Annotated in this window: 47 protein-coding genes and 1 other annotated feature (2 of these 48 cut by a window edge); of the genes, 44 read left to right on the top strand and 3 right to left on the bottom strand. The window is 51.9% G+C overall.

The window, feature by feature from the left end; all coding sequences use genetic code 11:
* From M2277_RS17780 to leuS, 15 genes are all read left to right on the top strand, one after another.
* A protein-coding gene (locus M2277_RS17780) for a DUF4129 domain-containing transglutaminase family protein (RefSeq protein WP_231888034.1) crosses the window boundary here: on the top strand, positions 1-2,082 show its 3' portion. Its footprint begins 156 nt before the window's first position; only the last 2,082 of its 2,238 coding nucleotides appear in the window; the start codon falls outside the window, past its left edge; the stop codon is at positions 2,080-2,082.
* 239 nt (positions 2,083-2,321) lie between these two features.
* Positions 2,322-2,852, top strand: a complete 531-nt coding sequence (locus tag M2277_RS17775; protein WP_006208975.1) for a YqeG family HAD IIIA-type phosphatase — start codon at positions 2,322-2,324, stop codon at positions 2,850-2,852.
* Complete coding sequence (yqeH, locus tag M2277_RS17770) at positions 2,849-3,973, top strand: ribosome biogenesis GTPase YqeH (protein WP_036644517.1); 1,125 nt, start codon at positions 2,849-2,851, stop codon at positions 3,971-3,973. Before M2277_RS17775 ends, yqeH begins: the two co-directional genes overlap by 4 nt.
* Before the next feature lie 53 nt (positions 3,974-4,026).
* The gene (locus tag M2277_RS17765; RefSeq protein WP_280755265.1) at positions 4,027-4,887 is read left to right on the top strand and encodes a shikimate dehydrogenase; all 861 of its coding nucleotides are present in this window, start codon (positions 4,027-4,029) and stop codon (positions 4,885-4,887) included.
* 107 nt (positions 4,888-4,994) lie between these two features.
* Positions 4,995-5,285: a ribosome assembly RNA-binding protein YhbY gene (gene yhbY / locus M2277_RS17760; RefSeq protein WP_006208978.1), complete on the top strand. Its 291-nt coding sequence runs from the start codon at positions 4,995-4,997 to the stop codon at positions 5,283-5,285.
* Between the two features lie 60 nt (positions 5,286-5,345).
* On the top strand, positions 5,346-5,936 hold the full coding sequence (gene nadD, locus M2277_RS17755) for a nicotinate-nucleotide adenylyltransferase (protein WP_148247906.1): 591 nt from the start codon (positions 5,346-5,348) through the stop codon (positions 5,934-5,936).
* A complete protein-coding gene (gene yqeK / locus M2277_RS17750) occupies positions 5,920-6,498 on the top strand; it encodes a bis(5'-nucleosyl)-tetraphosphatase (symmetrical) YqeK (RefSeq protein ID WP_006208980.1) in 579 nt (192 codons plus the stop codon). The genes nadD and yqeK overlap by 17 nt, the downstream gene beginning before the upstream one ends.
* Positions 6,495-6,842, top strand: coding sequence for a ribosome silencing factor (gene rsfS, locus M2277_RS17745; protein ID WP_006208981.1), 348 nt, complete (start codon positions 6,495-6,497; stop codon positions 6,840-6,842). Before yqeK ends, rsfS begins: the two co-directional genes overlap by 4 nt.
* Positions 6,839-7,738: a CvfB family protein gene (locus M2277_RS17740; protein WP_036644512.1), complete on the top strand. Its 900-nt coding sequence runs from the start codon at positions 6,839-6,841 to the stop codon at positions 7,736-7,738. The genes rsfS and M2277_RS17740 overlap by 4 nt, the downstream gene beginning before the upstream one ends.
* A 43-nt stretch (positions 7,739-7,781) precedes the next feature.
* Complete coding sequence (locus tag M2277_RS17735; protein ID WP_280755264.1) at positions 7,782-8,552, top strand: class I SAM-dependent DNA methyltransferase; 771 nt, start codon at positions 7,782-7,784, stop codon at positions 8,550-8,552.
* A 323-nt stretch (positions 8,553-8,875) separates the two neighbouring features.
* Positions 8,876-9,742: a sugar phosphate isomerase/epimerase family protein gene (locus M2277_RS17730; RefSeq protein ID WP_006208984.1), complete on the top strand. Its 867-nt coding sequence runs from the start codon at positions 8,876-8,878 to the stop codon at positions 9,740-9,742.
* A gap of 28 nt (positions 9,743-9,770) precedes the next feature.
* A complete protein-coding gene (locus tag M2277_RS17725; RefSeq protein ID WP_006208985.1) occupies positions 9,771-10,940 on the top strand; it encodes a Gfo/Idh/MocA family protein in 1,170 nt (389 codons plus the stop codon).
* 23 nt (positions 10,941-10,963) lie between these two features.
* Positions 10,964-12,049 (top strand): Gfo/Idh/MocA family protein, encoded by a 1,086-nt coding sequence (locus M2277_RS17720; protein ID WP_063478927.1) that lies wholly within the window; start codon positions 10,964-10,966, stop codon positions 12,047-12,049.
* A 65-nt stretch (positions 12,050-12,114) separates the two neighbouring features.
* Entirely contained in the window at positions 12,115-12,999 is an 885-nt protein-coding gene (locus M2277_RS17715; protein ID WP_006208987.1) for an AraC family transcriptional regulator, read from the top strand.
* A 40-nt stretch (positions 13,000-13,039) separates the two neighbouring features.
* Positions 13,040-13,296, top strand: a binding site (T-box leader).
* Positions 13,297-13,384: 88 nt separating this feature from the next.
* Positions 13,385-15,826 carry a leucine--tRNA ligase gene (gene leuS, locus M2277_RS17710; protein ID WP_063478928.1) on the top strand — a complete coding sequence of 814 codons (2,442 nt, stop codon included), beginning with the start codon at positions 13,385-13,387 and terminating at the stop codon, positions 15,824-15,826.
* Here the strand turns inward: leuS and comER are convergent.
* Positions 15,807-16,649, bottom strand: a complete 843-nt coding sequence (gene comER / locus M2277_RS17705; RefSeq protein WP_036644497.1) for a late competence protein ComER — start codon at positions 16,647-16,649, stop codon at positions 15,807-15,809. The genes leuS and comER overlap by 20 nt on opposite strands.
* A gap of 173 nt (positions 16,650-16,822) precedes the next feature.
* Between comER and M2277_RS17700 the strand changes: the two genes are divergently transcribed.
* The 6 genes from M2277_RS17700 to holA all read left to right on the top strand — a co-directional run bounded on the left by M2277_RS17700 (position 16,823) and on the right by holA (position 24,299).
* Positions 16,823-17,491, top strand: a complete 669-nt coding sequence (locus tag M2277_RS17700) for a ComEA family DNA-binding protein (RefSeq protein WP_280755263.1) — start codon at positions 16,823-16,825, stop codon at positions 17,489-17,491.
* Positions 17,492-17,539: 48 nt separating this feature from the next.
* Positions 17,540-18,058: a deoxycytidylate deaminase gene (locus M2277_RS17695; protein ID WP_006208991.1), complete on the top strand. Its 519-nt coding sequence runs from the start codon at positions 17,540-17,542 to the stop codon at positions 18,056-18,058.
* 196 nt (positions 18,059-18,254) lie between these two features.
* Positions 18,255-20,909, top strand: a complete 2,655-nt coding sequence (locus tag M2277_RS17690) for a ComEC/Rec2 family competence protein (RefSeq protein ID WP_280755262.1) — start codon at positions 18,255-18,257, stop codon at positions 20,907-20,909.
* Between the two features lie 184 nt (positions 20,910-21,093).
* A complete protein-coding gene (locus M2277_RS17685; protein WP_036644490.1) occupies positions 21,094-21,642 on the top strand; it encodes an RNA polymerase sigma factor in 549 nt (182 codons plus the stop codon).
* Positions 21,639-22,886 carry a zf-HC2 domain-containing protein gene (locus M2277_RS17680; RefSeq protein ID WP_063478932.1) on the top strand — a complete coding sequence of 416 codons (1,248 nt, stop codon included), beginning with the start codon at positions 21,639-21,641 and terminating at the stop codon, positions 22,884-22,886. Before M2277_RS17685 ends, M2277_RS17680 begins: the two co-directional genes overlap by 4 nt.
* A 393-nt stretch (positions 22,887-23,279) precedes the next feature.
* Positions 23,280-24,299 (top strand): DNA polymerase III subunit delta, encoded by a 1,020-nt coding sequence (gene holA / locus M2277_RS17675; protein ID WP_063478933.1) that lies wholly within the window; start codon positions 23,280-23,282, stop codon positions 24,297-24,299.
* 146 nt (positions 24,300-24,445) lie between these two features.
* Here the strand turns inward: holA and rpsT are convergent, their stop codons facing one another.
* The gene (gene rpsT / locus M2277_RS17670; RefSeq protein WP_006208995.1) at positions 24,446-24,718 is read right to left on the bottom strand and encodes a 30S ribosomal protein S20; all 273 of its coding nucleotides are present in this window, start codon (positions 24,716-24,718) and stop codon (positions 24,446-24,448) included.
* A 162-nt stretch (positions 24,719-24,880) separates the two neighbouring features.
* On the opposite strand from rpsT, the gene gpr reads away from it, so the two are divergent.
* From gpr to M2277_RS17580, 18 genes are all read left to right on the top strand, one after another.
* A complete protein-coding gene (gpr, locus tag M2277_RS17665; RefSeq protein WP_036644484.1) occupies positions 24,881-25,882 on the top strand; it encodes a GPR endopeptidase in 1,002 nt (333 codons plus the stop codon).
* 168 nt (positions 25,883-26,050) lie between these two features.
* Positions 26,051-27,421, top strand: coding sequence for a stage II sporulation protein P (locus M2277_RS17660; protein ID WP_063478934.1), 1,371 nt, complete (start codon positions 26,051-26,053; stop codon positions 27,419-27,421).
* Between the two features lie 60 nt (positions 27,422-27,481).
* Positions 27,482-27,892: a hypothetical protein gene (locus tag M2277_RS17655; protein ID WP_063478935.1), complete on the top strand. Its 411-nt coding sequence runs from the start codon at positions 27,482-27,484 to the stop codon at positions 27,890-27,892.
* A gap of 87 nt (positions 27,893-27,979) precedes the next feature.
* Entirely contained in the window at positions 27,980-29,794 is a 1,815-nt protein-coding gene (gene lepA, locus M2277_RS17650; protein WP_006208998.1) for a translation elongation factor 4, read from the top strand.
* Between the two features lie 205 nt (positions 29,795-29,999).
* Complete coding sequence (gene hemW, locus M2277_RS17645) at positions 30,000-31,166, top strand: radical SAM family heme chaperone HemW (RefSeq protein ID WP_006208999.1); 1,167 nt, start codon at positions 30,000-30,002, stop codon at positions 31,164-31,166.
* Positions 31,167-31,241: 75 nt separating this feature from the next.
* Positions 31,242-31,703, top strand: coding sequence for an N-acetyltransferase (locus M2277_RS17640; protein ID WP_036644473.1), 462 nt, complete (start codon positions 31,242-31,244; stop codon positions 31,701-31,703).
* A 108-nt stretch (positions 31,704-31,811) separates the two neighbouring features.
* Positions 31,812-32,846, top strand: coding sequence for a heat-inducible transcriptional repressor HrcA (hrcA, locus tag M2277_RS17635; RefSeq protein WP_006209001.1), 1,035 nt, complete (start codon positions 31,812-31,814; stop codon positions 32,844-32,846).
* Positions 32,847-32,859: 13 nt separating this feature from the next.
* On the top strand, positions 32,860-34,395 hold the full coding sequence (locus M2277_RS17630; protein WP_152827238.1) for a TCP-1/cpn60 chaperonin family protein: 1,536 nt from the start codon (positions 32,860-32,862) through the stop codon (positions 34,393-34,395).
* Between the two features lie 61 nt (positions 34,396-34,456).
* Positions 34,457-35,053 carry a nucleotide exchange factor GrpE gene (gene grpE / locus M2277_RS17625; RefSeq protein ID WP_152827240.1) on the top strand — a complete coding sequence of 199 codons (597 nt, stop codon included), beginning with the start codon at positions 34,457-34,459 and terminating at the stop codon, positions 35,051-35,053.
* Positions 35,054-35,140: 87 nt separating this feature from the next.
* On the top strand, positions 35,141-36,979 hold the full coding sequence (gene dnaK / locus M2277_RS17620) for a molecular chaperone DnaK (protein WP_006209004.1): 1,839 nt from the start codon (positions 35,141-35,143) through the stop codon (positions 36,977-36,979).
* 92 nt (positions 36,980-37,071) lie between these two features.
* Positions 37,072-38,190, top strand: a complete 1,119-nt coding sequence (gene dnaJ / locus M2277_RS17615) for a molecular chaperone DnaJ (protein ID WP_006209005.1) — start codon at positions 37,072-37,074, stop codon at positions 38,188-38,190.
* Positions 38,191-38,369: 179 nt separating this feature from the next.
* Positions 38,370-38,741, top strand: a complete 372-nt coding sequence (locus tag M2277_RS17610; RefSeq protein WP_006209006.1) for a hypothetical protein — start codon at positions 38,370-38,372, stop codon at positions 38,739-38,741.
* A 49-nt stretch (positions 38,742-38,790) separates the two neighbouring features.
* Entirely contained in the window at positions 38,791-38,991 is a 201-nt protein-coding gene (locus M2277_RS17605; protein ID WP_006209007.1) for a YfhD family protein, read from the top strand.
* A 183-nt stretch (positions 38,992-39,174) separates the two neighbouring features.
* Positions 39,175-40,152, top strand: coding sequence for a 50S ribosomal protein L11 methyltransferase (prmA, locus tag M2277_RS17600; protein WP_006209008.1), 978 nt, complete (start codon positions 39,175-39,177; stop codon positions 40,150-40,152).
* Positions 40,153-40,154: 2 nt separating this feature from the next.
* Positions 40,155-40,847 (top strand): site-2 protease family protein, encoded by a 693-nt coding sequence (locus M2277_RS17595; RefSeq protein WP_006209009.1) that lies wholly within the window; start codon positions 40,155-40,157, stop codon positions 40,845-40,847.
* Between the two features lie 74 nt (positions 40,848-40,921).
* Positions 40,922-41,692, top strand: coding sequence for a 16S rRNA (uracil(1498)-N(3))-methyltransferase (locus tag M2277_RS17590; protein WP_006209010.1), 771 nt, complete (start codon positions 40,922-40,924; stop codon positions 41,690-41,692).
* A gap of 2 nt (positions 41,693-41,694) precedes the next feature.
* Positions 41,695-43,038, top strand: a complete 1,344-nt coding sequence (gene mtaB / locus M2277_RS17585) for a tRNA (N(6)-L-threonylcarbamoyladenosine(37)-C(2))-methylthiotransferase MtaB (RefSeq protein ID WP_006209011.1) — start codon at positions 41,695-41,697, stop codon at positions 43,036-43,038.
* An 87-nt stretch (positions 43,039-43,125) separates the two neighbouring features.
* A complete protein-coding gene (locus M2277_RS17580) occupies positions 43,126-43,581 on the top strand; it encodes an NUDIX hydrolase (protein WP_006209012.1) in 456 nt (151 codons plus the stop codon).
* Here M2277_RS17580 and M2277_RS17575 read toward each other — a convergent pair.
* Complete coding sequence (locus M2277_RS17575; protein ID WP_006209013.1) at positions 43,578-44,549, bottom strand: Na/Pi cotransporter family protein; 972 nt, start codon at positions 44,547-44,549, stop codon at positions 43,578-43,580. The genes M2277_RS17580 and M2277_RS17575 overlap by 4 nt on opposite strands.
* Positions 44,550-44,878: 329 nt before the next feature.
* On the opposite strand from M2277_RS17575, the gene M2277_RS17570 reads away from it, so the two are divergent.
* From M2277_RS17570 to M2277_RS17550, 5 genes are all read left to right on the top strand, one after another.
* The gene (locus tag M2277_RS17570) at positions 44,879-46,252 is read left to right on the top strand and encodes a class I SAM-dependent rRNA methyltransferase (protein WP_280755261.1); all 1,374 of its coding nucleotides are present in this window, start codon (positions 44,879-44,881) and stop codon (positions 46,250-46,252) included.
* A 308-nt stretch (positions 46,253-46,560) separates the two neighbouring features.
* Positions 46,561-50,091 carry a helicase-exonuclease AddAB subunit AddB gene (gene addB / locus M2277_RS17565; RefSeq protein WP_280755260.1) on the top strand — a complete coding sequence of 1,177 codons (3,531 nt, stop codon included), beginning with the start codon at positions 46,561-46,563 and terminating at the stop codon, positions 50,089-50,091.
* A gap of 5 nt (positions 50,092-50,096) precedes the next feature.
* A complete protein-coding gene (gene addA, locus M2277_RS17560) occupies positions 50,097-54,209 on the top strand; it encodes a helicase-exonuclease AddAB subunit AddA (RefSeq protein ID WP_280755272.1) in 4,113 nt (1,370 codons plus the stop codon).
* 51 nt (positions 54,210-54,260) lie between these two features.
* Positions 54,261-55,439, top strand: coding sequence for an exonuclease SbcCD subunit D (locus M2277_RS17555; protein ID WP_280755259.1), 1,179 nt, complete (start codon positions 54,261-54,263; stop codon positions 55,437-55,439).
* A protein-coding gene (locus tag M2277_RS17550; RefSeq protein WP_280755258.1) for an AAA family ATPase crosses the window boundary here: on the top strand, positions 55,440-57,671 show its 5' portion. 1,218 nt of this gene lie beyond the right edge of the window; 2,232 of the gene's 3,450 nt are visible here — the first part of the coding sequence; it begins with the start codon at positions 55,440-55,442; its stop codon lies beyond the right edge, outside the window.

Below are 57,671 nucleotides of genomic sequence, written 5' to 3'. Positions count from 1 at the left end.
GTCATTGAAGCCCTGCTTCCCATTAAACAGGGCTACAGGCTGCTGATACAGTTTGTTTTGATTCTCTATTGCGTGTACAGTTTGCTGAAGTCTTACGGCAATCCAGTTCCTGTCATGACAAGTGAAAGTGTTTTGGCTGAAGAAATCATGTATCTCTTTCCCTATTTATGGTTCGCTGTCGCTGCCTGGGCGATTTTCCTGTTCATTGCACACTGGGCCAAAACCAAAGGACGCGTCCTTTTTATTGTCGGGCTGAATGTCATCAGCTTTGCCGTGCTGGATTCCTTTACAAAAATTGTGCTGTGGGATGAGATCGCTTGGGTGGTCGGAGCCGGAATGGGCTGGCTTGTTTCCAGCCATTTCAACCGGTTCCGCAGACGGTTTCCTCAGGGCTGGATCAACTTATCAAAATACCCGTTTAAGATTATTGCTAACATTTTGGTTATATTCTCTTTGATTATTGTGGCTGGCGTGAATATGCCTCATGTCCAGCCGACATTAACAGATCCTTATACGGCATGGAGGGAATGGAGCGGGGTGCCGCTGTCCACGGGCAGTACAACCGGAACCGGAACTCTTATCGAGTCTTCATCAGAGAGCATGTCCGGTTACGGAAGAGAGGACAATGATCTTGGCGGCGGCTTTAACTTCGACTACTCACCGGTGATGTCAATCACCTCGGATGAACGCAGCTACTGGCGCGGAGAGACCAGAGCGGTGTATTCCGGCACAGGTTGGGCAGACGGAGCCAGCAGCCGGCGTTCCGGTACAGGCGTAGAGATCGGCGAGGAACTGCCGGGTGAATCGAACGGATCACTATCCACCAAGAAACTGGAGCAATCAGTGACGATGCTGAGTGATACGGTGTACCCCGTATTGTTCGGTGCATACTCTGTTAAGCAGCTGGAGGGTCTGGATGAAGATATTGATCCGGGGCGGCTCCGCTGGCAGATGGAAGGCGCGGAAATGCATCTGGATGATGTCCGGGATGCAGATTATCCGAAGAGTTATACCTTAACCTCTGAAGTGCCGGTTATTCCTATTGATGAGCTGAGCACAAGAACATACGATCAGTTGTATTCCGGCTCTATGGACGATGCCTATATCCAGAAGCCGAGAAATTTCCCGGAACGCGTCACAACGCTGGCTGAGGAAATTACGGCTGAAGGAGATACTCCGTATGAGAAGGTTATGCTTTTGCAACAATATCTAACAAGCAACTATACCTATACGAACACCCCTGACCTTACCCGCAAGAAGAGCGATGATTTCGTGGATGGTTTTCTGTTTGAGGTCAAGGAAGGATATTGTGATTACTTTTCTACCTCGCTTGTTATGATGACAAGGTCCCTTGATATCCCAGCACGCTGGGTAAAGGGTTATGCTCCCGGCAGCCTGACGGCTTCGGAATACATGCCGATGGATGGTCAAACCCCGATTGAGCCAGGGAACTATACCGTAACGAATGCAGACGCCCATTCTTGGGTGGAGGTATATTTCGGTGAGTACGGATGGGTTCCGATTGAAGCAACGCCGGGATTTAGCATGCCCATCCTGACAGCCGACACAGATGCCGAGCCGGTCATTGAGGAAGACGTTGAAGAAGAAGAGAGTGCAGAGGATGAAACCACTCCTGCTTCCGCCTCTAATGATCAACAATCCGGGTGGGTCAAAATGATTGTAACGGCTGCCGCGGTTGTAATCGTATTGTGGATTCTGTATATTTTGTGGAGAATGCGTATCAGCCTGCGTTTTGCAGGAGCGCGCATTCGTGCAGGCAAGCCGCTGACGGCAGCGGATAAAGTCATTGCCGAAACCGAACGCTGGATTCGTTCCGTGCACCGCAAGGGATTGGTACGCCAGGAACATGAAACGCTTCGTGAGTCGGTGAAGCGCTGGTTGCAAGCACATCCTGCGCTGGAATCCGAAATGAGACCGCTGCTGCAGCAATTCGAGGCTGCACGTTACAGTCCTGCTGAAGTGCAGGAGGAGCAGTGGCGTTCCGTTCAAAATGATGCCGAGAAACTGAAGAAGTCTATAAAAAAGATTCGAATTGTGCATGAAAAACGGCTGTCGCCGTAATTCCAGGAAGACAGACCGCATAGTGGTGGTTGTTCTTGCGATATCAGGATACCTCGATATGGATACGTGCTCTGATATCCAGTAATTTCAAGACCGCCCGGCTCTCTTCCTGAGCTGCCGGGTGGTCTTTTGCTGGTCATGATGATTACGCGGTATGAAGGATGAAAAAGGCTCGTGATTATTTTTACTAAGGAACCGGAATATGGTATAGTTTTTCGTATGAAATTGAGGTGACGAACTTGTTTGAAATGTTAATCCCAAAGCTCCGTGTCAATACGGTTTTTGATATTAACCTAGAAGAATTATATGAGCAGGGGTATCGTGGAATCATTACGGATCTGGATAACACCCTCGTTGGTGCAAAGGCTCCGCTGGCGACACCGGAACTGGTCGTTTGGTTCAAAAGAGTGAAGGAGCTTGGCTTTCAGCTCATCATTGTTTCGAACAACCAGCTCGAACGCGTGTCCAAATTTGCGACGCCGCTGGATATCCAATATGTGCACGAAGCCCGTAAGCCCAGCAATACTCCGTTTCGCAAAGCCATGAAAATGATGGAGCTCACTCCGGATAAAACGGTGGTTGTCGGTGACCAGATGCTGACTGATGTATATGGCGGGAATCGCCTTGGTTTGTATACGGTTCTGGTTATGCCTATCGCAATCAGCGATGAGGGATGGTTTACCCGTCTGGTTAATCGCCGGGTGGAACGCATCGCATTGACCCGTTTACGCAAAAAAGGATTATGGATGGAGGAGGAACCGAAATCATGACGTTGCCTACAGGCGGAGACATCAAGAAGTGCAGCGGCTGCGGCATACCGCTTCAGAGTGCAGCACAGGACAAGCCCGGCTATTTGCCGGAGAAGGCCTGGGACCGTGACCCGGTCATTTGCCAGCGCTGTTTCCGGATCAAGAATTATAATGAAGCATCCTCGGTAACCGTAGATCAGGACGAATTTTTACGGCTGCTCGGACAAATTGGCGGCAAGAATGCGCTTGTTATTCATATTGTGGACCTCTTTGACTTTGAAGGAAGTCTCATTTCAGGACTGCAGCGTTTTGTCGGCAATAACCCTGTCGTTTTGGCTGTTAATAAAACAGACCTTCTGCCGAAAGTTACCAATTGGAACAAGGTTCTGAATTGGGTGCAGAAGCAGTGCAAGGAGCATGGCCTGAGAACGGAAGATATTGTGCTCTGCAGCGCGAAGAAGAATCAAGGCTTCGAGCGGCTGCTGGAGATGGTCGGGCAGCACAGAGGCGACCGTGACGTATATGTAGTTGGAGCCACGAACGTAGGCAAATCCAGCTTGATCAACCGTTTGATCCGCGACTACAGTGATCTGGATCAGGAGTTGACCGTTTCCCGTTATCCGGGAACGACATTGGATATGGTCAATATCCCGCTGGATGATGGCCGGTATATTATTGATACGCCGGGCATCGTATACCCTTGGCGCTATAGCGAGGTAGTCAGCCGTGAGGATTTGGGGACAGTGATGCCGGAGAATCCGTTGAAACCGATGGTATACCAGCTGAACGAGGGTCAGACCCTGTTCTTCGGAGGTTTTGGCCGCTTTGACTTTTTGCAAGGGGAGCATCAATCCTTCACTTGCTTCATCAGCGGCCGATTAGGCATTCATCGGACCAAGCTGGAACGGGCGGATTCGTTGTTTGAGGAGCATGCCGGAGAGCTCCTCTCGCCCCCGACTAAGGAACGGCTTGAGGAATTACCGGAATGGACAAGACATGAAATCCGTATACCGAAGGGAACGCGCCAAGACGTGTTTATATCCGGCCTCGGCTGGATCAAGATCAACGGTGAGCAGGGTGCGCTTGTAGCGGTTCATGCACCGAAAGGAATCAAAGTTCTGTCGCGTCCATCCTTGATATAAGTGACTCATCCATAGGTGCACCATTGGCTTATGGCGGGAGAGGCGGAGGAGAAATGAAAGAGAATTCATGGATCGAGCGTGATTACCTGCTCCTTGGCGTTATGGGGGATCCCATCGGCCACTCGAAATCGCCGGCCATGCATAATGCGGCCATAACCGCACTGGGGTTATCGGGCGCCTATGTGCCGCTTCATGTACGTCCGGAAGGATTAGGGGAAGCGATCCAGGCTGTGAAAGCGTTGGGGTTTCGGGGGGTAAACGTTACGATCCCCCACAAGGTGGAGGTTATGAAGTATCTGGATGTCGTTGATGAAGGGGCGCGGCAGATCGGCGCCGTCAATACCATCGTCAATGACAACGGCACCCTAAAGGGTTACAATACGGATGGCATCGGATATGTTCGTTCATTGAAGGATGAAGCGTGTCCCGACCTCAAAGGGAAGCGCATTGTTGTCCTTGGAGCCGGAGGCGCTGCCCGGGGTATTATTTATGCCCTTATCGGCGAAAAGCCCGAGACGATATCGATCGTGAACCGGACAGCCGCCAAAGCGCTGGCGCTGGCTGAGGAATGGAGCTCGCTTGCCGACTTGAGGGGATACGGTGAAGATTATGCCGAAGAGGCATTGCTTACAGCGGATGTCATTATCAACACAACCTCTGTAGGCATGTTTCCCCGGATTTCGGAGATTCCTATCCCTCAAGGGCACATCCCGGAAGGGATCGTGGTCAGCGATCTGATCTATAACCCGCTGAAGACTGAGCTTCTCCGGCAAGGTGAGTTGCGGCAATGCACTGTGCATGGCGGACTTGGGATGTTTATCAACCAGGGTGCGTATGCACTGGAGTATTGGACGGGATTGACGGCACCTGTGCAGGCCATGAATGAAGCGGTTCTGAGCAGCTTTCAAGCCTGAACCGGTGCATCTTGTTTATTGATTAATGGTGAAGCAAAAGCTACAATATAGCTTTCGACCAATCCGTTGGATTTAATAATTGAATATTTAAGGAGTAATGACCAAGCATGTTAACAGGAAAGCAAAAACGACATTTACGTTCCCTTGCGCACCATCTGGATCCGCTGTTCCAGGTAGGCAAGGGAGGAAGCAACGAGCATCTGATCCGCCATATTTCCGAGGCGATTGAGAAGCGTGAGCTGCTGAAAGTATCCGTATTGAACAACTGCCTTGAAGATCCTCGGGAAATCGCGCAGGAACTTGCCGAGGGAGCCAAAGCGGAATTGGTGCAGGTCATCGGCAAAACGATCGTGCTCTATAAAGAATCCAAAGATTACAAGACCATCGAACTGCCATAAGGGAGCACGTTGCTCCTTGTAAGGCAGTAGAATAACTCTCTATAAGGGGAGGCGATCCGGATGAAGGTAGGGATAATGGGTGGAACCTTTGATCCCATTCATATCGGGCATATGCTGGCAGCCGAAGCTGCACGGGATACTTATGACCTGGATGAGGTATGGTTCATGCCGAGTCATATCCCCCCGCACAAGGAAGATGCCGGCGTAACCGGACTCATGCGGCTGGAAATGACGGCCGAGGCTGTAGCCGACCATCCGTCCTTTCGTACATTGGACTGGGAAGTGCAACGCGGCGGAGTTTCCTACACCGTCGACACCGTCAGAGAGCTGCGGGATACGTATCCCGAGCATGAATTTTCGTTCATTATCGGAGCGGATATGGTGGCATACCTTCCCAAGTGGAACCGCATTGAGGAACTGGCGGAAATGCTCACCTTTATCGGGCTCAACCGCCCCGGGACCAAGCTGTCCGTGGATGAGCTGCCGGAATTTCTGCGTCAGGTGGTGGTCACGGCGGAGATGCCGCTGATCGAAATATCCTCCACCCTGATTCGGGATAGAGCGGCATCGGGCTTGTCCATCCGTTATATGGTACCGGACCGTGTTTATGATTATATTGTTAGGAGCGGTATATATGCTGTACAGCCGTGAGAAACTGATTGACGCTGTATCCTCCCAGATGCCGGCCAAACGCTGGGAGCACACGCAGGGCGTAATGGAAACCGCCGTCATCCTGGCCGGCCGGTTTGGAGCCGACCCGGTTAAGGCAGAGCTGGCAGCCATCCTGCATGATGTTGCAAAATATTGGCCTGTGCAGAGGCTTCACCAGATGATGGTGGATCATAAACTCTCCGAAGAGCTGCTCCATTACGACAAGCAGCTCTGGCACGCTGAGGTCGGTGCTTTTGTAGCGCAGCAGGAGTATGGGGTGACGGATGCCCAGGTGCTTGACGCAATTCGTTACCATACGTCAGGACGCATAGGAATGACGCTGCTGGACAAGGTGGTCTGCCTTGCGGATTACATGGAACCGGGACGGGATTTTCCCGGGGTGAATAATATTCGCGAACTGGCCAACCATAGCCTTGAAGAGGCGCTTGCCGCCGGTTTTGATTCCACGATCGGACACCTGCTATCACGCAGACAAATTATTTATCCGTTGACGGTATTAGCCCGCAACGATCTAATTAAGCAATTGGAGGCGAATTCATGACGTTGAAACCGAATGAGTTGTTAAATGTGGCAGTTGCCGCCGCAGAAGATAAAAAGGCAATGGATCTCGTTGTTCTGGATCTCAGAGGGATTTCGCTAATCGCAGACTACTTTGTCATCTGTCATGGTAACTCGGATACCCAGGTGCAAGCGATAGCAACCGAAATCCGCAAACGGGCCCATGATGAAGGCGTAGCTCTTCGCGGACTGGAAGGAATGGACGCAGCCCGCTGGGTATTGATGGATCTTGGGGATGTTATCGTGCATATTTTCCACCGCGATGAGCGCGAGTATTACAATATCGAGCGTCTGTGGTCGGATGCTAAAGTGGTGGAGAACGTATGAGTTTAATTGCCGGCACATTGACGGAGCTGGTTGTATCCAGAGAAGTTTCTCCTTACGGTTATTTTCTGGATGGCGGCGATCGGGATGTGCTTCTTCACTATTCGGAGCTCACGGGCAAGATTGAACCGGGGGACACGGTAGAGGTATTTATTTTCTTTGATACGGAAGATCGCTTGGCTGCAACGATGAAGAAACCTTATCTGACACTGGGTGAAACCGCGAAGCTGCAGGTGGCGGATGTTCATCCCCGTCTTGGGTGTTTTCTTGAGATGGGGCTTGGCAGACAATTGCTGCTTCCAATCCGGGAGTTGCCTGAGATGCGGGAACTGCATCCGGTCGTGGGAGACTATGTGTTTGTCATTATGGAGCATGACAAGCAAGGGCGTCTTCGGGCGAAGCTTGCCGGCGAGCAGGAGCTGGCTCCGCTTTCGTTCCATGCGCCTGATTCATGGAAGGGCGAATGGTTCACAGCCCTCGTCTATAAACCGCTCCAGATGGGCACATTTGTCATCATTGACGGAGGCGTGGTCGGCTTTGGTGCAATCGGCATGATCCATTCCTCCGAACGGACACGCATGCTGCGCCTTGGCGAAGAGGTCAAAGTCCGGGTGAGCCATATTCGGGAAGATGGAAGGGTCAACCTGTCCATGGTTCCGCAAAAAGAGATCGGCCGGACAGATGATGCCGACCGGCTCCTTGCTTTTCTGAAGGAGCGCCCGGGCCATGCGATGCCGTATTCGGATGATACACCGCCCGATATCATCAAGCAGCGATTTGGCATAAGCAAATCCGCTTTCAAACGTGCGCTTGGCAAACTGATGAAGGACGGGCTCGTTACCCAGAAGGACAGCTGGACGTATATGGTCAATAAAGAAGAGAATACCGATTCTAAGTAACAACCCGGATCATAGGGGAAGCTTCTAGGAAAGTGGTGTCATCATGTTGTCTTACCGCAAGTTTGCTTACGTATATGATCAACTCATGGAAGACATGCCTTATCCGGATTGGATCCGCTTTGCGAGAACAGCCTGGGATAAACACGGAATGCCAAAAAGCGTTGCGGAGCTCGGGTGCGGAACTGGCAGTATCACCATCCCGCTGGTTAACTCCGGATTTGAGGTAACAGGTATTGATCTGTCAGCGGACATGCTGTCCGTTGCCAGACGCAAGCTCGAGGGAACACCGCAGGGGCACCGTTTATTTCGGGAGGGCAGCGTCCGCTGGGTACAGCAGGATATGCGCTCCTGGGAACTGCCAGAGCAGGTGGATTCTGTCATTTCATTTTGTGATTGTGTGAACTACCTGCTGGAGGAGAAGGACATACGCTCCACTTTTGCACGGACTTACAGCGGTCTTAAGGAAGGCGGCACGTTCCTGTTTGATGTGCATCACCCCAATACGCTGATTCGTTATGACGAAGAGCAGCCATTCGTTCTGGATGAACGGGAAGTGTCCTATATCTGGACATGCGACCTGGATGAACGTCGTTGTGAGATTGAACATCATCTTTCCATTTTTGCCAGGGACGATCAGGATCCTTCCGTTTACCGCCGCTTTGAGGAGACTCATGTCCAGCGCGGATACGACCCGGAATGGATGAGAGTTGAACTGGTGAAGGCCGGATTTCGGGATGTGAAATGTTATGCCGATTTTGAGTGGATTGAAGCAGGGCAGGATGCATCCCGGCTGTTCTACGTTGCCGTAAAATAATGAATACTTATGATAAGGAAGGCACTCTTACCGTCTGTTCCAGGACGGCAGGGGTGCTTTTTTGCGTTAAGGACGGTTGATTGTATTCAAAGACACTTCTTTTCCGCTTTGTTTGACTGTGGTTAAGGTTCGGATACAGGGATATGGGTTTGCCTCCTGGACTGTGCTACGATGTTGGAGAGAGAGAAAAGACAGAAATGAGAGCGCTATCTGCAAGGTTGGTTCTATGAATCTATGACGCTCTGAATGATAAGAAATGAGTCCAACGATGATCAAATGTTGCTCATGCAAATTCACAGGTCTGAAGAGAGGATGACGGAATAATGAAACTGTCTGTTTTTACAGTCGCAACACCTGATTTGCAGCCTGAGGCGCTGGCTAAATCAGCGGCTGATGCCGGTATTGAGGGCATTGAATGGCGCTTCAAGGAAGTTCCAGCCGATGCCGCAGAGGAGAAGCCTTCCTTCTGGCGTCATAATCGATGCTCAATAGATCCGGGAGGCACGGAGGAGGATTGGCTTAGATTCCGCCAAGCTGCCGACAAGTTTGGACGGCGCAGTCTTGCGGTGGTCCCCTATCTGACCTGTGGTGATGTGGAAGCAACGGAAAAGGTCATGCAGGCAGCCAAGCTGATCGGAGCTTCATTTATTCGCGTGGGTATTCCGGGATATGACCGAAAGCACAACTACAATGAACTGTACGATCAAGCGGTACGGTATTTACACGAGGTTCAGGACTTGGCAGCGGCTTATCAAGTCAAGGCATTGGTGGAGACACATCATCTGACGATTGCGCCGAGTGCGGGACTAACGCACCGTCTTGTATCCCACTTCAATCCACAGCATATTGGGGTGCTGTATGATCCGGGCAATATGGTCCATGAAGGGTATGAGAATTACCGAATGGGCCTGGAACTGCTGGGTCCCTATCTGGCTCATGTCCATGTTAAGAATGCAGGATACCGCAAGACTCCATCAGAGGATGGAAGCACGGCAGTCTGGTCTGGAGAATGGGTTTCTCTTGCCCAGGGAGCCGTTCCGTGGGTGCAAGTGATACAGGATTTGCATTCGGTGGGCTACGATGGTTATTTCGGGATTGAAGACTTTAGCGGTACGTATGAGTCTACGGAGATGCTGCTCCGTTTTGCCGAGCAGATGAAGGTGTGGGCAGATCATAAACAGCGCGTGTAGACATTCATTCACAAGGGAGGTAAGAAATATGGATCAAGTAAGAGTAGCCGTCATTGGACTCGGCATGGGATTCTCGCATGCCAGAACGCTTGCAGCAGGCCGGATTGCCGGAGGGAAACTCAGCGCTATATGTGACCTCAACCCGGCTAAGCAGGAAGAGGCGAAGGCAACACTGCCCTCGGATGTGAAAATCTGGAATGATGCGGATGCTTTAATAGCTTCGGGAGAGATCGATGCGGTGATCATTGCCACGCCGCATTATGCACATCCACAAGTGGCGATAAAATGCCTCAGTCATGGACTCCACGTCCTGATCGAGAAGCCGGCGGGCGTCTATACCAAGCAGGTTCGGGAAATGAACCTTGCCGCTGCGAGCAGTGGCAAAGTCTTCTCGATTATGTATAACCAGCGCTGTAATCCGCTGTATAAGAAGCTTCGGGAGCTGATTGCAGACGGCGAGCTTGGTGAGATCCGGCGGATGAACTGGATCGTAACCAATTGGTACCGGTCCCAAAGCTATTATGATTCCGGCGGTTGGCGTGCAACCTGGGGCGGTGAAGGTGGAGGCGTGCTGATCAACCAGTCTCCGCATCAGCTGGATTTGTGGCAGTGGACGACCGGAATGATGCCGAAGAGGATTCGTGCCTTTTGTTCGTTTGGCAAATACCGCAATATTGAAGTGGAAGACGATGTGACGGCTTATGCTGAATATGAGAATGGTGCAACGGCAGTTTTTATTACCACAACGGGCGAAGCGCCTGGAACGAACCGGTACGAAGTGACGGGGGACCGTGGAAAAATCGTCATTGAGGACGGAAAGCTTACCTTCTGGCGCCTTCGCGTTCCGGAACCCGAATTCAATCAGCAGTATACCGGAGGTTTTGGAGAACCGGAATGCTGGAAATGCGATGTGCCGATCTCGGGTGATAATCCTCAGCACAGCGGTATTATTCAAAATTTTGTGGATGCCATTCGTCAAGGCACGCCGCTGATTGCGCCGGGCGAAGAGGGGATCCACGGATTGACGCTGTCAAACGCGATGCATCTGTCCACCTGGACCGATCATTGGGTGGATCTGCCCTTGAACGAAGATTTGTATTATGAGCTGCTGCAGGAACGCATTGCCCAATCTTCCAGCCAGAAGACCGTCAGAGAGGTTGGACCGGTTGATATGAGCAAAACGTTCGGAACCTATTAATGAACCGTCAGGAGGCAATCGGTATGGATCGCAGTAATGGAATGCTCTATGCGCCGGTTGGCAAAGCCCAGCCGGTGTGCAAGCCCGGGGATTTTGTCTTTGCCGCCATGTCGCTGGAGCACGGACATATATACGGCATGTGTAACGGATTAATTGAAGCGGGGGCAACTTTAAAATGGGTGTATGATTCAGACCCCGCCAAGGTAGCGGCTTTTCTCGAGACCTATCCTGGCGTAACCGCCGCTTCCTCCGAGGCACAGGTGCTCGAGGATGCGGAAGTTCATCTTGTAGCGGCTGCCGCCATTCCATCGGAGAGATGTGAGCTTGGTTTGAAGGTTATGTCACACGGCAAGGATTATTTTACCGATAAGACGCCGTTCACCACCCTGGAGCAGGTAAGCGCGGCACGTGCAAAGGCGGCAGAGACAGGCAGGAAGTATATGGTTTATTACAGTGAACGGCTGCATGTGGAGAGTGCGGTCCACGCGGGTCGGCTGATACAGGACGGCGTGATCGGCCGCGTGGTGCAGGTGATGGGAACAGGACCGCACCGCTTAAATGCTCCATCCCGTCCGGACTGGTTTTTCCGCCATCAGCAGTATGGCGGCATATTGTGCGATATCGGGTCCCACCAGATTGAGCAGTTTTTGTTTTTTGCAGGCTGCCGCGATGCCAAGGTGCTCAGCAGCAAGGTGGGCAATTATGCGAATCCGGCCTACCCGGAGCTGGAGGATTTCGGAGATGCGACACTTCTCGGAGACAACGGGGCCACGAATTATTTCCGTGTCGATTGGCTGACGCCTGGGGGCCTTGGTACCTGGGGCGACGGAAGAACCGTTATTTTGGGAACGGACGGATATATCGAACTTCGTAAATACATTGATATTGCCAGACATCCACAAGGCGATCATCTGTATTTGGTTAACGGCGAAGGGGAGTTTCATATGGAGCTGCAGGGCAAGGTAGGCTATCCGTTTTTCGGCGAGCTGATCCTGGATTGTCTGGAACGGACCGAGTTTGCCATGTCCCAGGAGCACGCCTTCAAGGCTGGCGAATTATGCGTGATTGCTCAGAATGAGGCCGTGCGCATTCAAGAAAATCATATATAATAGAGAAAAACTCCGCGATGTTCAGGGGTTCTACAACCCCAGGCCGCTAAAGGGGCGATTCTCTTATGTCCTCGTCATCATCCAAAGGGCTGCCAAGCTTCGAGTGGATGCAGCTGAAAGAGCCAATAGATCTGAGCTATTATAATGAACAGCCCCTTATCAGCGGGCAGTTCCATTCCCATGCCTTTTATGAAATCTATTATTTTCACGAGGGATGCTGCACCTATCTAATCGGTGACTCTGTCTTTGCGCTGAAGCCGGGGGATCTGCTGCTGATGAATGGTTTGACGCTTCATTGTCCGAGTGTGGAACCCGATTCCAGATACGTAAGAAGCATTCTGCATTTTGACCCGGCCTGGGTGTGCAAGGGGCTGTCGGAATCGGCCAAGACGATCCTGCTGGACCCCTTCGATACGCTCCGGAATCATCGTATGACCCTAACCGGGACCAATCGGGAAGAGTTCGAGGCCCTGCTGGCCGATATTCATCGCCTGTCAGCGTCCACGACCCACTACCGCCAGGAACGCATGACCTTGCGCATCCAGGAGTTGATGTACGTCATTGCAGGCTGGTGTCAGGCCGCTGTACAGGGTCAGGACTCGATCTCAGAGAAGGAGCGGCATGTCCAGCATGTGGTATCGTTTGTCGAGGAAAATTATATGCACGATCTGACGCTGGAGAGAATCGCCCGCGATATGCATATTACCAAGCATTATCTATCCTCCTTATTCAAGGAGGTGACGGGAACAACGGTGTTTAAATATTTGTATCACCGGCGGATCAACCAGGCTAAAATTTTACTGCGGCTTCACCCTTATCTGAGCATAACGGAGGTCAGCCAGGCATCCGGGTTTAAGCATCTGGCTCATTTCAGCCGGATGTTCAAATCAATGGTCGGAACGACACCGGAGCATTACCGCAGGAGCGGAGATGAACTTTCGTTGACTTGATCGTACATTTTGGGTATAATAGCCACATTAAAATGGTAATATGAAAGCGATGATGAGGATCAGTACTTCCGCATTCGATCATGCAGAGAGCCGGTGTTTGGTGAAAACCGGTTGACGATAGGAATGAACTCGCCTCGGAGCAATGATGTTAACCCGGCCGCTGAATGGCTATTTCAGCAACTGGCCGATGAAGCATTGTCGTCTCATCCGCGATAAGGATGCAAAGGGAGTGAAAGGCAAAGTATGCCTTTGGCTAACTAGGGTGGTACCACGGGAATCAAACCTCTCGTCCCTAGCGATCAACGCTATGGATGATGAGGTTTTTTTGTTTTTGGACAATGGCATCAGGCCTTGTCTCTCGAATGTGAAGGAGGAGCATTGAAGTATGACGGACAATCAGACAACCGGCCACGGCTATATCCCGCAGGCCATCGAACCGAAGTGGCAGCAGTACTGGGACGAGAAAAAAACGTTTAAAACCGAAGAGGCATCATCCAAACCGAAGTTTTACGCACTGGATATGTTCCCATATCCATCCGGCGTAGGCCTGCATGTAGGGCATCCGGAAGGATACACGGCAACAGATATCGTGTCCCGTTACAAACGGATGCGAGGTTACAATGTGCTGCATCCCATGGGATGGGATGCTTTCGGACTCCCTGCAGAACAGTATGCGATGGACACAGGCAAGCATCCCCGCGAGTTCACCGTGCAAAATATCGATACGTTCCGGCGCCAGATCAAATCCCTCGGATTCTCGTATGACTGGGACCGGGAGATCAGCACCACCGATCCGGAATATTTCAAATGGACCCAGTGGATCTTTATCCAGCTCTATAACCGCGGCTTGGCTTATGTGGCTGAAGTGCCGGTTAACTGGTGCGAAGCACTCGGTACCGTGCTGGCGAACGAAGAGGTCATCGATGGCAAGAGTGAGCGCGGAGGACATCCGGTCGTTCGCAAGCCGATGCGTCAATGGATTCTGCGTATTACCGAATATGCAGAGCGCCTGCTTGAGGATCTGGATGAGCTGGACTGGAGCGAAAGCCTGAAGGATATGCAGCGCAATTGGATTGGCAAATCCACGGGTGCCGAGGTTCGTTTTGACATCGAGGGTTACGATGGCCATCTGGAGGTATTTACAACCCGCCCGGATACACTGTTCGGCGCTACCTACTGTGTGCTGGCACCGGAGCATGACCTTGTGGACAAAATTACGTCAGCGGATCAGCGCGAAGCGGTGAAGGCTTATCAAGTTCAGGCTTCCCGCAAAAGTGATCTGGAGCGGACGGATTTGGCAAAAGACAAAACCGGTGTCTTTACCGGAGCATACGCCATTAATCCGGTGAGCGGCGCTAAAGTGCCGATCTGGATTGCGGACTATGTGCTGGCAGGTTACGGAACAGGAGCCATTATGGCGGTTCCGGGTCACGACAGCCGTGACTGGGAATTTGCCAAACAGTTTGGTCTTCCGATTATTGAAGTCGTTCAGGGTGGAAATGTCGAGGAGGAAGCTTACACCGGCAGTGGCGAGCATGTGAATTCCGGTTTCTTGAACGGGCTGGATAATGAAGCGGCTATTCAAGCGATGAATGAATGGCTGGAAAAAGAGGGCAAGGGTCAGAAGAAGGTAACTTACCGTCTGCGTGACTGGCTGTTCAGCCGTCAGCGCTATTGGGGCGAGCCGATTCCGATCCTGCATCTGGAAGACGGAACGATGAAGACCGTGCCGGAGGATCAGCTTCCGCTGCTTCTCCCGGATGTCGATCAGATCAAGCCGTCCGGTACCGGTGAATCACCGCTGGCTAACGTTACGGAGTGGGTGGAAACGGTAGATCCTGAAACCGGCATGAAAGCCCGCCGCGAGACCAATACGATGCCGCAATGGGCAGGCAGCTGCTGGTATTATCTGCGTTACATCGATCCTGACAACCATGATGAATTGTGCTCCAAGGAGAAGCAGAAGGAGTGGCTTCCGGTTGACTTGTACATCGGTGGCGTGGAGCATGCCGTGCTTCACTTGCTGTATGCGCGCTTCTGGCACAAAGTATTGTATGACCTGGGTGTTGTTGATACGAAGGAGCCATTCCAGAAGCTTGTCAATCAGGGCATGATTCTTGGCAACAATAATGAAAAAATGAGTAAATCCCGTGGCAATGTCATCAATCCGGATGACATCGTTAACGAGTATGGAGCCGATACGCTGCGCGTATACGAGATGTTCATGGGGCCGCTGGAAGCGACCAAGCCATGGAACACCAACGGCGTTGAGGGAACGCATCGCTTCCTCTCCCGTGTATGGCGCCTGTTCATCGGTGACGACGGTCAATTGAATCCTAGAATCGTTGAGGGCGAGGGTACGGACGAATTCAAACGTACGCTGCACAAAACGATCAAGAAAGTGACCGATGATTTCGAGCATCTGCGCTTTAACACAGCAATCAGCCAGCTGATGATATTCATCAACGAGGGATACAAGACGGATGAGCTTCCACGGAAGGCCATGAAGAGCTTCGTTCAACTGCTTTCCCCGCTTGCGCCTCACCTGGCTGAAGAGCTGTGGAGCCGTTTAGGCTACAGCGAGAGTGTAACCTATGAGCCATGGCCTGATTTTGACGAGGCTTGGACCGTAGAGGCAGAAGTTGAGATTGTTGTTCAAGTCAACGGCAAAATCGTAGAACGTGCCAAAATCGCGAAAGACATGGATCAAGAAGCCATGCAACAACATAGCCTCTCCCTTCCGAATGTCAAGCAGGCGCTGGAAGGAAAGAGTGTACGCAAAATCATTGCCGTACCGGGTAAACTGGTCAATATCGTGGCCGGTTAATCGTAAAACCGAAGGCAGCATCCAGTTTTGCCAGATCCTCCTCATATTTGTCGTGTGTGGTCTGGATCAATTGGTAGAACAGTCCGTTCAGGTTTGACTCAAGCAGTGTCAAAGCCTGGGCGGTGATGCCTCCGGGAACCGCCACCCGCTCTTGCAGCTGCTCGGGGGAGAAGCCCTCCTCCGTTAGCAGCTTGCCGGTGCCAAGCAGCATTTCACCGGCTAATGCATTGAGGGTCTTACGGTCGATACCGGTCATTTCAACGGCAGCGTCGATCCATTTTTCCATGAATAAACTTAAAAAAGCAGGCCCGCAGCTGGAGAAATCGGAAGTGATTCGCGTGTGCGATTCCAGTATCTCGAGCGGCCTGCTGATATAAGACAGGAGGCTTTCTATAAGCTGCCTGTCTTCTTCTTTTATTCGGGAACCATACATACATAACGATGCTCCGCCTCCGGTAATGTTGGTGATGCTCGGTATGATTTTCGCCACCTTGCATGGCAGCGTTGATTCCAAATGGATCAGTTGCACCGGACTCGTGATGGATATCGCGATTTGCCGGGCTTCCAGCTGATCTTTGATCTCGCTGATGACCGTTTTAAACTCCAGCGGCTTGACACATAAGAAGAACAGGTCGCTCTGTGAAGCTGTCTCTGTGTTAGAGCTGCATACAGTCAAACCGGGATGTCGCTTTGCCAGCTTCTGCGCCTTTTCAGGACTTCGGTTGCTGACTCGAATCTGCTCAGGCAGGAGTGCGCCCGATTGAATGAAGGCTTCGATCAACAGACTTCCCATGCTGCCCGTACCGATAAAACCGACCTTCATGTGTACGTTCCCTCCTTTCGCGCTTTACGGCAGAAATGTACCGTCCTTAAGTTAATGTATGCGGGGAAGATGCCGATGCATGACGGTTTTTCATGTGATTTCGGTGAGAGAATGCAAGTATTCTGTTTTTGAACGCAATGGATATGAATTTTTATGATAAGGAGAGGTCATGAATGAAACGGATATCATTAGGTTGGAGTCTTGCGGCAACCATCGCAGGTTGCGGATTCATTTTGTTTGCAGGCGGCACCGACAAGGGGATCGAGGGCTGGCAGCCGTTAAACGACCAACTGGAGCAAGTGGTGGGGGTTGAAGGAGAAAAGGGAATGAAGACGTCCTCCGCGAACTCCCGGAACGGCGCCGTGGAAGATGCTGCTCCAGCAGAGGCTGGTGACGTTCCTGATGCTGCGAAGAAGGCGGACCCTGATACAGGAAGCGAGCCTGCGGGCAACACGAAGGATCTCTCACTAAGCAGCAGCCAAGGTGCTGCTACCGTAAGCGGTTCCGCAGGCGAAACGTCGCCTCCGGCTTCTGTCCAGCCCGAATCCTCTTCGGGCTCCTCCCAGACCGATGGTGGCGCTCTGCAGACGCAGCAACGAGCTTCTGCTAGTGAGTCTGCCGTGGATTCGCCGTCGTCTTCGGTACAGTCCGGATTGATTAATGTGAACACGGCGGATGCAGCGACTCTGATGGAACTCCCCGGCATCGGGGAAGCCAAGGCCCAGGCCATCATCGATTACCGGAAGCAGTTTGGGCCTTTTCGGAGTATAGCGGATTTAATGAATGTCAAAGGCATTGGACCCAAAATGCTGGAGAAGATGAAGCCTTACTTTGGACTTTAGCTATGTGCTACAATAAAGGAGATATCGATAAGAAACAGGTGACAGATGATGAGTGCAGATCAACGTAAAGATTGGGATACGTATTTCATGGATATTGCCTTTATGGTTTCTACCCGCTCCCAATGCCCGCGGCGTCATGTTGGGGCGGTGCTGGTGCAGGGGAAAAAGCTGCTCGGTACAGCATACAACGGCGCGCCGATGGGGGTTCCTGACTGCTCGGAAGCAGGCTGTATGATAGCGGAGGATTACGAGTTGGTTGTGCAGGATGGCCAGGAGCGCATGGTGAAAAAACAGCGCTGTATCCGCACCATTCATGCCGAACAAAACCTGCTGCTGTTCACAGACCGGATCGACAGGGAAGGCAGCACGGTCTATGTGACCGATGAGCCTTGCTGGACCTGTGCGAATATGCTGGCTAACAGCGGCATTGTCGAAGTGGTATTCCACCGCTCGTATCCGAAGGATTCGGGCAAGGTGTCTCGCATGATGGAACAGAAGGGGATTTTGTTCCGGCAGCTTGAGTCGTACGAGCCCCCACGAGAGACATTAATGACTGTAGCGGAATGATGCGTGAAGGATGTCTACGTAATACTTCTATGAAATAGGATGCGAAATAGGAAGTCACAAAGGAAGAACCTTTGGCTGCGATATGCAGGCACAGGTTCTTTTTTTGTTATGACAACGAAAGGATATACCAATTATGAGGCGAAGGCCGTTACTTGTGTTTACTGTTATATGGGTTATGGGCAGCGGGGCTGCATGTATGTACGATGGATGGAGACTGGCCCTGATTGCTGCCGGGCTGATGCTCCTGCTGCTGGCTGTATGTCATTGGGGACGCACGGGACCTTTGTTTGTGTTCTGCATGCTGTGCTCGTTGTGTTGTTCTACCATCTACTGGGAATGGCACGACGCGTTAAATGTAAGTGATTTGGAATTGCGACTTCCCGCAGCAGAGACAGTGGATACTTATCCTGTGACCGCACAGGGCGTGATTTCTTCGCCTGTGGAGGTGGATGGAGACAGGGCCGATTTCAAAGTTTCGCTGCAGAAGGCTGATCTTGGTTTCAGGCAGTCTACATCAACCCACATGAAAACTCATGCTCACCAGGACAATGACCAGGATCTAAAGACGCATGATGTCGTTATGGTTCAAGTCAGATTATTGGACAAGTCCGAGCTGGATATAGCAGGCCAGTGGCAGCGCGGAGATCATATACAGTTAACCGGAGAACTGCAAAAACCGGGTGAAGCGCGAAATTTTGACGGTTTTGATTATCTTCAATATTTGCGCACCCAGAATATGCATTGGATCATCAAGGTCAAGGGCGCCGACCAAGCGCAGATCACACCACCTGACGGCTGGAGCTTAAGCCATATTCTCAGGTGGAATGATTCTGCCCGAGATACACTCGGCGGCAAGCTGGAGCAATTATACACCGGAGTTCATGCAGGTTATATGAAGGGACTTGTTATTGGCAATCAGGATGATCTGGATCCCGATACATTTATGGAGTTCTCCCGCTTGGGTTTAACACATATTCTTGCGATATCAGGCATGCATGTTGCCGTGGTTGTAGGCTGTCTCTTATTCTTGTGCACGACCCTTCGAATGACGCGAGAGACTTCGCTCACCGTGGTCATGTGGCTGATACCGGTCTATGTTTTGCTTACCGGGGCGAGTCCCTCCATCGTCCGTGCGGGAATCATGGGCATGATCGGCTTGTATGCTGCGAGGCGAAGGCTGTTGAAGGACGGATTGCATATTCTTAGTACTGCGGCACTTGCCATGCTGCTGTGGAACCCGTATTTTCTTGTCAACGTCAGCTTCCAGCTCTCGTTCATCGTGACTGCAGGCTTGATGATTTTCGTGCCGAAGCTGATGCCGCTGCTGAGATTTATGCCCCGCTGGCTTGCGGGCACTGTAGGCATTACGGTGGTGGCTCAGCTTATCTCTTTTCCGCTCACGATTTATTATTTCAATCAGGTATCGCTCCTGTCTGTCATCGCAAATTTGATTCTCGTTCCCGTCATAAGTCTGATCGTTCTCCCGTTAGGGATGGTGTCCCTGCTGCTCAGCTGGGTATGGATGCGGGGAGCAGGCTGGCTGGCGAATATAACCGAATGGCTGAATCAGCTGACATTTCGTATCGTTGAATGGATGAATGCCTCCTCTGCTTTTATGACGTTGTGGCCATCTCCTTCGCTGGCCTGGATATTGGCGTACTATGTTGTCCTGTATGTACTGCTCTCGATTGTGAAGAAGAAGTCAGAGCATCAAGGAGCAGCGATGAATAACTCCGATGACACGGTTCCGTTGGAAGGTCGTGATTCCTTGAACAGCAGAGCAGACTTATCTGAACCGACTGCCGTGTTTCCGCTTGTGGATCAATGGGCTGGCTCGTTGCGATGGAGGGGGTTCATTACAACAAGTCATTATGTCGAGCGCTATGCGGTAAGATCCGTGATCATGCTGCTGTCCGTGGTTTTGGGTGCACTGCTGTATACCGGATATCAATCCCCTTCCATGGGTGGGGCAGGTCTGGTGCAATTTTTGGACGTTGGACAAGGGGATTCGATTTTGGTAACAACTCCGGAAGGCAAGCATATTCTTATTGACGGCGGCGGAACGGTGAATTTTCGCAAGGAAAAGGATGCCTGGAAGGAAAGAAAAGCGCCGTTCGAAGTGGGAGAGAAAGTGGTGGTGCCTTTGTTAAAAAAAAGGGGGGTTCACCAGCTTGAGGCCGTCATTATGACGCATGGTGATCAGGATCATATTGGTGGTCTCTTGGCCGTACTGAAGGAAATTCCTGTGAAATCGGTTGTTTTTAACGGGACCTTGGCCGACTCTGACTCCTTCCGGGAGCTGATGTCAACTGCCGTACAACGGAATGTTCCGATATATCAGGCTGGCGCCGAGCGGGGACCCTGGAAGGTTGACAAGTACACGGACATACAATTTTTGTTCCCTATTTTCCCAGAAAGTGGAGAAACCATAAATTCATTACCGTTGATTAAGGAACAGAATCATGCTTCACTAGTATTTGTCCTTCAGATGAATGGAAGCCGAGTGTTATTTACCGGAGATACGGATCAGGCTGCCGAACAGAAAATATTGCTGCATCTGGAGGAACTGCTGCACGAAGGATCGGGACTCCAAGCCGATAACCCGGTTGATGTCATGAAGGTTGCCCATCATGGAAGCAAAACCTCGACATCGGCGGCATGGCTGAATGCTTGGAAGCCGAGGACGGCGGTAATTTCTGCTGGTGTTAACAATATGTACGGGCATCCGCATCCGGATGTGGTAGGACGGCTGGAACGGTCCGGGTCGGTCATCTATCAGACCAATCTTCATGGTGAAGTCCAGATGAGGATGAAGGAGAACCATATTGAGATCCGCACGAAGCTTCCATAATGCGCACGGCTGTCCTTGAGACCCGGAATCGTAGTATGATCTATATAGGAAATTGCAGCAGATGACTATAAACTTTATATTTGGTATAGTTAGATGAAGTTTCCTGAAAAAAATAATAGGTTACATACTGCAACATTTTTTTATTCTATCCGTCTGTATGTATGCAGGGAGAGGGGGATCCACTGTGGTGGAGCAGGGACTCATAAGAGCCGCTCAATCGGGCGATCGCGACGCTCTAATCACCCTATTGCGAGAAATTGAGCAACATGTTTACCGAACTGCTTATTATATTTTAAACAATGAACAGGATGCCATGGATGCAGCCCAGGAAGCACTAATACGCGTATATACGAAGATTAACTCCTACGAGGAGAAGGCCCAGTTCAAGACATGGGTCCAGCGAATTGTAACCAACATATGCATTGATAAATTCCGCAGAACGAAGCCGACGGTTTCCATCGATGAACATGATCTGGTGTTTCGGGATAATCTCGATGTAGAACGGGAAGTGATGTCGGGTTATCTCGCTCAGGATATCCAGGAGGCCATTAATCAACTCCCGGATCATCATCGCACCGTCATTGTCTTAAGATATTTGCAGGACCTATCCTACAACGAAATCGCTGATTGTCTGAACCTCCCGCTCAATACGGTGAAATCCTATTTGTTCAGGGCCAGGCAGCAGCTGCAGAATATGCTCCAAGAGCATCAGAAAGGTGGTGTATCAGGATGAATTGCCAAGAGGTGGTGGAACGTATGCACCGGTATTTGGACCGGGACCTTACTTCCGATGAGACGGCCGAAATGTATCAGCATATTGCTCTGTGTCCCATGTGTGCGGAGACCTTTAATATATTGAAATCATTGAATAGAGAGCTTGAGGATCTTCCGGCCGTAACCCCGCCTGTCAGTCTGGTAGATGCTATCATGCCGAGACTTGATGCTATTGACCGTGATCGCCATAACCTTGTCATACCCCCAGCCGTAAAAAACCAGGAGCCTGCAGAGATGATGCCGGAAATTCGGCGTCCACGACGTGCAGGCAGCTGGTGGAGTACGGTTGGCGGGAGAACGGCCATCGGAGCTGCTGCCGCAGTGCTTATACTTGGCGTTGCCATATTCAATAATGAGCCGAAGATGTTATCCGATGCGGAAATTCCATATGAAGAGGCAAGTACGACAAGCGCTGGATCGACAGAGGAATCGACCGAGATCCAGGATCAAGGTACGCCGCAGCTGTTTACCGATGGCGGTACAGCGGCCAATAGCACGGAGAAGGAGGGGAGCGACCCTTCCGACAGCACTCAAAGCTCGGCGTTGGAATCGTCAACCGAATCCGATCCGGATCCGAATGAAACCAAGGGAACAGCTGAGCCGTCGGACGCCCCTAAGGAAACTGGGGAAGAAACGCCGGCACCCGATGCTTCCGTGAAAAAGGACAATGAAGGGGTACCTCAAGCGCCAGAACAACCTGCAACGAGCAACAATGAGGTACCGAAAAGCAATGCTACAAGTCCGTCTGCCCCTCCAGCCAGTGAACCTCAACAGAATAATGAGGGAGTGAATGGGCAGACCCCGCCTTCCGAGTCGGCGGATACGAAGCCAGAGACGCTGTCTCCAAGCAATGATCCTTCAGCAGATGCAGGAGCCGGAAGTGCTGAATCTTCCGAACGGTCAATGGGAATTGCGATGATGCCGGAGCAATGGTCATCTCCGGACGGTCTGTACAGGGCTTCGCTGGAGCTGGATCAGCTGGTCATTTATCGGCTGCCTTCGGGAAGCAATACGTCGCCAGAAGCGATGGAAACACTTGAGAAGATTCCACTCAGCGGCAAATGGGTATCCGGTCAATGGTCTGAGGATGGCTTGACGTTTAAGTACAAAGTGCAGATGAACAGCGAATTGGTTGAATCTGTTTATTCCATAGAGAAGACCGAGCCGCCTGCTGCCACACAACAGAAGAAGCCGAAGCAATAGAAATATATATATAGATAATGAAATCGGCGCACCAATGCCGGGAGATATGAATACACTATATATTAGAGAGAGCATTATACCAACCACAGTCGTATGACCGGCGGCGGGGTGTTTCTAGAGCATTCTTGCCGGCGTTTATATAGATGTGTTGGGACGAAGGGACCTTGCCGCTGCTAAAGCCGAGGTCTCTTTGTTTTTTTGAGGACTCCGGATTGATTGGACATCCAATTGCCGCAAGATTTGATATCGCAAGCGAGTTGATGATGATTTGCGAAATCCTTCTAGTTTTGTTGCCGTTTGTTCAAAAAGCAGATCTCATAATTCTGCCGGTCATCTATCGCTTTTGGGCCCTCTTTTTTGGTATAGTGTACAGTGTAGAAAGGGGGGACGCCGATGGATGCCAAAGCGGCGGCCAAGGCGGTCAAGCAGGGAGATGTGTCTTCCGTCTATTTGCTGTACGGCAGCGAGAAATTTCAAATGAAGGAATTCGCCGAATTTCTGGAAGCCCAGCTGATCCCGAAAGAAGACCGTGATTTTGCCCTGATTCATATGGATTTAGGGGAAGCTTCGATTCAAGCCGTTGTGGAAGAGGCGGAGACGGTTCCTTTTATGGTTCAGAAAAAATTGATATTTGTCCGGGATACGTCTTTTTTTACCGCTGCAAAAGATAACGGGAAAGTGGATCATCGTCCAGAGGCACTGCTGGATTATTTGACCAATCCTGCTGATTATAGTGTGATTGTCTTTATGGTGGGCCAAGAGAAGCTGGATGAGCGCAAAAAGGTAGTTAAAGCCGTGAAGAAGACAGGTGTAGCGCTGTCCTTCATGCCTTTAGGCGGGGAAGAGCTGCTCCGCTGGGTGGACAAGCAGGTGAAGCAAAGCGGCTGCACACTGCGTGAGGGTGCGGCTGAAGCGATTGTTCGTAATGCCGGAACCAGCCTGCAGTCCTTGTCGGGCGAGATCGAGAAGCTGTGTTTATACGCGGGTTCAGGCGGAAGCATTGATATCGCAACCGTGGATATGCTGGTGGCTCGAAGCACGGAACAGAATGTGTTTGCATTGGTCGAGGATATCGCAAATCTCCGGATGGACAAGGCACTCGGTATTTATTACGAGCTGTTGAAACAACGCGAGGAGCCGATCAAGATTGCTGCATTGATCACAAGGCAATTCCGAATCATTCTGCAAGTGAAGACCTTATCCACCCAAAGCTACTCGCAGCAGCAGATTGCATCCACGATCGGACTGCATCCCTATGCGGTGAAGATTGCCGGAGAACAGGCCCGTAAGTTTGAGACGGCTCGTCTGGAAGGCATACTGAACCATCTGGCTAATCTGGATTATCAGATGAAGACCGGGGCTGTGGATAAGGTGCTGGGGATTGAATTGTTTCTATTAAGGCTTGGAGCATAGTCATTTGTTCAACGACACACCTGAATGTTATTGCGAGATCGGAGCGTGCGGCTATCACTAGCGTATGCTCCTTTTATCTCCACAAAAAGCCCTGAGCAGCGTGAACTGTTCAGGGCTTTTTCAATGTCGTATTCAACAAACGTTACTTACGCTTGAGCCGTAAGAGCGTTCAGTCTTTTCGCCAGACGGGATTTCTTGCGGGCAGCTGCGTTTTTATGGATCAGGCCCTTCGTAACGGCTTTATCAAGCTTTTTGGAAGCAGCTTGGAAAGCAGCTTTAGCAGCTTCGATTTCTGTACCGTTCAACGCTACGTCAGCAGTTTTAACAGCTGTGCGAAGCGCGGATTTCTGAGAAATGTTAAGCGCGTGGCGTTTGTCACTTGTCTTTACACGTTTAATCGCGGATTTGATGTTTGGCATTACATTCACCTCCTGTAAGGCATTTCAATAGAGCGAAATGATTCACAACTTAAAATATTTTAGCATGGGGGTGGACAAAAAGCAATACTCATTCGGACTTCTGCATAAACTCCCCCCTACTCTCGCACACTATTAGCAATATGAGGAGGAGTGTGAATTTAGATGGATCTGGATCTTCAAAAATATTCGGTCCGAACGGACCTCGCGGTGGAATCTAGAGAACTGGCCGGTGGCGCAGGCAGTCCAGCCATTCCGGGTTTGCTGGAAGATGTGGTTCAGGAGGACGGAATCAAGATTACGAGGCTTGACGTAGAGAACGAAGCTGCCTCCCAAAAGATCGGAAGAGTGAAGGGTCACTACGTCACATTGGAAGTTCCCGATCTCCGCAAGGGAGATACAGAGCTGCAGGATCAGGTATCGGTTGTGTTCGCACGCGAGTTTGAGGCGTTTATGTCTCGAATCGGAATCGGACCTAAGGCGAGTGTGTTGATTGTGGGGCTTGGCAACTGGAATGTAACCCCGGATTCGCTGGGACCACTCGTTGTCGAGAATGTGATGGTGACCCGTCAGTTTTTTGAGCTCATGCCTGATCGTGTAGCGCCAGGCTATCGCCAGGTCAGTGCGGTTGCACCCGGCGTCCTCGGTCTGACGGGGATTGAATCAAGCGAAACGGTGCAAGGCATTGTGGAGCAGACCCGTCCCGACCTGATCATTGCTATTGATGCACTGGCTTCGCGTTCACTGGAGCGGGTTAACACGACCATTCAGATTGCGGATATCGGAATCCATCCCGGCTCGGGCGTTGGCAACAAACGCAAGGGTCTGACGCAGGACATACTCGGCGTCCCCTGCATTGCGATTGGAGTGCCAACGGTCTGTTATGCCTCCACTATCGTAAATAATGCGATTGAAATGATGAAGTCACATTTCGGCGAGGGAGCACCGGAGACCGGGAAGATCATGGGCATGCTCCATGATATATCGGAGGCGGAGCGGCTTGCGCTCGTGAAGGAAGTACTGGAGCCTTTGGGCCACGACCTTATCGTTACGCCGAAGGAAATTGACGAGTTTATCGAGGATATTGCCAATATCGTGGCATCGGGGTTAAACGCGGCGCTCCATGAGGCCGTGGATCCCGGTAATGTGGGGGCGTACACCCACTAGCTCCAATCTATAAAAGCTCCGAATCTATCGGAGCTTTTATATTTTTCCATGGATCTAGTTCTATCGATTCTCCTCGGTTCATAGATTTGGAATATAAGAGATTACAGAGTCGCGGGAACGGCGAGTAGATGGCCTGATAGCTCCCGGCGAACCGAGGAGGACTTCGTTATGAACAATCGCAAGTTTCGTATATGGAATATTGCCCGACTGAAACGCAAGGTGATGGAAGGTCTGAGCATGGGGCGAACGTTAGTCATATTAATGCTGGGCTCTCTTATATTTTTTATTTTACTAGGGCTCGGCGGGATGGCGGAGCAACGGATGAATTCCTCGCCTGTGTCGTCGATGAAAGGTTTGGCCGCTTCCCTATCAAGCCACTTTTTCATTGATATGATCGGAATGGAAATGCCGCATATGACGGCTTCGAAAGAGACTTCAAGTTTCTCCGGGGATAAAATGTCGACCTTCGTCTTTGAACTGCTCACGAGTGTGAATCCCAAAGATCCAAAAAGCCTTCTCGCGGGTGAGCTTCCGGGTATGAAGGCCAATCAACCGGTACAGCTGTCCCACGGCTCTGGCAATGAGGATGGCGAAGCCCCGGCGGACTACCGGCCGGATCCTGCAGCGGAACAGCCGGAAGAGAACCCGGGGGTTACGGGCGAGGAACCGCCGCAAGGAGAGCAGGGCGACAACGGCATAGGCGGTGAAGACGGGCCGGATCAAGGGGCCGAGGAAGAGCCTGGCAGCAAGAATGAACCTGGAAACACATCCAAGGACGGTAAAACCACAGGCGGCAAGAAGGCTGTATTAATCTATCATTCGCATCCGCAGGAGGCCTATAACCCGCTGCTCACGCATCCATCCGATAATCCGGGGGCGGTATCGCCGAGCAAAAACGTTATGCTGGTGGGCAGTTTTCTAAGCAAAAGACTTGAGGCCAACGGGATTGGCACCCTGCATGACAAGAGTGACTATCAATCTACCGTACCGGGGTACAACTACAACTATTCCTATAAATACTCCCGCCAGATGGTCATGGAAGCCATGTCCCAGAATGACGGCATCAACTATCTGATCGATATCCACCGCGATTCGCAGCGTTACAACAAAACAACAGCCACCGTGAACGGTTTGAACTACGCCAAGGTCTACTTCATTATCGGTCATGCGAACGAGAACTGGAGAAAGAACGAGGAGTTTGCAAGTAAAATCAATGCCAAGCTTGAGAAATCCTATCCCGGCGTCTCACGGGGCGTGTGGGGCAAATCCGCAGATCAAGGAAACGGGGAGTACAACCAATCCCTGTCACCGAACAGCATCCTGATCGAAATCGGCGGGATCGACAACACCAAGGAAGAATTACAGCGTACGTCTGAAGCGTTGGCGGATATTATTGCAGATGTGTATTGGCAGGAGCAGGAGGCCCAGAAAGCCAGCGTGAAAAAAGACAGTGATCCAGCGAACAAACGTGCCGCTTCAGCGCCAACCAAAGAAAGCGGCACTGCGGACACTGAGCGTAAAGCAGCCAAGGCAGGCTAAGTTCTGAAAGCTGCCTTGGCAAATACAGGGCAGAGCACACGTGAAATCGGAGGGGGACTTATGATGTCAAGAATGGGGAAACGGTTTGTGGCTCTTATCATTTGGACAGGCATCGGCATATTGGTCGGCATGCAGCTTGGAGGGTCAAGAGCGCCTGTACCGGCAGACGGCGTTTCAGCTGTGCAGAATGTGCAGCAAGGCCATGTTCAAGAGACGCAAGGCGAGACAACCCGAGGGAATGGCTGGGGAGGGACGCGCAAGACCCCGGCGGCATCAGAGTCCACGGCTCAGGAACAGGAAGTCCGTGCATCGGAGCCTGAATTCGAGCCGTCACCCAGCGATATTCTGCTGCCCGAACGCTCAAAACCGCCTGCGGATGTGCTTGCGGACAAGACGGCAGGACTGCTCCAGCAGCTGTCTGACCAGAGCATACGCTGGGTGGTGTCGATGTTCGGATCCATCACGGATTAAATTCACCTTTTTCTCAGCATTGCTGTGCATCCCCTCAACTGGTATAATAAGTTGATTCAAACATCTGGTGGTTGTTGGGGGTTAGGCATGACAGACGTACAAGCAAGACAACAAAAAATTCGTAATTTCTGCATTATTGCACATATAGACCATGGGAAATCGACACTTGCTGACCGTATATTAGAGTATACCGGTGCATTAACCTCGCGTGAAATGCAGGAGCAGGTTCTGGATCAGATGGATCTGGAGAGAGAACGCGGTATTACCATCAAGCTGCAGGCGGTTCGCCTAAATTACAAAGCCGATAACGGCGAGGAGTACATATTGAATCTGATTGATACTCCGGGGCACGTCGACTTTACGTATGAGGTATCCCGAAGCCTGGCTGCTTGTGAGGGCGCGCTGCTCGTTGTTGATGCTGCGCAGGGTATCGAAGCCCAGACGCTGGCCAACGTATATCTGGCACTGGATAACAATCTTGAAATCCTGCCTGTCATTAACAAAATCGATCTGCCAAGCGCCGATCCTGAGCGCGTAAAGCAAGAGGTCGAGGATGTCATCGGGCTTGATGCCAGCGATGCGGTCCTGGCTTCCGCCAAAGCGGGCATCGGTATCAAGGAGATTTTGGAGCAGGTGGTGCAGAAAGTACCGGCACCTACGGGCCATCCGGAAGAACCGCTGAAAGCGCTGATCTTCGACTCCCACTATGATCCATATAAGGGTGTCATCGTCTATGTGCGTGTTATCGACGGAAGCATTAAGGCAGGCTCCAAAATCAAAATGATGGCGACCGGCAAATCTTTCGAAGTCATTGAAGTGGGTGCATTTAAGCCCCGCATGTCCATCGTGGACGAGCTTAACGTCGGAGATGTCGGCTTCATTGTAGCGGGCATCAAGAGTGTAGGCGATACGCAGGTCGGCGATACGGTAACGGATGCCAAGCGTCCGACAGCCGAGCCGCTCCCGGGTTACCGCAAAATCAACCCGATGGTGTTCTGCGGATTGTATCCAATCGAAACGTCAGACTACAACGATCTGCGCGAGGCGCTTGAGAAGCTGCAGCTTAATGATGCATCGCTCAGCTTTGAGCCGGAGACGTCCAGTGCACTCGGATTCGGCTTCCGCTGCGGATTCCTGGGCCTGCTTCATATGGATGTGATCCAGGAGCGGATTGAACGCGAGTTTAACATACCGCTGATCACGACCGCGCCAAGCGTTATATACCGCATTACGCTGACGAACGGGGAGCAGATCCAGATCGATAACCCTTCCCATTATCCTGAGGTTGGCAAGGTTGATTATGTTGAAGAGCCTTATGTTAAAGCGGCCATTATCGTGCCGAACGATTATGTAGGGTCGATCATGGAACTGTGCCAAAACAAACGCGGCGAATTCGTCAACATGGAATATTTGGACACAACGCGCGTCACCATTACCTATGAAATTCCGTTATCGGAAATTGTCTACGACTTCTTCGACCAGCTTAAATCCAGCACGAAGGGGTACGCCTCCTTTGATTACGAGGTGTCTGGATATCGTAAATCCAATCTGGCGAAGATGGATATTGTACTCAACGGCGAACAAGTGGACGCCTTGTCCTTTATCGTGCACAAGGACCGCGCGTATCACCGCGGACGGGCCATTTGCGAGAAGCTGCGCGAGCTGATTCCTCGCCAAATGTTCGAAGTGCCGATTCAAGCTTCCGTGGGTACCAAGGTAGTTGCCCGTGAGACGGTGAAAGCGATGCGGAAGAATGTACTTGCCAAGTGTTATGGCGGTGACATCTCCCGGAAGCGGAAACTCCTTGAGAAGCAGAAGGAAGGCAAGAAGCGGATGAAGCAAGTCGGCAGCGTCGAAGTGCCGCAGGAAGCCTTTATGGCCGTCTTGAAAATCGACGACTAGTAATCGGATGGTTCAGCAGGACGTGTGTTTAGTCTCAGCGAAGCCACCAGTCTTTTTAGCTTCACCAATGCAAATGATGGGAAAGCCGATTCTCGGCTTTCCTTTCTTTCATTACAAGAGGCGTAGCGTTATAGTAGAGAATGAACATCTGTAATTACTTAAGTTAGTCGTGCAGGAGGCTGCACATGAGGGGGCAAGAAAAAGAATGATGGCAATCGATAAACGGACGGAAGCAGTGTACATCCATATTCCGTTCTGCACCAATAAATGTTTTTACTGTGATTTCAACTCCTATGTATTAAAGGATCAGCCGGTTATGGATTATCTGCATGCGCTGGATAAGGAAATGGAACTGACCGTTAAGGCCAATCCTCCGGGCATCATCAAGAGCATATTTGTGGGGGGAGGAACACCGACGGTCCTCAAGCCGAATGAAATGGCGTATTTTCTGCAAAGCGTGAGGCGGCATTTTCCCGAATGGACGGAGGACATTGAGTTCTCGATGGAAGCGAATCCCGGTACTACGGATTTGGAGAAATTGTCCGTCATGCGTGAAGGCGGCGTGAACCGGATCAGCTTCGGGGTGCAGGCCTTCCAGAACAGCTTGCTGACTGGCATCGGGAGAATCCATGATACGGATGACGTGTACCGGAGCCTGGACAACGCCAGGCAAGCAGGCTTTGACAACATGTCCATCGATTTGATGTTCGGACTTCCGAACCAGACGCTGGAGATGCTGGCGGAAAGCGTGGATAAGGCCTTGGCACTGGGGCTCCCTCACTATTCGATATACAGCCTGAAGGTGGAAGAGAACACATTGTTCCATACGATGTACCAGAGAAACCAGCTGCCGCTTCCGGACGAGGAGGACGAGCTGAATATGTACCTTCTCTTAATGGAACGGATGAAGGCGGCCGGATATAAGCAGTATGAGATCAGCAATTTTGCCAAACCCGGATTTGAGAGCCGTCATAACATGACCTACTGGCGGAACGAGGATTATTATGGACTGGGCGCAGGAGCGCACGGATATGTAGGCCGTCAGCGTCACGTGAACATCAAAGGGGTCAATCCCTATAATGAAGCAGCCAACAAAGGACTCCCGAGACTGGAAAGCTTTGAGGTGTCAAGGGAAGAAGCGATGGAGGATTTCCTGATGGTTGGACTCCGTGTGCTGGACGGTGTATCACGGACCCGATTCCAGCAGCAATTCGGTGTTCCCATGGAGCAGGAATTCGCCCGTCCGCTGGATAAAATGGTGGGGGCTGGGCTTCTGGATTCCACGGAAGACGGCTATAAGCTGAGCAGCAAAGGAATTCTGTTTGGCAACGATGTGTTCGCCGAATTTATAGGGAGTCTGTCGACAAATTAATCTATTGAACTTATATGCGCTCTGTTGTATATTTATTCATAACATGACGGAGCGTGTAAAGGGGAGACGGACAACATGTCGGCGGTATGCAGAAAAGCAAAGCTTGAGGATGTCGAGCCGCTGTATCAGATGATTCAGGGATATGCCGAGAAGGGGATCATGCTGCCCCGGTCCAAAAAAGTGCTGGAGAAACAGATCGGAGAATTCGTGGTTGCGGAATCCGAAGGACATGTTATCGGCTGTGGTTCATTGTGTCAGCTCGGAACCGATTTGGTTGAGATCCGATCACTCGGCATCTCTGAAGGTTATAAAGGAAAGGGCATCGGCTCGATGCTGGTGGATTCCCTTTTGGAAGAGGCGAAGCGTCGTGAGCTTCCGAAAGTGATGGCCTTGACGTACGAGGTATCCTTTTTCATCAAAAACGGCTTTGACGTCGTTGAGAAGGAGATTTTCCCGGAGAAGGTGTGGACCGACTGCATCCATTGCAAGAAGCAGCACGCCTGTGACGAAATAGCTGTTCTTAAAGTACTGAACTGACTTGACAATCCTCAGGTCGGTTTGGTATTTTTGTTATATCGGTTAGCACTCGATGACGATGAGTGCTAACGAAAGCGAAATTTAGCAGTCAGCAAGGAGGGGAGCGACATGTTAACAGATCGTCAGCGCATGATTTTGAATGCCATTGTGGATGACTATATCCGTTCTGCCGAGCCGGTAGGTTCGAGAAGCATTTCCAAACGCGGGGATGTGGGTTATAGTCCGGCTACCATTCGAAATGAGATGGCTGATCTGGAGGAACTCGGGTTTTTGGAGCAGCCTCATACGTCAGCTGGACGAATTCCGTCTCATAAGGGATATCGTTATTATGTTGATCATCTCGCGTCGTCGTTTTCCTTGAACGCTGCGGAGCTGCATTTGATGAAATCATTTTTTGCAGAAAAGCTGAACGTGATGGAGCAGATGATTCAGCATACAGCCGGCATTTTGTCTCAGATGACTAATTACACTTCCATCCTGCTGGGACCGGAAGTTTTTCATACGTCTTTGCGTCATTTCCAGCTTCTTCCTCTTCATGAGGACCAGGCCGTAGCGATCATCGTAACCAGCACTGGGCAAGTTGAGAACAAGATTGTCTCCATTCCCAAGGGCGTGTCCGTTTCGGAATTGGAGCAAGTGGTGAACCTTCTGAACAAGAAACTTGTCAACGTGCCTCTATATAAACTCAAGACCCGTTTGTATACGGAGATTGGCGAGGAAATGCAGCGGCATATTTCGCATTACGAGGATCTCATGAGCATGCTCGATATTGCGCTTAATAACGAACCGGACCACCGCGGTGTGTATCTTAGCGGTACCACCCATATGCTGAATCAGCCCGAGTTCAAGGATGTGGATAAGGTAAGGGAAATATTTGAGCTTCTGGAGCAGACGCCCGCCCTGATGAAGCTGATGGCACCGGCTCCTGGGGAGCACGGCATTCAGGTGAAGATAGGTACGGAGAATACGCATGAAGCGATCTCCAACTGCAGTTTAATAACGGCTACCTATTCCATCGATGGCAAAGCGCTTGGTTCCATCGGAATACTCGGCCCTACACGAATGGAATATGCACGGGTGATCGGCATCTTGAATGTATTATCCCATGACCTGACGAAGCTGCTGTCACACTGGTACAAATAAAGGAGTGAGACAGATGAGCCAAGGACAACATAGCCAAGTGGATGGAGATGAGCGGTACTCTACGCTGCTGAACAATAGTAATGCCGTCCGGGCTGTCACGTCCGCTGTGGAAGGTACTCTTGGGCCCAAGGGGCTGGACGTGATGCTGGTGGGTCCTCGCGGTGAAGTCGTCATTACCAATGACGGTGTCACGATTCTGGATAAAATGGATGTCACCCATCCGGCAGCCCGCCTTCTCATACAGGTGGCGCGTGCCCAGCAGGAGAAGATCGGGGATGGCACCACAACCGCTACCGTGCTTGCAGGTGCCCTGGTACAGGAAGGCGTATCCCGCATTACGCGGGGTGTCCCGGCTTCCAAGGTGGTGGAGGGTCTGCGCCAGGGAATCGAGACGTCTTTGCGGTTGTTATCTGACCGGGTTCGGGTCATTGACGGACTGGACGATCCGCTGCTTGAGCGGACGGTGTACGTTGCTGGCCGTGAACGCAAGGACATTGTGGAATTAATCATGCAGGCTGCGTACAAGGCCGGAATTAATCGGCTCCAGGACCCTTCCTACTCGCTTGCAGACAGTATAATTGCTCTGGAGAATGCCGAGAATGAAGTGTTTGAAGGGGTTCTGCTGCGGCAGAGGCCGATCTTCGCCCGCGAATCACAATCATATGATGATGCCAAGGTGCTTGTGCTGTTCGATTCCCTGGAGCCGGATGAGATAGACGAAGAGGCGCTGACAACGGAAGCCGGGTTTGCGCAATATATGGATCTTAGGAAAGTGTTCGCTTCGGATTTAGAGAAGATGTCGGAGTTGTCCGTAAAACTCATTCTGCTTGAAAAAGGAATCCACCCCGATGCAGAGCAGTTCTGCCTGGACCACGGCATGATGGTTGTGCCGCGCGTATCGCGTGCGGATCTTCGGCGGGTAAGCGACATGACGGGGGCTACTCCCATACGCCGGAAGGCGTTACATAAAGACTCGAAGGAGCTTGTGGCTCTTCTGGGCCATACCCCGCGTGTCTCTTATGATGAAGGGATTGAGAAGATCCGGCTTGCATGCGGCAATCAAGACCGTATTGTGACGGTCATTGTCGGTGCAAGCACCTCTGAAGTGGTGGGCGAGGCCGCCCGAATCGCGGGAGACGCAGCATCGGCTCTGCAGGCGGCCGTATCCGGCGGGGTGCTTCCAGGCGGCGGGACAAGCGAACTTGCCGTGTCCTACGAGTTGGAACGGATCCGGGAGGCCCAGAAAGGCATGGAAGCCTTCGGGATGGAGGCCGTTTCGGCGGCGCTGCGCAAGCCGATGTCGCAGATCCTTCTGAATGCCGGTTACAATCCGCTTGAGAAGATGGAGGAAGTGCGCGCAGCACAAATTCGTGCCATCTCCGATAGTATGGGTATTGATTGTGACAGCGGCCGTGTTGTGGATTATGAGGAGCTTGGGGTGCTTGATCCGGCTCCGGTCAAACTTCACGGACTGCGGGCAGCCGGCGAAGTAGCGGCTGCCGTGCTTCGGATTCATCATGTAATCAAGATGAAGGAAATAGGCGAATAACGTAATCCCATAAATGAATCACAGACAACCTGGTTTAGAATATGAAGGAGGTGAAGGCGTCTTGAATAATGAGCATAAGGATGCCGTTCAAGATACAGTATCAGAGGAAATAGTAGAAGAAACGTTGGAGAACACGCCAGGCCCGGGTGAGGGTGAAGTAACCCCTGAGCAGGAGATTCCTGTAACGGAATCTTCGGATGAGGCTGGTTCTGTCGAGCTTGAGAAACTTCAGGCTGAAGTGCTGGAGCATCAGCAGCGTGCGCTGCGAGTGCAAGCGGATTTCGATAACTTCCGCAGGCGTACACAGAAGGAGAAAGAGGAGCTTGGTAAATATGCTTCCTCCAAACTCATTACGGAGCTTCTGCCCGTGATTGACAACTTTGAACGTGCCCTTCAGGCATCCGGTGACAATCCGGAGTTTGAATCCTTCTCCAAAGGGGTAAACATGATTTTCCGTCAACTGGAATCCGTTCTGGCAAGCGAAGGCTTGACGGCGATGAACAGTATCGGCGAGCCGTTTAATCCGGAGTTTCATCAAGCGATAATGCAAGTGGAAAGCGATGAATTCGAGGAAGGCATCGTGGTCGAGGAAGTGCAGAAGGGCTACATGCTGAAAGACAAAGTATTGAGACCTGCCATGGTTAAAGTGAGCATGTAAGCGACTCTCGAATGGTCGTTTATCATATAAAAAAATGATCAATATCATACGAAGATTCGTGTGAATGAATAAGGAGGAAAATTTTTCATGAGCAAAGTAATTGGTATCGACTTAGGAACAACCAACTCCTGCGTAGCCGTAATGGAGGGTGGGGAAGCAGTAGTTATCCCGAATCCGGAGGGTGCTCGTACAACCCCGTCCGTCGTCGGATTTAAGAAAGATGGCGAGCGTGTTGTTGGGGATACAGCCAAACGTCAAGCGATCACCAACCCGGATCGTACCATTATCTCCATCAAGCGTCACATGGGTACGAATCACAAAGAAACCATCGATGGCAAAGACTACACACCGCAAGAGATTTCCGCAATCATTCTGCAGAAGCTGAAATCCGATGCGGAAGCGTATCTGGGCCAAACCGTAACCCAAGCCGTTATCACGGTTCCTGCATATTTTAATGACAGTCAGCGTCAAGCAACCAAGGATGCCGGTAAAATCGCGGGTCTTGAGGTTCTGCGTATCGTTAACGAGCCGACGGCAGCTGCTTTGGCATACGGTATGGAAAAATCCGAAGACCAAACGATTCTGGTATATGACCTTGGTGGCGGTACATTCGACGTTTCTATTCTGGAACTCGGCGATGGCTTCTTCGAAGTAAAAGCAACCAGCGGTGACAACAAACTCGGCGGAGACGATTTTGACCAAGTGATCATCGACTACCTGGTAGCAGAATTCAAAAAAGAGCAGGGCATTGACCTGAGCAAAGACAAGGCTGCCGTTCAACGTTTGAAAGACGCAGCTGAGAAAGCGAAAAAGGAATTGTCCGGCGTACTTACAACAACGATTTCCCTGCCGTTCATCACCGTTGCTGATGGCGTGCCTCAGCATTTGGAGATCAACCTGACTCGTGCTAAATTCGAAGAATTGTCCGCTTCACTTGTAGAGCGTACGCTTGGACCAACTCGTCAAGCGCTTAGCGATGCAGGTTTGACGGCTAATGATATTCATAAAATCGTACTTGTCGGCGGTTCTACTCGTATTCCAGCCGTACAAGAAGCCATTAAGAAATTGACAGGCAAAGAGCCTCACAAAGGCGTAAATCCTGACGAAGTGGTCGCGCTTGGTGCCGCTGTTCAAGCGGGCGTATTGACTGGCGACGTTAAAGACGTGGTTCTGCTCGACGTAACTCCACTGTCCCTCGGTATCGAAACCGCAGGCGGCGTATTCACCAAAATGATCGATCGCAATACGACAATCCCAACAAGCAAATCTCAAGTATTCTCCACGTATGCCGATAACCAGCCGAGTGTCGAAATTCACGTGCTTCAAGGTGAGCGCGAAATGGCTGCCGGCAACAAAACATTGGGACGCTTCATGCTTGGAGATATTCCTCCAGCACCGCGCGGTGTACCGCAAATCGAAGTTACCTTCGATATTGATGCGAACGGTATCGTCAATGTTTCGGCTACGGATAAAGGCACTGGCAAGAGCCAGAAGATCACCATCACGTCTTCCAGCGGCTTGAGTGACGCTGAAGTTGAACAAATGATGAAAGACGCTGAGCTTCACGCCGAGGAAGACCGTAAACGTAAAGAGCTGGTAGAAGCTCGCAACAATGCAGACCAACTCGTATACACCACAGAGAAAACCATCAAAGACCTTGGAGACAAAGTTGATGCGGCCGAAGTGGAAAAAGCGAACGAAGCGAAAGAGAAAGTGAAAAAGGCGCTCGAAGCCGATAACCTGGAAGAGATTAACGCTTCGGTTGAGGAGCTGACTCAAATCGTGCAGCAGCTGTCCGTGAAGCTGTATGAGCAAGCAGCACAAGAACAGCAAGGTGCTGAAGGTGCTGACACTGGCGCTCCGAAGAAAGACAATGTCGTTGATGCAGATTACGAGGTTGTTGACGAAGATAAAAACAAAGGTTAATCTGAATAGATTGTATGGGAAGGTCAAAGCTGCGCATCTTCGCACTTTGGCTTTCCTTATGTAAAGAGTAATAAAGAGATTGGGGTGAAACCGTGGCTGATAAGCGTGATTATTACGAGGTGCTCGGTGTTGGCAAGGATGCATCGGATGATGATATCAAGAAGGCGTACCGCAAAATGGCTCGCCAATACCATCCGGATGTAAACAAAGCGGCTGACGCGGAAGCCAAATTCAAAGAAGTGAAAGAGGCTTACGATGTATTGAGCGATGGTCAGAAGCGTTCGACTTACGACCAGTACGGTCATGTCGATCCGAACCAAGGAATGGGCGGAGGCGGCTTCTCCGGTGATTTCGGCGGTTTTGGAGATATATTTGATATGTTCTTTGGCGGCAATGGACGCCGTGATCCGAATGCGCCTCAGCGGGGGAACGATCTGCAGTACACCATGACGGTAGAGTTTAAGGAAGCCATATTTGGCAAGGAGACGGATATTAATATCCCGAGAACCGAGACCTGCGATACCTGTCATGGTTCCGGTGCCAAACCAGGCACGCAGCCTCATACCTGCTCGGTATGTAATGGCAGCGGACAGCAGGAGGTTGTGCAAAATACGCCATTCGGACGTATGGTGAACCGCCGTGCTTGCTCCAACTGTAACGGAACCGGAAAGATTATCAAAGACCGCTGCTCGACTTGTCATGGCAATGGTAAAGTGAAAAAACAGCGCAAAATTCATGTTCGCGTACCTGCCGGTGTGGATGACGGAGCTCAGCTGCGCATGACAGGCGAAGGCGAAGGCGGATTACGCGGCGGACCTGCCGGTGACCTGTATATCGTTATTCGTGTGAAACCGCATGATTTCTTTGAACGCGAAGGGGACGACATTTATTGCGAAGTGCCGCTTACCTTTGCCCAAGCTGCGCTTGGCGATGAGATCGAAATCCCGACGCTGACCGAAAAAGTGAAGCTGAAGATCCCTGCTGGAACACAGACCGGCACCTTCTTCCGACTGAAAGGCAAAGGGGTACCGCGGCTGCGCGGCATGGGACAGGGCGACCAGCATGTCAAAGTCGTGGTTATCACGCCAAGTAAGCTGAGTGATGAACAGAAAGAACTGCTTCGTCAATTTGCTTCGCTTGATGGCGAACAGACTCACGAACAGGAACAGTCTTTTTTTGACCGTGTGAAAAAAGCATTCCGTGGTGACTAATACCGATATAGGGATATTCCCTTTCATAGCACGAAATATAACAGCAGGCTGAAGGATAACATACCTTTGGCCTGCTGTTTTTTCTACAGCTCCCAAGAATAAAAGGATCAATGATGAAGCATCCTAGGGGGGTTCCATCCAGATGCGCGATTTTAAAGAGGAAATGCAGGTGAAGTGAAGTGGCAGAGAAAAATATTTTGGCGTATTTCAAAAGCCCTGATCAGGCACAGCACGCAGCTCGCAAGCTCCAGTCGCTGCGCGTTGCGGATATGTCTATCGACCGGTTTGGGGCTTATCCCGGCGGGGAGCTTAACCAACCGATGAATCCGTTGACAGGTAATATTGCCAGCTTGTCAACGTTGACCCTAAATGCGGACATTTCGGGGCCGGGAGCCGGAATCCTCGGAGCGGCGGATCCTTCTGCCAGCGGGATGAGCAGCGGAGGGCAGGACGGAACCGAGGGCCGGGATATTCTGTTGACGGTTGTGTTGGATGAAGGCGTATTCACTCAAGCCATGCGAATCATCGAAGAATCCGGCGGCATGGTTTAAGTGTTGCAGGTCAGCGCTAATCGTTTATAAGGAAAGGAGAATAGCACTCATGATGAGACGTGTGAAAAAAGGAAAAATTTCAAGCAAAACGGAGAAGATGATTGCTCTTCAATCCGCCAAGGCTGAGGATGTTGAATTCTCGGCAATGGAAGCCGATCACGATGATGTCGAGGCGCTTCGCAGAAGCGAGGCTGCGGATGAACGCCAATTGAAGAAAATTCTCGACGAAACCAGTAAAGATGTAGATTGATCGTTACGAATTTAATGTATTGCCCGGTCCCTCTTACCTTCTTCTTGCGGAGGCGGTAAGAAGGACTTTTTTGATTATTTGATCAACAGAATAGTCGCCACGCATTTCCGTACAAACTTTGTATCAGGGGTCCTCCATATAGTACAATGGTATTTATGTATGAACGAGGAGGAACTGTAGCACATGTTATGGCGTGAATTAACGATACATACCACGGAGGAAGCCGTGGAGATGATTACGAATTTCCTGCATGAAGCAGGAGCCGGAGGCGTCTCAATTGAAGAGTCCGGTACTACGAACAAGAAGCGGGATACATCCCTTGGGCAATGGTTTGATGAGATTGTTCCGTTTAACGATATTCCTGAAGGGTTTGCCGTCATCAAAGGTTACTTTGATGAGACGGTTACGCTGGAATCGGTCCTTGATGAAATTGCCCCTCGTGTGGAGGAGCTGAAGGAATTTGGCATTGATACAGGTGAAGTAAGTTATGAGATGAAGACGGTGGATGAGAATGAATGGGCGACTGCCTGGAAGCAGTATTTTAAACCGATCCGCGTGTCCGAGAGGTTAACCATCAAACCGACGTGGGAGGAATACACGCCTGAATCGGACAATGAATCCATTATTGAACTGGACCCCGGGATGGCTTTCGGAACGGGAACACATCCAACCACTTCCTTGTGCCTGCGTACGCTGGAGATGGTAATCCAGGGCGGTGAGGAAGTCATTGACGTCGGGACGGGATCAGGCATTCTCTCCATCGGTGCGGCGCATCTGGGGGCTTCGCGAATTCTGGCTCTTGACCTGGACCCGGTTGCCGTATCCAGCGCGAAGGAGAATACCCGTCTTAATGGTCTGGAAGATGTCATCACGGTGAAGGAAAGTGATTTGCTCTCGGTACTGACGGATTCGTCCGTTCAATCGGACCTGGGCGTGAGACTGCCGGTACAAGTTGTGGTGGCCAACATTTTGGCGGAGGTTATCCTATTGTTTGTGGACGATGTTTACCAGGCCCTTCAGCCAGGCGGCGCCTATATCGCTTCCGGAATCTACAAGAACAAAGAAGAAATCGTGGAGAAGGCGCTGATTGCCTCGGGGTTCGAAATCGCGGACATTTGCCGCGAGGATGATTGGGTTGCATTCGTAGCGAGGAAGAACTGATTATGGATTTTTTGGATAAGCTGCTATTTTATCCGCTGGAACAGCTTCCGTTTTACCTGATTGCTTTAATCATTGCATTTACCGTGCATGAGTTTTCACATGCCTATTTTGCTAATAAATTCGGAGATCCTACAGCCAAGCTGCTGGGCAGAGTGACACTGAATCCTGCGGTGCACTTTGATTTTCTGGGCATCGTCCTCCTGCTGATTGCCGGGTTCGGCTGGGCAAGACCGGTTCCCATTAATCGGCAGAACTTTAGCAACCCACGCCGGATGAGCATTATCGTGGCGGCGGTGGGTCCGCTGAGCAACCTTTTGTTAGGCATACTTGGGGCGCTCATTTATGCTGTTCTGTATCAAACCGGCATTATTCCTCCCGAAGGAATAACCAAGACGGATCAAGCGGTACATTTGTTCTTTAATATATTCATATTGCTCAATTTCTTTTTATGTCTGTTTAATCTGGTTCCATTGCCGCCGCTGGACGGCTACCGCATCCTGGAGAACGCGCTTCCTCCGCGGATGAGTGCGAAGATACAAAAGTTTGAGCAATGGTCGATCCTTATATTCTTGTTGATCATTCTGTTGCCTTTTTTCCAGAACTATACGATCAAGCCCCTGTATGATACGGCATATGCGCTGTCCTCCAAAATTTTGGATATGTTCATTTTGATGACCGGCGGTTATCGACACTGATTTTTTCTGGTCAGTTCGCATGAAAAGTTGTATGATGGGGTTTGGCGATTTTTGAGTTAGGTGAGGATATAAAGATGCAGCGATATTTTGTGACTCCCGCACAATTCGAGGGAGACCGTGTAGAGATTACGGGCGATGATGCCCGTCATATCACCAAGGTCATGCGAGGAAGGCTTGGTGATAAACTGATTGTAAGCGATGGGGTATCCCGCGAAGCCATGGTTGAAATTGAAAGTTTAGAAGCGGCTAGCGTTTTTGCCGTTGTGATTGAATCCATGGAGATGAGAAATGAGCCGCGCCTGCAGGTGACGATTGCCCAGAGCTTGCCGAAAGGCGACAAAATGGAGACCGTCATCCAAAAATGCACCGAGATTGGCGCGGTGTCCTTTGCTCCCTTCTTATCGGAACGAACGATTGTTCAGTACGATGCCAAGAAGGAAGGCAAGCGGCTGGAGCGTTGGCGCAAAATCGCGAAGGAGGCTGCTGAACAGGCTCATCGTAACCGGGTACCGTCTGTTGAACAGCCTTTATCGTGGAGGAATCTGCTTGCAGCGTTTTCCAGCTATGATGCTGTTTGCTTTTGTTATGAGAAAGAGCATGGTTCCCAGTTAAGGGACGTGCTCAAGCCATTTGTAGAGCAGGCGCTGCCGGAGTCCGGCTCCCAAGCCTGCTTGCTGCTGGTCGTTGGGCCTGAGGGCGGATTTACGGAAGAGGAATGCCGGGCTGCCGAGGATGCGGGAGCCGTGTCCGTCGGACTGGGAAGGCGGATTCTCCGCTGCGAGACTGCCGGCATGACCGCGCTTGCCTGCGCACTATACGAATCTGGAGAAATGGGGGGCGTTTGAACATGCCATCCGTAGCGTTTTATACGTTGGGTTGCAAAGTCAATTTTTACGATACCGAGGCCATCTGGCAATACTTCAAAAATGAAGGCTACGACCAGGTGGACTTCGAACAAACCGCTGATGTTTATTTGATTAACACTTGCCACGTTACCAATACAGGGGATAAAAAGAGCCGTCAAATGATCAGACGCGCGGTTCGCCGCAATCCTGAAGCCATCGTGGCTGTAACGGGCTGTTATGCCCAAACCTCGCCTGCCGAGATTTTGGATATTCCAGGCGTGGATCTTGTAATCGGAAACCAGGATCGCGATAAAATCATGGATTTCATTCAGGATATTGAAAAAACGCGCCAACCGATTAATGCGGTGCGTAATATTATGAAGACCAGAGTGTTCGAGGAGATGGACGTTCCGGATTTTGCCGAGCGTACACGTGCATTCCTGAAAATTCAGGACGGATGCAACAACTTCTGTACGTTCTGCATTATTCCTTGGTCCCGCGGACTGTCGCGGAGCCGGGATCCGAAGAGCATTATCCAGCAAGCGCATCAGTTGGTAGGAGCAGGATATAAAGAAATCGTGTTGACCGGTATTCACACGGGCGGATACGGCGACGATCTTGAGGAATACCGATTGTCCGACCTGTTGTGGGATCTTGACCGGGTTGACGGTCTGGAACGCATTCGCATCAGCTCCATTGAAGCGAGCCAGATCGACGAGAAGATGCTGGACGTTCTGAACCGTTCCACTAAAATGTGCCGTCACCTCCATATTCCGCTGCAAGCTGGAGATGATACGGTGCTGAAACGGATGCGCCGTAAATATACGACGGAAGAGTTCTATAACAAGATGGGCTTGATCCGCCAAGCGATGCCGGATGTCGGCATTACCACCGACGTCATCGTTGGATTTCCAGGAGAAACGGATGAGATGTTCCGCAACGGCTATGATCTGATGAAGGCCATTCAATTCTCCGAGATGCACGTGTTCCCTTATTCCAAGCGTACCGGTACGCCGGCAGCACGCATGGAGGATCAGGTGGACGAGGAAGTGAAGAACGCCCGTGTCCATGATCTGATCGACTTGTCGGAGCAGCTGCAGCTTGCTTATGCGGAGCAGTTTGTAGGCAAGATTCTGGACGTGATACCGGAGCGGGAATACAAGGGTGCTCCCAAAGGCGGAAAGATGCAGGGTTACAGCGACAACTACCTCCAGCTCATATTCAATGGCTCGTCTGATCTCGAAGGCAAATTGTGCCGCGTAAAAGTGACCAAAGCCGGTGTAAATGAATGCGAGGGCGAACTCCTCAGCGTCATGGATCATGGACTTAAGGCAGCTGCCCAGTAATTCCAATAGCGGCCATACCAGACAAGGATTTCATTTCCTAGCCATTTGGAAGTGGAATCCTTGTTGTACATGAAGGAGGAACAGGACATGACATATACACAAATTTCCGCAGGCGGCGTTGTATACCGTCATTATGAAGGGGCGCTTCAGATCCAGCTCATATTGGACCGTTACGGAAAAACCTCGCTTCCCAAAGGCAAGATGGAAGCAGGTGAAACCGTCGAGCAGACGGCACTCCGAGAAATATGCGAGGAGACAGGTATAGTCGGATCCATCACCTCTCCAGTGGACATCATTGCATATAAATACCATCATCCCGAATTAGGCCAGGTGGACAAGGAAGTTCACTACTACCTGGTAAAGGCAGAAAAGGGTGTTTTGAAACCCCAGGTCGAGGAAATTAACGGGGTGGATTGGTTTGAGCCTCTTACCGCATGGAGGAAGCAGCGCAGTAACGGTTACAACAATAATGATGTTATCCTGCGTAAAGCGCTTACGCTGCTTGATATCAGCATTCCTGTAGACGAAGATATTCAGATTTAGGTCTGAGCCCGTTTGTTCCAGAATGGCAGATAGCACAGCGGAAGCGCGATAAGAGAGCAAACGACATTAAACAAGGTTTGTGCATGGGCGATCTGACCAGCCGGGTCTGCGGCAAACCAGCCCGATACCATCGTTAAACCTGCAATCAAGGGCGTAAAGAGAAGAACCCCGCCGATATTGAGACCTATGTGGGACCAAGCCACAAATCGTCCGGCCCGGGTGCTGCCAAGCGCAGCTATTAAAGCTGTCACGCAGGTCCCCACATTAGAGCCCAGCACGATGGCGACGCCAATCTCGGGAGGCAGTGCTCCGCTTGCTGCAAGGCCCATTGCCATGGCGATGACTGCAGTGCTGCTGTGCATGAGCGCGGTCAGCAGCGTTCCGGCGGCAATGCCCCAGAGGACGCTTCGCGAAGCATGGTCGAGAAACCATTGGAACACGCCAAGGCTTTGAAGGGTGGGGCCGATGGATTGCATGAATTGAATGGCGAGCAGCACAAGCGAGAATCCGGCAACCGCCAAGCAGAGAAACTGACTGCGGATCAGCTTCTCTTTTAATTTGTCATAGCTGGAAGGTACGTGTTCGCTGACGAGTACAGCTCCAATCCATAACATCAGGGAGAGGACAAGGAGGGGCATGGCTGCCTGTCCGATTTGAAGACTGATGAGCTCCGTGGTAACCGTTGTGCCGATGTTGGTGCCTAGAATGATGCCCAGGGTTCCGGCAAAACTCAACAGGCCGGCATTCGCGAATCCTATCGCTAGTACGGTTACAGCGGTGCTGCTCTGGAGCAGTGCTGTTACCGCAGTGCTGGCGATCATGCCCTTGATGGGTGTGGATGTCGCTTGGTGGAGCCACTTATGCAACAGGGGACCGGCCCAGCGCTGGAGGGCAACCTCCATGACCTTCATACCGAACAGGAACAGAACAAGACCATAACAGATGGGAAACCAGAGTGAGGATAGCATGATGTTCTCCTTTTCTGAGGAATAAAGTGTGAGATAATAACGTCGGCCGCGGCGGAAGGACTTGACCGGATCTCTTCGGTAAGACCTCCATCGGTGCTTTTCTTAAGATTATGGAATTTATAACAGTTCACCGAAGCTGAGCGAATTCGATAATCGCAAGAAAAACATCCTTTACACGCTGTCTGTCTTACGCAAAAGTGTCTTATGGAAAAGTCTGTCTTACGCAAAAAACACGTCGGTAGACGCTTTTCTTATTACGTATATGACCCCTGGCGGACATGCATGCCTATAGATATGGCGCAGGGGATAACTTAAGGAGTGAACATACAGTGCCATCGGTTATTTTGGAGCGCAGTCGAAAAAAGAGATTGGAGCAGGGGCATCCCTGGGTTTATAAAAGCGAGATTGCCTCAGTTGAGGGAGAGCCGAAACCGGGGGATCTGGTTTCTGTGTTAAACCACCAAGGGCGGTTTCTTGCCTCGGGTTATTACAATCCGCAGTCTCAAATCACGGTACGCACCGTTTCCTACGAGCCGGTTGAGTTGATGGATCAGGCTTTTTTTGCCGCCCGTTTTCAGGAGTGCCTGAAGCACCGGGAACGGTTTATCGGGGAAGAGAACGCCTACCGGCTGGTATACGGAGAAGCCGATTTTTTACCCGGTTTGATTGTAGACCGTTTCGCTGACGTGCTGGTTGTGCAGCTTCTGACGCTGGGTATGGATCGCTGCCGTGAAGAGATTGTGAGTGCGCTGGTTGAGGTTATGCAGCCAAAAGGGATCTATGAGCGGAGCGACGTATCCGTTCGTGAGCTGGAGGGACTTGAGCTGCGCAAAGGGGTCCTCTACGGAGAGTGTCCGCGCCACGTAACCGTGACGGAGAACGGCCTCAAGATTAAGGTTGATATCGAAGAGGGACAGAAGACGGGATATTTCTTTGACCAGCGTGAGAATCGGGCTTCCATTAAACCGTTAATGACCGGCTGGGGAAGCCGCAGCGGAATTGCGCTTCAAGCAGTGGAATCGGGTGGTGAGCTGAAGAAGGTGCCTGTGAACAAGAGTGGAAAAGAAGTTACTTTTCCATATTGGGACGGAGCCACGGTGCTTGAATGCTTTTCCCATACGGGCAGCTTCACCCTGCATGCTTGCCAATATGGCGCCAAGAAAGTTACCTGCCTCGATATTTCGGAGCATGCAATAGACAGTGCCAGAGAGAATGTCGAACTGAACGGATTTCAGGATCGGGTGGAGTTCGTTGTGGATGACGCCTTCCAATATTTGCGGAACCAGGTAAAAGGACTGGATGAACGTGAACAGCGGGCCAAAGGGGATCAGAAGGTAGACACCTCCAAACCCCTGACAGCAGGAGGCGGCCGTTCCTGGGATGTGGTAATTCTGGATCCACCGGCATTTGCCAAAACCAAGTCAGCCGTCAAAGGGGCTTGCCGCGGATACAAGGACATCAATTTGCATGGCATGAAACTGGTGAACGAGGGCGGTTATTTGGTTACGGCTAGCTGCTCGTACCATATGCGGCCGGATTTGTTCCTGGAGACGATCCAGGATGCGGCCCAAGATGCAGGCAAAATTCTGAGATTGGTGGAATGGCGTGCCGCTGGTAAAGATCACCCCCAAATCCTTGGGGTGGACGAGGGGCATTATTTGAAATTCGCTGTGTTTGAAGTGCGCAGCAAATCAAGACTATAGAGTGCTGCCGAATCGTATGGATAAGAAGGATCTTCCAAGTGGTGGGTAAACCATGAGGGGAGGTCCTTTTTCTTATGCACACAATATTTTGGAATGGCAATGAAATCCAAACGTATGTTCCATCAAACCGCACTTATGTTATACTAGTAATCAGCATCTTTTTTGATAGAGTGCTAACAATTACAATGGATTTTACATCCTTTTTGGTCAAATAAATCATAGATTCAAGGGTATGATTTCATCGGAACGATATCGTGTTCTCTGGTGAAGGAGTACCCTTTGGCAGACACTGTGGAAGGGGGCATAGCATGAGCGTTCAATTTGTGATCGGAAGGTCAGGCAGCGGCAAGAGCACATTGATCCGTCAAGAGATGATGGATCAACTGGAGCGGGATCCCAGGGGGAATCCGATGATTCTGATCGTTCCGGAGCAGGGGTCCTATGAAGCCGAACACGCACTCGTGAATGCGGGAGGCATACGGGGCATGATGCGTGCGCAAGTGCTCAGTTTCCGCCGATTGGCCTACCGGGTCATGCAGGAGACTGGCGGAGCAGCGAAAGTGGCGATCAGTGAAGAAGGAAAACGCATGCTGATGTATAAAATTTTGCGGAGGCGCAAAGAAGAACTGCAGCTATTCGGCGCCTCAGGCGAGCAGCTCGGTTTTGTCGGTAAGCTGAGTGAGCTCTACACGGAAATGAAGCGATACTGCATTGACGCTTCCTGTGTGGAGGAGCAGCTGAGCCAGATGATGTCGGGCTCCGGAAATTCTCCGATGCTTCGCCGAAAGCTGGAAGATATCGTAACTGTATTCCGTGATTTCGAACTCGAGATATCGCGGCTGTACACGGATGAGGAAGACACACTCGCCTCACTGGCGGAGGGCGTGGCGGACTCAGAATACATCAAGCGTGCCGACATCTGGATCGATGGCTTCCATGGCTTTACCCCGCAGGAGTATCGGGTGCTCGGGGAGCTTATCCATCATGCCAATCACGTCACGATAGCTCTGACACTCGACAAACCTTATATGGATGGGGCTGTTCCACATGAGCTGGATTTGTTTCATCCTACCGCGGTGACGTACATAAAGCTGAAAGGAATTGCCGATGAGTTGGGAATGGATGCGGAACACCGTATGCTGCATCCTGAAGTGCCGCCGAGGTTTCAGGATTCCCCGGTGCTGGCGCATCTTGAGCGCGGTTATGACCGGAAGAAGCGCTGGACGGGAGCTTATGAAGACGGGAATCATGAGGACAAGGAGAACGGCCGCAGAGAAGGGCTGCTTCTTCATGCTGCCAGCCATCGCCGGGCCGAAATCGAAGGGGCACTTCGAGAGATGCTGCGCTTGGCGCAGGAGGAAGGAGCGAGATTCCGGGAGATGGCGGTATTCGTCCGGAATATGGGAGATTATGAGCATCTGGTAGGCCCGTTATTCAAGGAATACGATATTCCTTATTTTCTGGATCAGAAGCGGAGCGAACTGCACCATCCGTTAGTTGAATTCATTCGCTCGGCTCTGGATGTCATTGGGCGAAGATGGCGTTATGAGGATGTGTTCCGCTGCGTGAAGACGGATTTGCTGCTTCCGCTGGACGGCTCCCTGAACCGGGAGGATATGGACCGGTTGGAGAATCATGTGCTCGCTTCCGGGATTCATGGTTACCGCTGGACGGATGGCCGTCCGTGGAAGGGGATTCCAAGTCTCTCTCTAGAGGATGGAGAAAACGAGGTGCTCAATCTCGACGGCATGCAGGCTATTGAATACGCAAGAAGGGTCATCGCAGAGCCGCTTCATGCGTTCGAGAAACGGATGAAAAAGGCTGCGACCGCCATGGATCAGAGTACGGCAGTTTATCGCCTTCTGGAGGAGTGCGATGTACCTGAGAAGCTGGAGCTGCTCAGCCGGGCCGCGTTGGACGCAGGACGTCCAGAGGAAGCCAGGGAGCATCGCCAGGTATGGGGAGCCGTGCTTGACCTGCTTGACCAGATTGTGGAGATGATGGGTGCAGAGAAGCTGAGCACGGAATTGTTTACAGGGGTGCTGGATACGGGTCTCACTGAAATGAAGATGGCCCTTGTACCACCCTCTCTGGATCAGGTGCTTATCGGAAGCATGGACCGGACACGAACGGGCGGGGTGAAGTATGCTTTTCTGCTCGGCATTAACGATGGCGTTCTTCCAGCCCAGTTTCAGGATGACGGCATTTTGACAGAGCCGGAGCGGCTCCATCTCGAAGATCGCGGGTTGGAGCTTGCCCCGAGTATATCCCGCAGACTGCTGGATGAGCGCTTCCTGATCTACAACGCGCTTACTTCAGCCAGCGAGCAGCTGTGGGTCAGCTATCCTGCTGCAGATGATGAAGGCAAGACGTTATTGCCTTCCGAGGTGATCCGTCATCTGAAGCTGATGTTCCAGATCGACGAGACACCCCTGTATCCAAGGCCGCATGCCGGGCAATCGGTTCCCGAACAGGAGCGTTATGCGGCCCGCCCGGACAAGACGCTTGCATATTTAACGGGCAGGCTTCGCGACTGGAGGAATGGAGAGGACATTCCGCACATTTGGTGGCATATGTACAATTGGTTTGCTCAGAAGCCGGAATTTCGGCCGCGTCTGGAATCGATGCTCTCTTCATTGTCCTATCGGAATGAAGCGCAGCCTCTTAAGGAAGAGACCAGCAGGCAATTGTATGGAACGAAGCTGCGGACAAGCGTATCCCGGATGGAGCGGTTTGTAGCCTGTCCATTTTCACATTTTGCATCACATGGATTAAAGCTGAGAGAGCGGCAGCTGTACCGACTGCAGGCTCCTGACATCGGACAGCTGTTCCATGCTGCCTTGAGCAGCATGGCAGTGAAGTTTCAATCGGAGCATCGAAGCTGGGGAGACCTGTCGGCAGATGAGTGTCTGCGTGAGGCGGAGGCTACCGTGGATCGGCTCGCTCCGATGCTGCAGGGCGAAATCTTGTTGAGCTCCAAACGGTATGGATATATCTCCCGGAAGCTGAAGAATATCGTGGGCAGAGCTTCCGTTATTTTGGGTGAACAAGCCCGGCGCGGCAAATTCGAGCCGATCGGCCTTGAGCTTGACTTCGGTCCCGGCAAACCGCTGCCGCCGCTGACGGTTGAACTGCTTAACGGGGTGAAGATGGAGGTTGTCGGTCGTATTGACCGGGTGGATATGGCACGTGGCGAGCATGGGATCATGCTTCGGGTCATTGATTATAAATCCAGCCAGAAGGATCTGCGATTGCATGAGGTCTATTACGGATTGTCCTTGCAGATGCTGACCTATCTGGACGTGCTGCTGACGTTTGCGGAGGATTGGCTTGGCGAACAGGCATTGCCTGCAGGAACGCTGTATTTCCACGTTCATGATCCGGTATTGCAATCCGCAAACGGCATGACGCCGGAACAGGCGGCAGAGGAACTGCTCAAGCGCTACAAAATGAAAGGTCTGCTGCTTGCAGACCGTGAAGCCGTTTCCCTCATGGATTCATCCCTTGAAAAAGGCCATTCGGCTATTCTGCCCGTTGCCGTCAAAACAGACGGCAGCTTCTACAGCAGCGCAGCCGTTGCGACGCCGGATCAGTGGGAGACTTTGTTATCCGCAGTGCGGGAAAATATGCTGACGATCGGCTCCAGAATTACCGGCGGCGATGTAGCGATTGAACCTTACCGAATCCAGCAGGAAACAGCTTGCACGTACTGTTCCTACCGGCCGGTGTGTCAGTTCGACGATGCGATTGAGGGCAGCGACTACCAGCTGCTGGGCAAGCCGGGACGCGATCAGGTCTGGGATCTGCTGGGACATTCGAAGGGAGGAGAGAGTCGGTGAGAGAGATGATAGCAAAGCCTGAGGGCAGCATGTGGAGTGATGACCAATGGAAGGCCATTGCACTTTCGGGTGATGACATCCTGGTTGCAGCCGCAGCAGGCTCAGGAAAAACCGCCGTGCTCGTTGAGCGGATCATTCGCAAAATCCTTGACGACACCACAGGGTTCAGTGTGGACCGGCTGCTTGTGGCTACCTTTACCAAGGCAGCGGCAGCCGAAATGCGCGGTCGGATTCGGGAAGCGCTTGAACGCGAGCTGGACCGTGACCCGGACAACGAGCATATCCGGCGCCAGCTCGCTTTACTCGGCAGGGCGTCGATTACAACGCTGCACTCCTTCTGCATGGAAGTCATCCGCCGGTATTATCAGCTGATCCCGCTGGATCCGGGGTTCCGCATTCTGAATGAACATGAGGCGGATTTGATGCGGCAGGATATGCTGGAGGAGCTGTTCGAAGAGAAGTATGGTGAAGCAGAGCAGGACCAGGGCAGTACGTTTCTCCGTTTGGCTGATTGGTTCAGCGGGGAGAGAACGGACGATGCACTGTATCGTCTCGTGCAGCGCCTCTACGATTTCTCGCGCAGTCATTCATGGCCGGCAAGCTGGCTCCGAGACACAGCGGCAAGCTTCCATGTAGCGGATACCGAGGCGCTCGGACAAACAGCGTGGGTTCAGAGTGTATTGGCTGATGCACGTTTAGCATTGAACGGAGCTGCAGGCCTGCTATTGCAAGCGAAAACCATCGCTATGCAGCCCGGGGGGCCAGCACCGTATGTGGATAATCTGAATGAGGATTTGTCGCTGGTGGCCTCTTTGCTTGAAGCCATCGATTCTTCACCGTGGGAATCGTTATACGGTATTTTTCGCGAGGTTTCTTTTGGCAAGCTGAAGTCGGTCAGGAAGGACGATGTCCTGCCTGAGCTGCAGGAACGGGTCAAGGAACTTCGGGACCTTGTGAAGAAGACCGTAAATGAGCTGAAAAGCGCCTTGTTCGGCCGACCGGCATCAGAATTTCTGCAGGAGCTGCATACGGCTGCGCCGCTGATGCAGGAACTGGCCGAGACGGTTGTTTCCTTTGGCGAGCGATACCGGGAGGCCAAGGCATCCAAAGGATTGGTCGACTTTAACGATCTGGAGCATTACTGCCTACATATTCTTCGCCATCCGGATTCCGTGCCGGGTCATATGATGCCCTCCGATGCGGCGATGGAATATCGCGAGCAGTTTGACGAAGTGCTGCTGGACGAATATCAGGATACAAACAGTGTGCAGGAAGATATCGTACGATTGATATCCAGAGAAGCGCCGGGAAATCGGTTTATGGTTGGAGACGTCAAGCAGAGCATCTACCGTTTCCGCCTGGCAGAGCCGGGACTTTTTCTTGATAAATACAAAAAATTCTCCTCGGACGTCAACACGTCCCTTGTGGGCATGCGGATTGATCTGGCTCGAAATTTTCGAAGCCGGATGGAAGTTGTGAATGCTGTTAATGTGCTGTTTCGACAGATCATGAATGAATCCGTAGCGGAGATTGCCTATGACGAGCGAGCGGAGCTGATATCCGGCGCTTCCTTTCCCGAACGCGAGGATACAGGGGGCATGAGTCCTTATACGCCGGAATTGCTTCTCATCGACCGTCTCGGAAAGGGTGCGGAGGAACCGTCCGAAGAATCGGCTTCGGAAGAGGACGGGGGCATGATGGAGGTTGAGGCGCTTGAGATGGAAACCGCCCAACTGGAAGCTCGTGCCATTGCCCGCAGAATCCGTGAGATGACCGGCGAAAGCGGAAAGCCGCTCATGATTTACGATAAGGCACTGAAATCGATGCGGCCCGCCGGGTATGGAGATATGGTCATTTTGCTGCGTTCTGCCATGGTATGGGCGCCTCTAATCATTGAGGAGCTGCGACAGGAGGGAATTCCGGCGTTCGGCGAGCAGAACAAAGGATACTTTCAGGCAACCGAAGTGGAGATTATCTTATCGCTGCTGCAGGTAATCGATAACCCTCGGCAGGATATTCCTCTGGCATCGGTTCTGCGATCGCCCATTCTCGGTTTATCCGAGGAAGAGATGGCACAGGTCCGCCTGTGCGCCAAAGGTACTTATTACGATGCGCTTAAGGCAGCTGCTGCGTTAGGTGGACTGGCGCCGGTATTGGATTCAGAACGTTCATTAGGTCTCGTTGACGGGAAGTGGACTCCGGGCACAGAGCTGGAAAGTATGGCAGAAGCGGCGGCAGGCCATGAGCTGGTTGCAGGCAGCTCTTCAAGTGCTTCGATGCGGATGAACGGCCCGAATGTTGAAATATCAACGGAGCTGGGCACAAAACTGGGGTTGTTCATGGACCGGCTGCGGCGCTGGCGTCAGGAGGCCCGTCAGGGGAGCCTGAGCGAGCTGATCTGGGGGATCTACAGCGAGACCGGTTACTTGGATTGGATCGGCGGTTTGCCGGGAGGCAAGCAGCGTCAGGGGAATCTGACAGCCTTGTATGACCGTGCGGTGCAGTATGAGCAGGATACTTCCTCAAGGGGACTCTTTCGTTTTCTTACCTTTGTTTCAAGGCTTCGGGAGCGGGGGGGAGATCTTGGAACTGCTGGCGGAACGGACAGCCAAGGAAACGCCGTACGCCTGATGACCATTCACAAGAGCAAAGGGCTGGAATTCCCGGTCGTTTTTGTGGCGGGGTTGTCCAAGAATTTCAACCAGCAGGATTTGAACTCGCCCTTCCTCATGCATAAGGAGCTTGGATTTGGACCGAAATTTGTAGATGAGGGCATGCGGGTCAGTTACCCCACCCTGCCTAATCTGGCAATCCGCCGCAGATCGCAGCTGGAGCTGCTGGCCGAAGAGATGCGAGTGCTCTACGTTGCGCTCACACGGCCGAAGGAGAAGATGATCCTGGTCGGTACGGTGAAGGATTTGCCTAAAAAAGTGTCTACATGGGCGCAGGCCGATCATAATCCCGAGCTGCTGCTGCCGGATTATGTCCTTGCCCGAGGTCGGAGTTATTTGGACTGGATCGGCCCTGCCGTGATCCGGCACCCTTCCGCGACCTTGCTCCGTGAAATGGCAGGGTTGCCCGTAGAGGGGAATTTGGGTGTGCTGGCTGAGGATCAATCAGAGTGGTTGTTTTCGATAGAGACACCGGAATCTTTGGCGCAGGGCATGAGTGGAATTGCGGATGATGTTCAAGCAGACAGTCTGGATCGAATGAACAAATTAAAAGCTCTTCACAAGCTTGAGCCGGTAGAACTGGATTCAGCGACGGCGCAGCAGGAGGATGCTGTGTCCGATCACCAGCGGGAAGCCATTGACCGGCGCTTGTCTTGGAGCTATCGCTATGAAGCGGTCAGTCAAATTTCCGCCAAAACGTCTGTGACGGAGATGAAGAAACTCTTGACGCTTCAGGACAGTCCCTCCTTGGATCTGATAGAGGAGCAGGCCGTGAAACGCCAGAGCCAGGAAGATATAGGACTTGGCGCTTCCTTCACACTGAACCTGAGGCGGCCAAAATTCATGGAGTCTGCGAAGCTGACACCAGCCGAGCGGGGAACGGTCTACCATACGATTATGCAGCACTTGCCCCTTCAACGATTGGGGGGAGCTGCTGAACGGATTTCCGAGATTGAACAAACCATCCGCTATCTTGTGGAGAAGGAAATCATAACCGGAGAGCAGGCTGCCGTCGTGGAGCCGGCGGAAATCAGCAGCCTTTTTGATTGTGCAGTTGGGAAGCAGCTTATGGAAGCAGAAGATACATGGCGTGAAATGCCGTTCTCCTATGCACTGCCTGCAGCGGAAGCCTATCAAGGGCTTGCTTTTATAGACCAAATCGCGGAACAGACGGCGAACGATCACCCGCATGTTCAACTGCTTCAGGACGAGACGGTGCTGATCCAGGGGGTTGTAGACTGCTTATTCCGGCACAATGGAAGACTTGTGCTGCTGGATTATAAAACGGATCGGGTGCTGGAGCACCGCGGCGGCATTCCGGCGTTGGCGGAACAGTACCGTTTTCAACTGGATTTGTATGCAAAGGCGCTGGAAGACATTTTAGGCGAGCCTGTATATGAGAAATGGCTGTACTTTTTTGATGGGGGACAGGCCGTTCAGGTTTAACTCATTGTAGTGAGTTTGAGTTTGTTGGAAGTTTGGGAGAGGAGATTTGCGATGCGTATTTTGCACACCGGAGACTGGCACTTGGGGCGAACGCTTGAAGGACGGAGCCGGCTGGCGGAGCAGGAGCACTTTCTGGATGAGGTGGTTGAGCTGGCTAAGGATCAGAAGGCAGACCTGATCCTTATGGCGGGAGATGTCTATGATTCCGTAAATCCACCTGCGGCAGCGGAGCAGCTGTTTTATGATGCGGCAGCCAGGCTGACAGAGGGAGGCCGCCCGATGGTGGTCATTGCCGGCAATCATGATCAGCCGGAGCGTGTGGCATCCATCACGCCGCTTGTTTTGACCAGGGGCATTACCCTCATTGGAACTCCTATCGCCAATGCCGTGACCGTTTCGGCGGCACGTACGGGAGAAACAGCCAAGATAGCCGCTCTTCCCTATCCCTCGGAGGCGCGGTTGAATGAACTGCTCTCGGTGGATGGGGACGAGGACCAGCTCCGCCGTGCTTATAGCGAAAGAGTAGGGAAACTGATGAGGATGATGGCACGGGAGTTTTCTCAGCAGACGGTTAACCTGGCTATGAGCCATATTTATGTTCTTGGCGGCGTTGAGAGCGATTCTGAACGACCGATACAGGTTGGCGGAGCTTATACGGTCGATCCGTCCGCACTCTCTGTCGGCGCAGCCTATACGGCGCTGGGTCATTTGCATCGCTCTCAGGCTGTGAAAGGGGAGGGGATCATCCGCTACAGCGGTTCACCGCTGGCTTACAGCTTCTCGGAAGCTGGGCAGGCCAAATCTGTGACGATGGTTGACGTGGCGCCAGGTGGAGTCCCCGTGATTGAGGAGCTGTTTCTAAGCAGCGGTCGTTCGCTAGTTCGCTGGAAGGCAAAGGGCGGCTTGGAGGAAGTTTATCAGTGGCTTGATGAGGGTCGTGATCCAGATGCCTTTATCGATCTGGAGGTATCCTTGACGGAGGCCATGGGGCTTGCGGACATCCAGCGCCTGCGCAAGAGCAGGGACGGGATTGTTCACATTCGCCCGGTATATCCGGAGATGGAGGCGCTGGAGCTGGAGAATGAGCGTTCCCGACTGCCGCTTCCAGATCTGTTCCGAAAGTTCTATCAGCGGCAAACCGGCGGGGCGGAGCCCGAGGACCATCTGGTTGATTTGTTCCTGGAGCTTGTAGAGGAAGAGGAACCCGACGGGACGGAGGTGAAAGCGTAGATGAAACCGATTCTGTTGAAGTTATCCGGTTTGCAGAGCTACCGCAGTACGCAGGAAATTGATTTTGAAACGTTGTGTGAAACCGGACTTTTCGGGATATTCGGTCCGACTGGAAGCGGGAAATCCACACTGCTAGATGCCATTACACTGGCTATGTACGGGAAAGTGGAGCGCGCGGTTAACGGCACCCAGGGAATCATGAACCATTCGGAGGACAGCTTGTCTGTCTCCTTTACGTTTGAGCTTTCTTCTGCTGCCGGGCTGGAGCGATACCGGGTAGAGCGGAGATTTAAACGAGTGAATGAGCTCTCCATCAGCAATACGATCAGCCGTTTTATCCAAGTTACACCCGAAGGGGAGCAAGTGATGGCGGATAAGCTGGCCGACGTCACCCGCTGCGTAGAAGAGAAAATCGGATTGAAGATGGACGATTTTACCCGTGCGGTCGTGCTCCCTCAAGGGAAATTCGCCGAATTCCTATCCCTGAAGGGCAGCGATCGCAGGCAGATGCTCCAGCGGCTGTTTCATTTGGAGAGGTACGGAGATCAGCTTGCCATGAAGCTCAGCCGCCGGGTGAAGGATACGGACGGTGCCCTGAAATCCATAGAAGCGGAGCAGCAAGGGCTGGGCAGCGCGGGCAAAGAGGCTTTGGCAGAAGCGAAAACAGCGCTGGAAGATGCTAAGAAACTCGCTGTATCCTCCCGCAGCCGTCTCCAGGCCACAATTGAGGCGCATGAAGCTCTGGGAAAAATTCGCGAGCTGGACATGGAGAAGCAACGGTTGTTGGGCAAGCTGGATGAATTGTCTGCTCAAGAGGAAGAGATTAAGCGGCTGGAGCACCGGCTGGAGCTGACGGGAGCAGCTGCCGCTGTCCTCCCTGCGCTTGAGACGTGGCGTGATACCGGCAAAACGTGGGAAACTCGGCTCAGGCATGCCGAGGGGCTCACCAAGCAGGCTGCAGCAGCTCAGCAGGCTGCTGAACAGGCGGGCACAGCAGATGAAGCTGCCCAGGCAGCGCTCATTGCAGAGGAGCCAAAGCTCGTGCTGCGTGAGCAGCAGCTCGAGCAAGCTGTCTTATTGCAGCAAGAGCGGGATGTTTTGTCCAACGAGTTGGCCCGGTTGGATGTACAGCGAGCGGATGCCCGCAAAGAATTCGAGACGGTGGGCGTGCAGCTCCAGAAGGAGCAGGAGCTACTTGAACGAGGACGCAGACGGCGGGAGGAGCTGCAGGATAAGCTCAAAGGGCTTGAGACCCGCTCAGGTGAGCGTCAGGCGCTTCATGCGGCGATGCAGAAGGTTCAGGCACTGGAGGCAGCCCGTAAGCATAAGGAAAAGGCAGAACACGAACTGAAACAGCAGGAGATCAAACTCAAGGAGCAAGAGTTAAGGCTCAGTATGCTGCAGAAGCAGGAAGTGGAACTGCAGCAGCGATACATAAAGCTCTCGGCACATGCCGGCAATCTGCAGCGTTCTGCCGCTGAAGTTGCGGCGTTTGCCGACCGGACTGCAGTTGCGGCCAGCCAGGTAAACCAGGCGATGAATCAATTGCTTCGTGAAAAGCAGCTTCATGATTTGTCCATGTCGCTGGCTCTTGAGCTACAGGAGGGTAAGCCTTGTCCCGTATGCGGAAGCGAGCATCACCCTCTTCCTGCGGCAGCTTCGGAGCCGTCTGATACGACCTCTGACGAGAACCTGGATAGACTGTCACGGATTGCCCATCAGATACAGGAAATTCGATTGACCCTGCGGGGGCAGCTTAACGAAGCGGAATCTCTGGTGAGTCATTTGAATGCCCAGACGGAGCCGTTCGCTGGAAGCGAACTCCTTCTCGAGGGCCCTCGTGAGGAGCAGGACGAAGCATGGGTGGAAGCTGCAGCCTCAGGAGTGCCTGTTGTTGAAACACCGTACGATGTGGAGAGGCTTGCTTCAGACACTGCATGGCTGGTGCAAAGAGCGGAAGCACAGGCAGCTGCCATTGGGCAGTGCCGCATGGAGGCGTCCAAGGCTCAGCAGAGCCTCCACGCTTGCCAACAGGAGCTCATGAAGCAGAATGCTGCGGCTGAGAATGGTCAGACGATAGTGAACCAGCTGCGCGATCAGCTTGCAGGCTTGGAAGCCGAAACTGCCGACATTCAAAGTTTATGGAAGGAGGACAACCCGGCATTTCCTTTGGAAGAGACGGCTGATCGTTTTCAGCTCATGCAGCAAAAGGATGCGGAGTCCGAGTCCATT

The sequence above is a fragment of the Paenibacillus sp. LBL genome (genome assembly GCF_029893715.1).
Classification (GTDB): domain Bacteria; phylum Bacillota; class Bacilli; order Paenibacillales; family Paenibacillaceae; genus Paenibacillus_AQ; species Paenibacillus_AQ glucanolyticus.
The sequence above is the reverse complement of the archived record's forward strand: the minus strand, read 5'-3'. Positions and strand labels throughout refer to the sequence as shown.

Bases quoted from the DNA above. Each gene is read 5' to 3' on its own strand.
- yqeH (WP_036644517.1), top strand. From the start codon at position 2,849: ATGACGTTGCCTACAGGCGGAGACATCAAGAAGTGCAGCGGCTGCGGC.
- M2277_RS17765 (WP_280755265.1), top strand. From the start codon at position 4,027: ATGAAAGAGAATTCATGGATCGAGCGTGATTACCTGCTCCTTGGCGTT.
- yhbY (WP_006208978.1), top strand. From the start codon at position 4,995: ATGTTAACAGGAAAGCAAAAACGACATTTACGTTCCCTTGCGCACCAT.
- nadD (WP_148247906.1), top strand. From the start codon at position 5,346: ATGAAGGTAGGGATAATGGGTGGAACCTTTGATCCCATTCATATCGGG.
- yqeK (WP_006208980.1), top strand. From the start codon at position 5,920: ATGCTGTACAGCCGTGAGAAACTGATTGACGCTGTATCCTCCCAGATG.
- rsfS (WP_006208981.1), top strand. From the start codon at position 6,495: ATGACGTTGAAACCGAATGAGTTGTTAAATGTGGCAGTTGCCGCCGCA.
- M2277_RS17740 (WP_036644512.1), top strand. From the start codon at position 6,839: ATGAGTTTAATTGCCGGCACATTGACGGAGCTGGTTGTATCCAGAGAA.
- M2277_RS17735 (WP_280755264.1), top strand. From the start codon at position 7,782: ATGTTGTCTTACCGCAAGTTTGCTTACGTATATGATCAACTCATGGAA.
- M2277_RS17730 (WP_006208984.1), top strand. From the start codon at position 8,876: ATGAAACTGTCTGTTTTTACAGTCGCAACACCTGATTTGCAGCCTGAG.
- M2277_RS17725 (WP_006208985.1), top strand. From the start codon at position 9,771: ATGGATCAAGTAAGAGTAGCCGTCATTGGACTCGGCATGGGATTCTCG.
- M2277_RS17720 (WP_063478927.1), top strand. From the start codon at position 10,964: ATGGATCGCAGTAATGGAATGCTCTATGCGCCGGTTGGCAAAGCCCAG.
- M2277_RS17715 (WP_006208987.1), top strand. From the start codon at position 12,115: ATGTCCTCGTCATCATCCAAAGGGCTGCCAAGCTTCGAGTGGATGCAG.
- leuS (WP_063478928.1), top strand. From the start codon at position 13,385: ATGACGGACAATCAGACAACCGGCCACGGCTATATCCCGCAGGCCATC.
- comER (WP_036644497.1), bottom strand. From the start codon at position 16,649: ATGAAGGTCGGTTTTATCGGTACGGGCAGCATGGGAAGTCTGTTGATC.
- M2277_RS17700 (WP_280755263.1), top strand. From the start codon at position 16,823: ATGAAACGGATATCATTAGGTTGGAGTCTTGCGGCAACCATCGCAGGT.
- M2277_RS17695 (WP_006208991.1), top strand. From the start codon at position 17,540: ATGAGTGCAGATCAACGTAAAGATTGGGATACGTATTTCATGGATATT.
- M2277_RS17690 (WP_280755262.1), top strand. From the start codon at position 18,255: ATGTACGATGGATGGAGACTGGCCCTGATTGCTGCCGGGCTGATGCTC.
- M2277_RS17680 (WP_063478932.1), top strand. From the start codon at position 21,639: ATGAATTGCCAAGAGGTGGTGGAACGTATGCACCGGTATTTGGACCGG.
- holA (WP_063478933.1), top strand. From the start codon at position 23,280: ATGGATGCCAAAGCGGCGGCCAAGGCGGTCAAGCAGGGAGATGTGTCT.
- rpsT (WP_006208995.1), bottom strand. From the start codon at position 24,718: ATGCCAAACATCAAATCCGCGATTAAACGTGTAAAGACAAGTGACAAA.
- gpr (WP_036644484.1), top strand. From the start codon at position 24,881: ATGGATCTGGATCTTCAAAAATATTCGGTCCGAACGGACCTCGCGGTG.
- M2277_RS17660 (WP_063478934.1), top strand. From the start codon at position 26,051: ATGAACAATCGCAAGTTTCGTATATGGAATATTGCCCGACTGAAACGC.
- M2277_RS17655 (WP_063478935.1), top strand. From the start codon at position 27,482: ATGATGTCAAGAATGGGGAAACGGTTTGTGGCTCTTATCATTTGGACA.
- lepA (WP_006208998.1), top strand. From the start codon at position 27,980: ATGACAGACGTACAAGCAAGACAACAAAAAATTCGTAATTTCTGCATT.
- hemW (WP_006208999.1), top strand. From the start codon at position 30,000: ATGATGGCAATCGATAAACGGACGGAAGCAGTGTACATCCATATTCCG.
- M2277_RS17640 (WP_036644473.1), top strand. From the start codon at position 31,242: ATGTCGGCGGTATGCAGAAAAGCAAAGCTTGAGGATGTCGAGCCGCTG.
- hrcA (WP_006209001.1), top strand. From the start codon at position 31,812: ATGTTAACAGATCGTCAGCGCATGATTTTGAATGCCATTGTGGATGAC.
- M2277_RS17630 (WP_152827238.1), top strand. From the start codon at position 32,860: ATGAGCCAAGGACAACATAGCCAAGTGGATGGAGATGAGCGGTACTCT.
- dnaK (WP_006209004.1), top strand. From the start codon at position 35,141: ATGAGCAAAGTAATTGGTATCGACTTAGGAACAACCAACTCCTGCGTA.
- M2277_RS17605 (WP_006209007.1), top strand. From the start codon at position 38,791: ATGATGAGACGTGTGAAAAAAGGAAAAATTTCAAGCAAAACGGAGAAG.
- prmA (WP_006209008.1), top strand. From the start codon at position 39,175: ATGTTATGGCGTGAATTAACGATACATACCACGGAGGAAGCCGTGGAG.
- M2277_RS17595 (WP_006209009.1), top strand. From the start codon at position 40,155: ATGGATTTTTTGGATAAGCTGCTATTTTATCCGCTGGAACAGCTTCCG.
- M2277_RS17590 (WP_006209010.1), top strand. From the start codon at position 40,922: ATGCAGCGATATTTTGTGACTCCCGCACAATTCGAGGGAGACCGTGTA.
- mtaB (WP_006209011.1), top strand. From the start codon at position 41,695: ATGCCATCCGTAGCGTTTTATACGTTGGGTTGCAAAGTCAATTTTTAC.
- M2277_RS17580 (WP_006209012.1), top strand. From the start codon at position 43,126: ATGACATATACACAAATTTCCGCAGGCGGCGTTGTATACCGTCATTAT.
- M2277_RS17575 (WP_006209013.1), bottom strand. From the start codon at position 44,549: ATGCTATCCTCACTCTGGTTTCCCATCTGTTATGGTCTTGTTCTGTTC.
- addB (WP_280755260.1), top strand. From the start codon at position 46,561: ATGAGCGTTCAATTTGTGATCGGAAGGTCAGGCAGCGGCAAGAGCACA.
- addA (WP_280755272.1), top strand. From the start codon at position 50,097: ATGATAGCAAAGCCTGAGGGCAGCATGTGGAGTGATGACCAATGGAAG.
- M2277_RS17555 (WP_280755259.1), top strand. From the start codon at position 54,261: ATGCGTATTTTGCACACCGGAGACTGGCACTTGGGGCGAACGCTTGAA.